This is a genomic window from Staphylococcus arlettae, from assembly GCF_025560845.1.
Taxonomy (GTDB): Bacteria; Bacillota; Bacilli; order Staphylococcales; family Staphylococcaceae; genus Staphylococcus; species Staphylococcus arlettae.
In genome coordinates this window covers 1441784-1499454 of record NZ_CP094803.1, presented here as the reverse complement: position 1 = coordinate 1499454, position 57671 = coordinate 1441784, and the positions used below count along the sequence as shown (strand labels likewise).

Sequence of the window (57671 nt, the reverse complement as noted above, 5' to 3'; positions counted from 1 at the left end):
TATGTCTAAAAATATAGGTGTATCATTGAAAAAAGGTAATCATCGTTTAGATGGTAAAGAATTACTTGGTTATGCAAGATTCAGGCATGACGCAGAAGGTGATTTTGGTCGTGTGCGTCGCCAACAACAAGTAATGCAATCATTGAAAAAAGAACTCGTGAGCCTTGATACTTTACCGAAATTACCAAAAGTAGCAGGTATTTTACGTGGTTATTTAAACACTAATATGCCGGATTCTGCATTGATTCAATCAGGATTAAACTTTGGTATTAGAGGCGATAAAAACGTGGATTCTATAACATTACCAGTAGAGGGATCGTACCAAGATATTCAATCACTAATGGATGGTAGTGCTTTAGAAATTGACAAAGCAACAAATAAAAAAGAAGTGGAAAAATTCCTCAATGAATAAAAAGGCACTTATTTGGTGCCTTCAAACTGTCAACAAAGTCTCTGATTTTGTTGGCAGTTTTTTTGTGCACGCTTTACGTGGACACTACTTTAGGTTATTTGTCTTCGGTTAGTACGAGTCGGTTCAAATCACTTCCAATATTATAATAGATATAAATGAACAAACCTTAGGCGAACAACTGTCACCTAAGGTTTGTCTGTATTTTTATTATGTAAATAGCATTAACTGTGTACATATTTTTATTACTGATCTACTTTTCTGACTCCTGCCACACCGTAATGTTCTGGTTTCATTTCTTCTACGATGACATGTATAGCCTCTCTATTTGCACCAGTTGACTTTTCTACAGCGTTTGTAACCTCAGAAACTAAATCTTTAAGTTGTTCGTCAGAGCGTCCTTCTAATAATTTTACGTTAATAATTGGCATATGACTTCCTCCTCATAGTAAGTTGTAGTTTATTATAGCATGAATATTCAAACTATTTCAGTGGAGACTATAGATATAGCATTTATATACTAATGTTGCAGCTTTAGAACACTTAACCATTACGTGGAAAATTGAAAGGTCAAATAATGAATAATATTTATTACTAAGCTTGTTATATATGCGAAAGATAAAAATTGTTGCTATGTATGTAAGTATAATTTTAAGCGTGAACCGATGGTTGTAAAGTTTTGGTTTTCGTAAAAATGTAAAGTACGAGGCCAACGTGTTATGTTCGGTGTTCCCACTTCTATATGTTGCCAGTTCACTGTTTTACCATATGTCACTGCTTGATGAATTAGTTGTGATCCGACGCCACGATTTCTATAACTAGGCTCTACATAAAGTTCTTGAATAATACCTAAATCACCATTGGCATAAAGTGCTGTTGATTGATAGAGGGATAGAAAGCCTATTGCTACTGATTCATCATAAATTAAAAAACCTGTCCACTGTGGATTGTGTTGAATGAGCTGTTGACTGGTAACTAAGTAATTGCTTGAGGACACTGTAGTGCCACGTAATTCAGATAATAGTTTCGCAGTAAAAACTGCTACTTGCCGATAATCACTTTTTGTAACTTCTATAATATTATACGTCATAAATTTAGTCCTTTCACTGTAGTAATCATTGTTGTAAGTAGTTTTCTTGTAGCGCTTAGTTTTATTAAAACATAAGTATTTTGAAATTATAATGCTTTGTAAAAATAAATTTAGTCTTTGAAATAATTTAGAAAATGGTATACACTATAACCGAACACTTGTTCTGTTTTGTGGGAGGTTATGACTATGGAAATGTATGATTATAATTTATTAGAAGAACGAGATGTATTGTGTATTGACCAAAAGAGTTTTTTTGCGAGTGTTTCTTGTCTCCAGAAAGGATTAAACCCATTAACGACTAAGTTAGCAGTAGTGGCAGATACTAAACGCCAAGGGTCTGTTGTCTTAGCTGCCACACCAGCACTTAAAGCATTAGGTATTAAAACAGGATCAAGGTTATTTGAAATACCGCATAGAACAGACATTTTTATTATTAATCCAAGTATGCGTAAATATTTAGAAGTATCGATAGCTATTTCTAAAATTGCGTTACGTTATGTACCACCGGAGGATTTACATCAATACAGTATTGATGAATTCTTTATAGATGTGACCGATAGTTATCATAGATTTAGTACAACATTGCATTCCTTTTGTGAAAGGTTAAGAAGTGAAATTAAGGACGAGACAGGCATTGACTGTACAATTGGTATTGGCTCTAATATGCTATTAAGTAAGGTAGCGATGGATATTGAAGCAAAGCACAATACTAATAGAATTGCGGAATGGCGTTATCATGATATTCCAGAAAAACTTTGGCCTATTAAACCATTAAGTGAGTTTTGGGGTATTAATCGGAAAACTGAAGCGAAATTGCAAAAGAGAGGAATTTTTTCGGTAGGGGATTTAGCTAAGTACCCTTATCAGTTTTTAAAAAGAGATTTTGGTATTATCGGTATTGATTTACATTTACATGCTAACGGCATTGATCAAAGTAAAGTAAGAGAAAAATATAAGGTAACCAATCCGTCAATTTGTAAAAGTCAGATTTTGATGCGTGATTATCGTTATGAAGAAGCTAAAGTAGTGATGCAAGAGTTAGTAGAAGATGTGGCGAGTAGAGCGCGAGCGAGAAATCAACTTGCACGGACAATACATTTTAGTTTCGGTTATAGTGATGAAGGAGGCGTGAGCAAACAATATACGTTAGATGATCCAACTAATTTAGAAAGTGATATGCTGAAAGTAATAGATAACTTTGCTGATCAGTTATGTGATCGTTCAGCACTATATCGTACATTAAGTGTGTCTTTAACACAATTTATAAATGAAGAAGATAGGCAACTCAACTTATTTATCGATGAATATGAACGAAAAAGAAATGAAAACTTAGCTAAAACAATTGATGCATTACATCAAAAGTATGGTAAAGGTATCGTATCTAAGGCAGCATCCTATACTGAAGCGGGCACAAAACATGGACGTTTAGGGTTAATGGCTGGACATAAAATGTAACTGCGCTAGAAGTGACGTGACTTCATAGTTACAGTTGTAATTACTTGAGAAGGGTGATTAGTACTGGAAAAGCTTGATTTAAAGCGCAATTGCAGTTCAGGCAGCTGCTCTAATAATATAAAATTAGGCTGGGACGAAGCTATTATGTCCCAGCCGTTTTATTATGGTATATAAGTATCGAAGTCGCTTAGCGCCTCTGCACCTCTTTTGCGATCTTCTGGGTTTTTAAAACTAATGCGTAATGCTCCGTAAATATCTTCACGGACTTCTAGAATTCTTATGTTGCTTATAGAAATATTATGTAAACTCAGGGTATTTGTTACTTGGCTAATCATCCCCGGTTTATCTGGAATATCGACATAAAGATCATGCTCTATAGACAATGCGCCTTGTGACTTAACTGGTAGTTGATCACGATAAATTTTAGCATCATTGAAAAAGTCGAATAAGGCATCAGGTTTTTGGTGTTCAATGAGTTCAATGATGTGACCAATTTGTGTATGCCACTCTCGCATGATGCGTAGAATAGTATTTTTGTTTTCTAATGTGATATCTCGCCACATGAAAGGGTTACTGCTAGCAATACGCGTAATGTCTCTAAACCCTCCAGCAGCCAAATCTTTAACAAGGTCAGATTCAGCCACATGATTGGAATTTAAATGTACCAAAGCTGAGGCGATAATATGTGGTACGTGGCTAACTAAACCAGTAACGAAATCATGTTCTTCAGCAGTCGTAGAAATAAATTTAGCGTCGGTTGTTGCCAATAAATTTTGTATCGTGTTATAAGCTTGCTGATTTTGTGCTTCATCATGTACTAAAATGTAAAAAGCATTTTCAAATAAATGTTTTTTCGCATTTAATACACCAGATTTATGGCTACCTGCCATTGGGTGACCACCAATTAAATGGATATGATGTTCTAATAAAAATGGTTCAAATTGCTGAATAGTCGACTTGGTGCTACCAGTATCTGTAACAATGACACCATCTTTAGGTTGGAGTGAAGGTAAATCACGTAAATATTTAATTGTTTGTTGTACCGGTGTAGCATAAATTATAATATCAGCTTGTTTAATGCTTTGTTCGTAATTAGTTGATTGATAATCAATAATACCGATGGATAAAGCTTTGTCTAATTGTGATTGATCTGCATCATATGCAGTAATTTCAATATCATTATGGTAATAACGCAAATTGCTAGCTAAACTCCCACCAATCAGACCTAAACCAACGAATAATATTTGTTTCATAGTAGTGGACACCTCGATCGAAATTTTCAGAATAATAACAGTGTATAGTAGCAGAATAAGATATGCAATATGTAGCAAGTTATATCTAACATCAAACTGGCTTTAAAAGAGGGCACATGAGCATAAATTAGTGGTTTATAAATCGATGGGTTTTGAAAGTCTGGAAAATAATAAATGATACTATTGTCATATACGAATTAAATAAGCAATTAAAGTAATATAACGATTAGCAACGAATACAGGATAAGAGGAGAAAATGACTAAGTAAAATTTTTTCATTAACTATAATTATTCGAATTAAAAGTAAAAAGATGTTTGACAAATAGAAATGAAAGTTGTAACATGCTAAGTAATTACTTGTTGAAAGCAAGTATAAAATTTAAAAGATATAAGTAACACATGAGATTTGTAGTAAGCAGAAAGCTAATGGGTGATGTAAATTAGCACAACTGATGTGGTGAAATGGGCTTTTAAATACAATACTATAGCAGTAAAGTGAACATAAATATGTTAACTAAGGTGGCACCACGGTAACGCGTCCTTACAGATTTGCGTTATTGTGGTGCTTTTTATATGTAAAATAGCAAACAAAATGAAGTAGTACATGGCTAGGTAGTAACAGAAAGTTAGTGGTTGATGGAAACTAACACCACCATGTAACGAAATTGGGTTTTGTTGAAGGTCAATTAAATAAAAATGAAGTGAGCTGTAGTTTGAATACGGCTAAATTAGGTGGTACCGCGCGTCAGCGTCCTTATAGCAATATAAGGATGCTGATTTTTTTGTTAGGAGGGAAAGTAAATGAAAGTTAAATATAAAAAAATAAATGCTGAAGTAACACCAGAAGCATTTGCCAGATTAAGAAATAACAAAATAATTTTAGAAAGTGCAGACCAATCACAACTTAAAGGTCGTTACTCTATCGTTATCTTTGATATGTATGGGGAACTTATACTAGATGATAAACAGTTACAAATTACGACTCCAGAAGGAACAAAGACAGAAACAACTGAACCATATGAGCAGATGAAATCATATATTGATCACTATAAAGCACTTATTGAAGAAGAAGAATTATCAGCATTACCATTTATTTCTGGTTTTGTCGGCTCATGTAGTTTTGACCTAGTACGACACGAATTTCCAGTATTACAAAATATAGCCCTAGATGATCATCAACAACATGATGCTAAATTTTATATGGTCGAAGATGCGTATATTTTTGACCATTACAATGAGTATTTGTATATAGTTGCAACTGATTTATTTTCACAGCGAAGTGAACAAGCATTAGAAGACAACATTAACCGACGTTTAGAAGAGTTAACTAAGGTAGAAATTTTTTCTGAACCATTACCATATGAACAACAAGAAAAAGTAATTACTTCAAATGTAACGAAACAACAATTTATGGATACTGTGTCTTACATGAAGTCATTAATACAGCAAGGTGATATGTTTCAAGTTGTACCATCTATTATTTATAGTTATCCTCATTACTTTAAAGAAAATGTAAAAACATTTGCATATCAATTATATCAAAACTTAAAACGACAAAATCCAAGTCCTTATATGTATTACATCGATATGGATAAACCTATTATTGTAGGGAGTTCGCCAGAAAGTTTTGTTAAAGTGCAAGCACAACAAGTTGTAACTAATCCAATAGCTGGCACAATTAAACGAGGTAAAACTGAAGAAGAAGATTATCATAACGAACAGCAATTAAAAACAGACGAAAAAGAATTAAGTGAGCATCGTATGTTGGTTGATCTAGGACGTAATGATATTCATAGAGTGAGTATAGCGGGTTCTTCCAAAATTAAAAAATTAATGCTAATTGAACGCTATGAACATGTAATGCATATCGTCAGTGAAGTCACTGGAACTTTAAAAGATAATTATTCACCGATGACAGTTGTGGCAAGCTTATTACCTACTGGAACTGTTTCAGGAGCACCTAAACTAAGAGCTATTCAGCGCATATATGAACAACGACCTAAAAAACGAGGCGTCTACAGTGGGGGCATTGGTTATATTAATTGTAATCACGATTTAGATTTTGCTTTAGCTATCCGCACGATGATGGTAGATGACACGCATATTAATGTCGAAGCAGGGTGTGGGGTCGTATATGATTCTATTCCTGAAAAAGAATTTGCTGAAACACAATTGAAAGCGAAAAGTTTATTGGAGGTGTCACCATGATATTAATTGTCGATAATTATGATTCATTTACGTATAATCTCGTTGATATTATTGCAAAAACACAAGATGTAGTAGTAAAGTACCCGGATGATCCCGAAATTTTACAACTAGATGTTGATGGCGTAGTGATTTCGCCAGGACCAGGACATCCTTTAGATACTCAATACTTAATGAATATCATCGATCATTACCAAACTAAACCAATCTTAGGTGTCTGTTTAGGTTCTCAAGCATTAACTTGTTACTACGGTGGCAAAGTAATACAAGGAGAAACTGTTAAACATGGTAAAGTCGATACAATGCGTATCGTTAAAGCAACACAGTTGTACAAAGAAGTATCAGAAAATTCAGAAATAATGAGGTATCATTCATTAGTCAGTGACCCTAATCAGTTTCCATCAGTATTAAATATCACGGGCGAAACAACAGATTGTATTCAGTCATTTGAACATGAAACTAGACCACATTACGGAATTCAATTCCATCCAGAATCATTTGCATCAGAATTTGGAGAACAAATTATTAATAATTTTATCAATATTACTAAGGAGGGCACACAAAATGACATTACTCAAACAATTACAGCAACAACAACCACTCAATCAAAATGAAATGACTGAATTTATCGACTTATTAATCGCTACAGATTATGACTTAGAGGATAAAGTAGCATTATTGCAAAATTTTACTGCTAAACCATTAACACAACAAGAGTTAACATTTATTTCACGTAGCTTAATTCAATCCATGTACACAGAACAACCTGTATACCCTGGAAGTATGTGTGTCTGTGGCACAGGAGGAGATAAGTCAAATAGCTTTAATATTTCAACAACAGTTTCGTTTGTCGTAGCTAGTGCAGGTGTACCTGTCATTAAACATGGTAATAAAAGTGTGACTTCTGCTTCTGGTAGTACAGATTTACTACAAGCTATGCAAGTTGCTACTAGCAGCATAGAGGAAACGCCACAATATTTAAAAGATACAGGGTTAGTGTTTTTAAGTGCTACCGAAACATATCCAATAATGAAACACATTCAACCGGTAAGAAAAATGTTAGATGTACCAACTATTTTCAATATAACAGGTCCACTCATTAACCCCTTTAAACTTGACTACCAAGTGATGGGTGTATATGAACCCGAACAACTAGATAAAATTGCACATACTTTAGCCGACTTAGGACGAAAACGTGCGATTGTACTGCATGGTGCAAATGGTATGGATGAAGCAACATTATCCGGAGATAATTTATTATATGAAATTAGAGATGGAAAAATTTATAATTACACTATCAACGCAGAAGATGTGGGTTTAACACCTGCAAAGAATACAGAGCTTGTAGGTGGAACAGCACAAGACAATTTAGAAATAACACTAAATATATTAACGAATAAAGATCAATCGGCGAAAAAAGATGTCGTGTTATTAAACGCAGGCATTGCACTATATGTAGCAGAAAAGGTTTCTTCAATAAAAGAAGGTGTTGAAACAGCACGCAACTTAATTGCTACAGGTGCGGCGTTAGAACAATATAAACAAACAGGAGGTTACTTATATGACTATTCTAGATGAAATTGTAGAGTATAAAAAAGAATTATTAGCTGAAGGGTATTATCAAAAGAAATTAGAAACACTACCAGTGGTAGATATTTCCCATAAACAGCCATTTAAAGAGAGCTTAACAACAAAAGAGCAACTTGCAGTAATTGCAGAAATTAAATCTAAAAGTCCGTCATTACCAGAATTACCAGGTAAGGATTTAGTACAACAAGTTAAAGATTATGAAGCTTATGGAGCCAATGCGGTATCTATATTAACAGATGAACAGTATTTTGGTGGGAGTTACGAACGTTTACAATCACTAACAGTAGAAACCAACTTACCTGTGTTATGCAAAGACTTCGTAATTGATCCAATTCAAATTGATGTGGCCAAAAAAGCTGGAGCTTCTATCATTTTATTAATTGTTAATGTCTTAACAGATCAACAACTTAAAGAATTATACACGTATGCAACTAAACAAAATTTAGAAGTGCTAGTCGAAGTTCATGACAAAGAAGAACTAGCCAGAGCATATCAGTTAGATCCCGAAATAATAGGTGTTAACAATAGAGATTTAAAACGTTTTGTCACAGATGTTAAACATACAAACGAAATATTAAGTGGACGACAAGCAGGCTATCATTATATTTCAGAAAGTGGTATCCACACTAAAGACGATGTTGAGTCTATTGTGAATTCAGGTATTGATGGCTTACTTATTGGAGAATCATTAATGAAAAGTGATGATTTGAGTGAATTTTTACCGAGCTTAAAACTGGATAAAGTCAAAGTATGAAACTAAAATTTTGTGGTTTTCGTACAGCAACAGATGTAAAGCAAGCACGGCATTTAGACATTGATGCCATCGGTTTTATTCATTACCCCAAAAGTAAAAGATTTGTAGGTACAGCAACTATTAAGTCATTAATCCAACTTGTACCAAACGATAAACAGACTGTAGTTATTGTAGTGAATCCAACAATGGATAAAATAACAGAATTGGTCCAAGTAACAGGCTTGTCTACGATTCAATTACATGGAGATGAATCAGTGGAGTTTGTAGCGCAAGTTAAACAACATTTTCCACAGCTAAATATTATTAAAGCCTTACCTGCAAACGAAAAATTAAATGCTAATTTAGTAGCGTATCAACCTTATGTCAATTTATTTATTATAGATACGCCTTCGAAAGCATATGGAGGTACAGGTCAACATTTCAATTGGCAAATATTGCAACAAATTAGAGATATACCTTATTTAATTGCAGGTGGTATAAACTATGACAGTATTCAACAAATAGAACAGTTAAATTTAGCGCATAGTGGTTATGATATAGCGAGTGGAATAGAAATTAACCAGTATAAAGATAAAGATAAAATGAACGATATTATTAAATTGGTCAAAGGAGTATCGACACATGAATAAAAAAATACAAACAGAAGCGGATGAATTTGGCTTTTTCGGTGACTATGGTGGTCAATATGTCCCTGAAACATTAATGCCAGCTATTATTGAATTAAAACAAGCATATCAAAAGGCAAAAAAGGATCCTTCTTTTTATGAAGAATTACAGTATTATTTAAAAGATTATGTGGGGCGAGAAACTCCTTTAACATTTGCTGAAAGCTATACAAAGCAATTAGGTGGCGCGCAAATATATTTAAAACGCGAAGATTTAAATCATACTGGAGCGCACAAAATCAACAATGCTTTAGGACAAGCCTTATTAGCTAAAAGAATGGGCAAAAACAAACTTGTAGCTGAAACTGGTGCGGGTCAACACGGTGTGGCAAGTGCAACAGTCGCAGCCTTATTTGATATGGAACTTGTTGTTTTTATGGGTGAAGAAGATATTAAACGACAATCTCTAAATGTCTTTCGTATGGAATTATTAGGAGCAAAAGTAGAATCTGTGAGTAATGGCCAAGGAACATTGTCAGATGCAGTTAACAGCGCTTTACAATATTGGGTAAGTCATGTTGATGATACGCATTACTTATTAGGTTCAGCTTTAGGACCAGATCCATTTCCAACGATGGTCAGAGATTTCCAAAGCGTAATTGGGACAGAAATTAAGTCGCAAATTACGGACAAAGTAGGGCGCTTACCGGATGCAGTAGTTGCATGTATCGGTGGGGGATCAAACGCTATAGGTACATTTTATCCATTTATTGAAGATGACGTTAAACTATACGGCGTTGAAGCAGCAGGTAAAGGAAAGAATACGGACCAACATGCCTTAGCAATTAGTCAAGGGAAGCCAGGTGTGCTACATGGTTCGAAAATGTATTTGATTCAAGATGATCATGGCCAAATTCAACTTGCACATTCTATTTCAGCAGGTTTGGATTATCCAGGAGTCGGTCCCGAACATTCTTATTATCAAGATATCGGTAGAGTTAACTATGTAACTGCTAGCGATGATGAAGCGATGAATGCGCTAGTACGATTTACTAAAGCTGAAGGTATCATTCCAGCAATCGAAAGTGCCCACGCGTTAAGTTATGTAGAACAATTGGCACCTGAAATGAGTAAAGATGAAGTATTGGTAGTTACGGTGTCCGGACGTGGCGATAAAGATATGGATACGATTAGAAATTACATGAAAGCAAGAGGTGAAATTTAATGTCGAAATTGTTTATACCGTATATTATGGGCAATAGTTCATTTATTCAAAATTTAAAAATGTTGAGTGAGGCAGGTGCAGACATTGTTGAAATTGGTGTGCCATTTTCAGACCCTGTAGCTGATGGACCTGTTATTATGGATGCAGGTAAAAAGGCAATTGAGGAAGGTATTAGTGTGAACTATATTTTAGAACAACTCACACAACATAAAGCCGACATTAATAGTAATTACGTATTAATGACTTATTATAATATTATTCATCATTATGGTGAAGAAGCATTCTTCGCTGCTTGTGAAGATGCAGGTGTTTATGGTCTGATTATACCTGATTTGCCGTTTGAGCTCATTGAACAAATGAAGAAGAGATATCCAGAACGTAAAGTGAAAATTATTTCATTGGTTGCTATGACAACTGCAAAAGAACGTATCGAACAAATTGCGCAACATGCTGAAGGTTTTATTTATACAGTTACCATGAATGCAACTACTGGTGAAAATGGTAAATTTCATCCAGAGTTAAAACAACGTATTAATTATATCAAGTCAATTTCACAAGTTCCTGTTGTAGCAGGCTTTGGCATACGTACTACAGACCATGTAGCTGACATTATTGAAGCGGCTGATGGTGTAGTGATAGGCAGTGAGATTGTAAGACGTTTAGACGAAGATGATAATGCTACATCACGTCAATATTTTAGTGGAATTCGTCACGTATTAGATGCTTAAGCAAATTAGTTTTTATCCATTTTAAAAAACTGTAAAATACAAATACATAGTTAAACTATGTATTCAAGTCTAATTTAGAGGTGACTGAAATTGAGTAAAAAGGTATTATTTGTTTTAACTAGTAGAAATCAATATGATGATGGTTCACAAACAGGTTTATGGCTAGAAGAAGCAAGTGAGCCATATCGTATTTTAGCAGAAGCTAATATTACAGTAGACCTTGTATCTATTGATGGTGGTGCAGTACCGATTGATGCAAATTCTACACAAAACGGTGAATTAGAGCAATACAGTGATTTTGTGGATAAAATTAATGATGTACCTAGCATTAAAACGGTAAACGTTGATAATTACGATGCGATTTATTTACCAGGTGGACACGGTACAGTATTTGACTTTGGACACAATCAAGAGCTAGCGACAGTACTTGCAGAATTTAAAGAACAAAATAAATTTATTTCATCTGTTTGTCATGGTCCAAGTGCTTTTGTTGGCGCTAAAGATAAAAATGGTAACTTTATCGTTAAAGATGTAACTTTAACAGCATTTACAGATGAAGAAGAGCGTGCTATGGGCTTAGAAAACAAAGTACCATTTTTAACACAAAGCGAATTAGAAAACCAAGGCGCAAAATTTGTCACTAAAGATAATTTTGTATCACATGTTGAGCAAGATGGTTTGTTTATTACAGGACAAAACCCTCAATCTAGCATTGCCATCGGTGAAACGTTAAGAGATGCATTAACACAATAACGATTAACTGATTCATAAAGTACAAGGTATATGATATATAATAAATTTAAAGAGAGCAGTATAGAAATTAAAAAAATTTAATTTCTATACCGTTCTCTTTTTGTTTGTTAACCTATAATAAATGGTATAATAATATGTAGGATAATGATTTTAAACTATCATGAAAATTGATTTATTGACTGAACAATAAGGGTATTAATTTTGTTTTAATGATGAATATTGTATAATAGTTAAGATTGAAGAATAAAAAGATTAATAGATGAACTAGGAGTATATAAAATGAAATTTACGAATTTAACGGCGACAGAGTTTGGCACATTTGCTGATAAGATGGAGAATAGTCACTTTACGCAAATGGTAGGAAACTATGAACTTAAAATTGCAGAAGGTACAGAAACACATTTAGTAGGTGTTAAGAACAATAATAATGAAGTTATTGCAGCATGTTTGCTAACGGCAGTACCAGTAATGAAATTTTTTAAATATTTCTATTCAAACCGTGGTCCAGTAATAGATTTCGACAACAAAGAGTTAGTACACTATTTCTTTAATGAATTAAATAAGTATTTAAAAAAACATAATGCGTTATATTTCCGTGTAGATCCATATTTACCTTATCAGTATCGTAATCACGATGGTGACATTTTAAACAATGCTGGTAATGATTGGTTCTTTGATAAAATGAAAGCATTAGGTTATAAACATCAAGGGTTTGTAACTGGCTTTGATCCAATTATTCAAATTAGATTCCATTCAGTTTTAGATTTACAAGATAAAACAGCTAAAGATGTCTTAAATAATATGGATAGTTTACGTAAACGTAATACGAAAAAAGTTCAAAAAAATGGCGTGAAGGTACGCTTCTTAACAGAAGAAGAATTACCAATTTTCCGCTCATTTATGGAAGATACATCAGAATCTAAAGACTTTCATGATCGAGATGATAGTTTCTATATCAATCGTTTTAAATACTATAAAGACCGTGTACTCGTACCATTAGCTTACATAGATTTCGTGGAATATATAGACGAGTTGAAAGCCGAAGGGGAAGTGCTGACAAAAGATATCAACAAAGCTATTAAAGATATTGAAAAACGTCCAGATAATAAAAAATCCCACAATAAAAAAGAAAATTTAGAAAAACAATTACAAACAAATGAACAGAAAATTGCAGAAGCTGAAGCATTAAAAGCAAAACATGGTAATGAATTACCAATTTCAGCGGCATTCTTCATTATAAACCCATTTGAAGTTGTATATTATGCAGGTGGAACAGCAAATGAATTTAGACATTTTGCAGGTAGTTATGCGATTCAATGGCAAATGATTAACTATGCACTTGACCATAATATTAATCGTTATAATTTCTATGGTATTAGTGGTGACTTTTCTGAAGATGCAGAAGATGCAGGTGTTATTAAGTTTAAAAAAGGCTTTAACGCCGATGTAGTAGAGTATGTTGGAGACTTTATTAAACCAATTAATAAGCCAATGTATAACGTCTATAAAGCCTTGAAAAAGGTCAAAGATAAAGTGAGTAAACATTAATAGAAGGGAACTAAGCTAGAATGAAATTTACAGAGTTAACTGTCAAAGAATATGACAATTTTGTACAAAATCCAGCGTTAGAAAGTCATTATTTTCAAGTTAAAGAAAATATAGCGACTAGGGAAGAGGATGGATTTCAAGTTGTTTTATTAGGATTAAAAGATGACAACAATCAAGTCGTTGCAGCTAGTCTGTTCTCTAAAATACCGACAATGGGGAGTTATGTCTATTATTCAAATCGTGGGCCAGTAATGGACTACAGTGATTTAGGATTAGTAGATTATTATTTGAGAGAATTAGATAAATATTTACATCAACATAACTGTTTATACGTCAAACTAGATCCGTATTGGATTTATCACATATATGATAAGGATGTTAATCCATATAGTAATAGATATCAAAATGATGCACTCGTTAATTTATTCAAAGCTTACGGTTATGAACATCATGGTTTTACGACATCATATGATACATCAAGCCAAGTAAGATGGATGGGTGTATTAAATTTAGCAGGTGAAACACCTGCATCATTAAAAAAACAATTTGATAGTCAACGAAAAAGAAATATTAATAAGGCCATTAATAATAATGTGCGCGTACGTTTCTTGGGTAGAGATGAATTTGATATTTTCTTAAATTTATATAGAGAAACGGAAGAAAGAGCTGGTTTTGTATCTAAAACGGATGACTATTTCTATAATTTTATTGATAATTATGGTGATAAAGCCTTAATTCCACTTGCTTATGTCAATTTAGATGAGCGTATTGAAACGATTCAAAACAATATCAACGATAAAGAAGCGCGTCGTGATCAAATGATGCAAAATGAAAATAAGACAGAGAAACATTTGAAAAAAATTAGCGAATTAGATAAGCAAATTGAACACGACAAATCAGAATTACTACAAGCGAGTGAATTACGTCAAACAGATGGTACTATTTTAAACTTAGCTTCAGGCGTATTTTTCGCCAATGCTTATGAAGTAAACTATTTTTCAGGAGGTTCTTCAGAAAAATATAACCACTTTATGGGACCATATATGATGCACTGGCATATGATAAATTATTGCTTTGAACATGGTTATGAGCGTTACAATTTCTATGGCTTATCAGGAGACTTTACTGAAAATAGTGAAGACTATGGTGTATATCGATTCAAACGTGGCTTTAATGTACAAATCGAAGAGTTAATTGGAGATTTCTACAAACCAATTAAAAAAGCAAAATATAAATTATTTAATTCTTTAAATAATATCCGTAAGAAAATTAAAAAATAACTGTTTTAAACCGCCGTATTAAGAATATGGCGGGATTTTTATGTCAAAAGAAGTAACTATATTTATGTTATGTAAATTTATAAAGTGATATTAGCAAATTATTGTCTTTAACAGGCAACTTCTAACATGACGATAAATTAAGAGATCAGAAACCATTACATTATAGTACTAAATGAATATAATGTATAAAAAGTATAAGTAATATAACAAGTAAGTAAATTTTAATTATGTAAAATTATCTGAGTCGAATATTGATATTGGTAAGTAAGTGTGATGTTCCCAATGGCAAATTAAGCAGTTATTTATAACTGAAAATGCTAAATATGCGAAAAAATATAATAACTTACGCTGCAACATAAATAACCATATTTATGTTATGTAAACTATAATGTATTTTAGCAAATAATTTAAACCCTGTAACTAAGGATTGCTACTTAGATAGATTTTATAGATTAATCAAGTGTTAATGTGTGTATTATGAGTTAATCTTGCTGATTTAAGCACTTAATGAATATCAGCTATAACTATAAGTACATTAATAATTATATTGTAATTTAAAGATGCTGAGATTTTGATTTCTGAGCAATTTTATTTAATTAAGTGAACAAACGTATAAGTAATGACAAATGAGTCAGTGATATTTACTAGACTATAGATAAATTAATCAATCAAGACAAATGAAGTGATATATATAATTTATATGTGAGCATTATTAATGGATGGTAATATATGATCTTAAATATTGATATTATATATGTTAATTGACGACTAACTTTTAGAAAACATTTTAGTTTACATAATATATATTATAGGAAGTTATATATGGAACGCTTTTTCTGCTGAATATCCACTTATTAATAATGATTAGCATAGTTTTTGTAGTTTGTTATTTTTAGTTAAGTAATATTTATAGCTTATTTAGTACTTCGATTCATTATTATTATTTTAATATGAGTTAGCAATATATCATCGTAACTTTATTTGGTTATGTTATATATTTTGCCAATTGCTGTTGCAATTATGATATTTGCTCATTCTTACTCGACTTAGAAAAAGCTATGTGTAATTTGCAAACATATAATTATAATGTACATATTACAGTAATATATTAATCAAAATTAATTGATAACGATTATCAATTACAGTATACTTCTGTTATAGGAGGCATACTACATGAAAAACATAATTATTCTTTTTAGTATCATTGTTGTAATGATAATGGTTACTGCATGTGATACTAATAAACAATCAATATCACACCAAAAGACGAAAACTGTCAGTATCGACAATACATATGAATTTAAAGAGCAAACTAAGAATCATAATCGTGGTACTATGAAATCTAAAACTGTTAAAGTACCAATCCATCCTAAAAGAGTTGCTGTAATGGATTATGGTGCATTAGATACTATGCAATCTTTGTATTTAGAAGATCGCATAGTAGCCGTATCTAAAGGTCAAAATGCCTCTTTTTTACCAGAACGTTTAAAAGCGTTTAAAGACGATAAATATGCTAATTTAGGGAATCCTGGGCGCCCTAATTATGAAACTTTAGCAAAAGCTAAGCCAGAAGTTATTTTTTCCTCTTTTAGACAAGCGCATTCTAAGACATTAGAAGAAATGCAAAAAGCTGCACCACAAGCAAAAATTATTTTTGTAAGCCCCCACTTCGATAATTATATCCAATCCGTAGAAGAGAATGCCATGATTATTGGTAAAATATTTAAACGAGAAAAAACTATACACAATATGAGCGATAAATTAGATCAGAAACTGTTAGAAACTAAAACAGTCATTAACGAAGATAAGGTATTATTTTTAAACGTGGATGACAAAGATGTGAAGGCGTATGGCTCCACAGGAAGATTTGGTGGATTTATTAATGAAACTTTAGGCATTAGACATGCTGATACAAATATGAAGGCTAGTTCAAGTGGCGCGGTCATTTCGTATGAGTATTTAGCACATACAAACCCTGACAAGTTGTTTGTAATAGATAGATCGAAGGATGGTAAGACGAATGGAGTGCCGGAAGCATTAAAAAACCCAGTCATAAATAATGTTAAAGCTGTGAAAAATAATGAGATTACCCTATTTGAGGCTAATGATTGGTTTTTTAACGAAGGTGGTCTGCAAGCAACAATGGATCAATTAAATGATGTTGAGAATGCATTTAAATAAAAATAAAAAGCGCTACAGGCGATTAAATCTTCCTGTAACGCTTTTTTATTATTGTTTGTGGCGTGTATATTCTTCAACTTCTTGTCGAGGAATACCGCCTCGTTTTCTAATTTCTTTATTAAGTTTTTTTTCTTTGCGTTTTCGTCTCCAATTTCGAGTAAAATACCATAATAAAAATGTAATAATAATACAAAAGATTGCTAAAAATGCAGCATAACCCAACAATGGTTCATATGAAATGTTGTAAAAGTTAGGTATTAAAAATGCTGCAATTGCTAAAACAATAAAAGTGGTAATTGCAGGGAAAAACCATTTGTTTAATACTAAATTACAAAATACAGTCAATAATATTGCTGCTACAAAAGTAATCCACAAATAGTTCGGCATATCAAATATACTCATATTAATTGCTCCTCACAAAACTTATAAAATTGACATAAAGTCTTTGTTAACTACATTTTATCTGAAAATACTTTATATGTATAGCGACTATAGTTGTATCTCACGTAATAATTGTCCTTAGTATATCTTTAGTAAGTGATTAATGTATAATGCAAAGTGAATACATAATGAAAAGGAGTGAAATCAATGATGGTTTCCTTACCATTTAGAAATGAAGTCCCTAGTGAAGAACAATGGGATATTACTGATTTATTTATATCTGATGAAGCTTTTTATACACAATTAACCGAGACTACTAAACAAGCTCAACAATTTCGTGCAAATTTTGATACTCAAATAACTGTAGATAAGATTGAATCAATGTTACAGCAATATTCACAAATATTAATAGAAGTCGATCGTATGGCAAACTATGTTGAATTAAGGTTAAGTGTTGATACTACAAACGAAGCAGCACAAAATTTAAGTTCTAAATTTAGTACGACATATGGCAAAATAGCAAGTAATCTCGCCTTCGTTGAATCTACAATATTAGCTTTAAGCGATGAAGAGTTAGCACGTGTTATTGATCATTCTCAATACAAACACTTTTTAACTAAATTAAAAGCGCGCAAACCATATCAACTGGCACCTAATGTAGAGGAAGCTTTAGCGAGTTTCTCCCCTATTTTTGAAAAGCCTTATGAACTATACGGCAATACTAAGATGTTAGATATTGCTTTTGATTCATTTAAGCATAATGACGCTGTTTATCCTATGGATTACGCTACATTTGAAAATGATTATGAAGATAATGCTGATCCAGAATTTAGACAGAAAAGCTTTGCGACTTTTAGTGATGCTTTAAAAAAATATCAACATACTACTGCAACGACATATAATATGCAAGTACAACAAGAAAAGATAGAAGCAGATTTAAGAGGATATGATTCTGTTATAGATTATTTATTACAAGACCAAGAAGTAACACGTGAAATGTTTGATCGACAAATTGATGTAATCATGAGCGAACTTGCCCCTATTATGCAAAAATATGCTAAGTTGTTGAAGCGTGTACATAATTTAGAAGTAATGCGCTTTGAAGATCTGAAGATTTCGATTGACCCTTTGTATGAACCTGAAATTTCAATTGAAGAATCTAAATCATATATCTATGGCGCACTGAATGTCTTGGGTGATGATTATTTGAATATGGTTGAAACTGCATATAGAGATCGTTGGATCGACTTTGCTCAAAATAAAGGCAAAGAAACTGGTGCATATTGTGCAAGTCCGTATGCTTCACATTCTTACGTATTTATTTCATGGACAGGAAAAATGGCTGAAGCATTTGTTTTAGCGCATGAACTTGGACATGCAGGTCATTTCAATTTAGCGCAACACCATCAAAATTATTTAGAATCAGAGGCATCTATGTATTTTGTAGAAGCGCCTTCTACAATGAATGAAATGTTAATGGCAACATACCTATTTCAACGCAGTGAAGATCCACAATTTAAGCGTTGGGTTATTGGATCAATAATTTCAAGAACGTATTATCATAATATGGTAACGCATTTGTTAGAAGCTGCATTTCAACGTGAAGTTTATACAAAAGTAGATGCGGGCGAATCGTTAACTGCGCCCCAATTAAATCAAATAATGAGAGATGTATATAGTCAATTTTTCGGAGATAGTGTTAAGTTAAGTGATGGTGCTGAATTAACATGGATGCGCCAACCTCATTATTATATGGGATTATATTCCTATACTTACTCTGCGGGACTAACTATTGGAACGGTTATGGCAGAACGGATAAAAAATGAAGGCCAAAGTGCAGTAAATGATTGGCTAAATACATTGAAACTTGGAGGAAGCAAATCACCTATAGAATTAGCACAAGTTGCAGGTATTGATATTACAACAGATCAACCATTGCGTGCGACGATTAATTATATTGGTGAGCTCGTGAATGAGTTAGAAGATTTAACAAATATTATTGAAAATAAATAAACAAAGGCTACCAAGCATATGGCTTGGTAGCTTTTAATTATCGTATGATTCGAAACGTTCACCTGTAATAAAGTAATAATAATTCTCTGCAATATTACAAATATGATCGCCTATTCTTTCCAAGTGTCTTGCAGCTAGATGTGCTTGTCCTGAAACGAAAGGATCGTTATCAATCAGATAAGTCGTATTGACAATGTTTCGATATAAATCGTCAATATCACGATCTCTAGCGATAATTTCTTTTATTAATGTCAGGTCATTGTTATTTGCTGCTGTATTTAAATCAACGAGCATTAACAGAGCTAATTTACCCATTGTTTTTAACCGTGTTAATACATAATTATCGCTAAATTGTGCACGTAATCGTATTTTGGCAATACTTGCAGCATTATCACCCATACGTTCAAAATCAGAAGCTATTTTTAATGAAGCCATCATAAGTCGTAAATCAGTTGCTATAGGTTTTTGGCGTGTAATTAGCATAATTACCTTTTCATTAATTTCTGATTCAAGTGCATTAATTTCCTTATCTAGTGCTATTACTTGGCGTGCATAATCACGATCATTAACACTCAGCGATTCTAAAGCATAGTCAATGTTACGATATACTCGAAGGCCAAGCCGGCGTAAATCTTTATTGAGTTCGCCGATTTGGCCTTCGTAATTATGTCTAATAATAGCCATAGTTTATTAACCGAAGCGTCCAGAAATATAATCTTCTGTTTGCTTGTCTGCTGGATTAGAGAAGATTTTTTCAGTATCATCGTATTCATTGACATAACCGTTAAGGAAGAACGCTGTTTTATCAGATACACGTGCTGCTTGTTGCATGTTATGCGTTACAATAATAATCGAATATTTTTCTTTTAATTCTTGAACTAATTCTTCTACTTTTAATGTTGAGATTGGATCTAATGCTGATGTTGGTTCGTCCATCAAGATAACGTCAGGTTCGATAGCTAACGTTCTAGCGATACATACACGTTGTTGTTGACCACCAGATAAGCTATAAGCATTAGTGTCCAATCTATCTTTCAATTCATCCCAAATTGCCGCGCCACGTAAAGATTTTTCTACTATTTCATCTAATACTTTTTTATTTTTTATACCGTGAATTTTCGGTCCATAAGTGATATTATCATAAATTGATTTAGGGAATGGATTTGGTTGCTGGAAGACCATTCCTACATTAGTACGTAATTTTTCAACAGAATATTTATCGTCAAAAATATTTTGATCTCTGTACATGATTTTTCCAGCTGTTTTTACAGAAGGTACTAATTCAACCATACGATTTAATGCTTTAATATAAGTTGATTTACCACAACCTGAAGGACCGATAATTGCTGTTACATTGTTTTCTAAAATATCTAAGTTAATATTTTTTAATGCGTGGTTATCGCCATACCATAAATCAAGATTTTTCGTAGAGTAGACAATACTTTTGTTTTTATCTGAACTTTCTATTTTGTTGTTTGAATTAGTGTCTAATGGCGTAGTCGGTGCTTGATTTTGTGCTGTATGTTTTTCTAGTTCGACTTTTTCATCTTTATTTGCAGTTAAATTGTTTACCATAATTAAAACTCCTTTATAGATGCTCATTAAGGTTAAAATATAGGTTACTTAATGAGGTGTTTGTTTTATGCTAGAATATTGTGCCTAAAACTTTTTGCTGTATTTGTTACGCAAGAATATTGCGATTGCATTCATTAATAATAAGATAACAAGTAATACGATAATACCTGCAGATGCTACGTTTTGGAATTCTGCTTGAGGTAGTTTTGCCCAGTTGTAAATTGCCATTGGTAATGCTTGGAATTGATCAAAAATACTTGATGGTAATGCCATAAGTACTGTTGGAATACCAATTAAGATTAACGGTGCAGTTTCCCCTAATGCACGCGATAATGCAAGAATAAAACCAGTTAAAATTCCAGGAATAGCGGCCGGCAGAACGACTCTTCTAATTGTTTGCCATTTATTGCCTCCAAGTCCGTAAGAAGCTTCTCTCACTGTATTAGGAACAGCACGGATTGCTTCTTGGCTTGCTACAATGATTACTGGCAAAATCAATAAAGACATTGTCAAAGCAGCTGCTAGAATAGAGTTACTTAATGCTAGTGCTTCGATTCCCATACCACGTACGAAAATAGTCAGACCTAACAGACCAAATACGACTGAAGGTACACCAGCTAAATTAGAAATACTTACTTTAATAAATTGAGTAAATGCATTGTCTTTAGCATATTCCTCTAAATATATCGCTGTGCCTACGCCTAATATAATCGTGATTGGGATAATAGTAATCATCAACCAAACTGTACCGATTAATGCGCCTTTAATACCTGCCATCGATGGTGTTGAAGATGAGAAACTTGTAAAGAAAGATGGCGTTAAATGTCCAGCACCTTTAATTATAGTATCAATTAATAATACCGCTAATACAACAAGTCCAACCATTGTGCAGGCGAAGAACGCCCATTTGTTAAATTTATTTGTTTTCAAGCGTCCATTTAATTTATTTTCTACTGATTTTTGATCTACTAACACTTTGTTGTTATTTGATTGTGCTTGAGAGATTGTTTGATTATTTGCTTGTGTCATATTAATACTCCTCTCTAAAGCGTTTCGTAATCCATTGAGAGATTAAGTTCATTGCTAGTGTAAATAGGAATAACGTGAATCCTACTGCATAAATACTATAATAAATGTCTGAACCGAAAGTAGCGTCACCAGTTGCGACTTGAACAATGAAACCAGTCATCGTTTGGATTGAACCAGTTAAGTCTAATGAGGCAGTTGGTGTACTACCTGCAGCGAGTGAGACAATCATTGTTTCACCAATTGCACGTGAAATGGCTAAAACAATTGATGCCATGATACCTGATGTAGCTGCTGGTAATACTACTTTAGTCGCCACTTCGAATTTTGTAGCACCTAAGCCTAAAGCACCTTCGCGCATTTTATTAGGAACTGAGGACATTGCATCTTCACTCATACTTGAAATAAGAGGAATGATCATGATACCTACCACAATCCCAGGACTAATAGAGTTAAAGCTTCCTAATGATGGGAAAATGTCTCTTAATAATGGTGTTACAAATGTTAAAGCAAAGAAACCAAATACAATAGTTGGAATACCTGAAAGGATTTCCAAAATTGGTTTGATAATTGCACGTGCACGTTGTGATGCATACTCACTTAAATAAATAGCTGCACCTAAGCCGATTGGCACTGCTACAATAGTTGCTATAACTGTAATTTTCAAAGTACCTAAAATTAATGCCCAAATACCATATTTAGGTGTGGATGAGAATGGATTCCAATCCATCGTAAATAAAAATTCTGTAATTGGTACGCGTGTAAAGAATGTGATTGTTTCCGTTAATAAAGTTACTAAAATACCTACTGTCGTTAATATGGAAATAACTGCAATAGTTCCTAAGATGACAGGCACAATTTTGTCGCTTGTACCTTTCTTTTTGGCGTTGTTTTGAGCAATCATTTCACTAACAGAGAAATTGTTATCCGCCATAAAAATACCTTCCTTCTATATAATAAGCTCCCAAATTTAAAAAAGATTGGGGACTGTTGTCACCTACTTACAAAAACGGTGTTTCGTAAGTGTTATAAAGGTGAACAGTTATGGAAAATGGTTAACGAAGTGCTGTCTACTTCGTCTGCCATTTTCCTTATCCCAATCTTAAAGAATTGATGTTATAATTATTTTTCTTCTTCCTTACTACTTTCTTCTTTGCTATCTCCACCTGTAATGTCTTTCAGGTTATCTTGTTGTTCTTTGTAAGTTTTTTCAGGAAGTGCAACATATCCAGCATCTTCTGCTGCTTTACCTTTATCGTCTAAGATGAAGCCAATGAATTCTTGGAAAGCTTTATTGTCTTTAAGTTTTTTCTCATTTGCGTAGACATATAAGTCTCTACTTAAAGGGTATGAACCATTTTGAATAGATTTCTTAGTTGGTTCTTTTGCTTCACTATCACCTTTGATTTTAACTGCTTTTAATTTATCTTTATTTTGTTCGTAGAAGTTATAACCGAAATAACCAATACCTTGTTTATTATCTTGTACTGAAGAAACGATTACGTTTGTATCAGCATTTTTCTCTGCTTTGATATCACCGTCATCCATAACTTCTTCTGTGAAGAAATCATAAGTACCGTGTGATTGGTCAGGAGAGAAAGCTTTAATTTCTTTATCTGGCCATTCTGGATTAACATCTTTCCAAGACTTAGCTTCACCAGAATAAATTTGTTTCAATTGATCTTTATCAAGTTCATCAACAAAGTCATTTTCTTTGTTAACTGCAATAGTTACACCGTCTTTTGCAATTTTGAACTCTTCATATTTAATACCTTTATCTTCTAATTTTTTCTTTTCTTCATCTTTGATTGGTCTAGAAGCATTTGCAAAATCAGTGCTTCCAGCAATGAATTTTTCAAATCCTCCACCAGTACCAGAAGTACCAGAAGAAACTGTTATATTTGGAAACTCTTTAACAAATTTTTCATTTAATTTTTCAATGATTGGACCTACTGTTGAAGAACCGTCACCCTTAACTTCGCCTTCAACATCTTTGCCTTCACCAGAGCCTCCGCTACCGCCACAAGCTCCTAGTAAAAACGAAGCACCAACAACTGTAGTACCAATTAACTGCCATCTTTTCATTGAAACATCCTCCTAAATAGAATCAATAACTCGAAAACAAGTTATATGTATTTATTACAACTCTTATGATACAGACGAATTATTAATCTCAAATATGCTAATTGTAAATGTTTCGTTAAGAATTGAATCGTTGCGTTTACAAAATTAAAAATCGAAAGCATAGCTTGTGAAAGTCAATCATATCAAGGGTTTAAAGAGGTATAAATATTACGATAACATTACGTAATACTAAAATTAGCAAAATTATTATTTAGTTTTTGTGTTGAAAAGTTTATTTTGGGTTTGTTTACTTATAATTAAATGTATTTTGAGGAATTTTTAGTTAATTATTAAGAAAGTATTAAGTAGATAAAATGAAACTGGTACATTAATTGTGCTTTAGTGAAACTGTCGATGAAGTTATGACTTTGTGGCATTTTTATGCACGCTTTCCGCGGGCACTGACTCAGCCTGTAGTCTTCGGCGAGAGCTATTCCCGCAGGAGTCGGCATAAATACAGCCGATATTATAATATATATAAATAAACACCCCTTCACATTTATTTGTGAAGGGGTGTTTCAGACTGTCGACAAAGTCTCCGACTTTGTTGGCAGTTTTTTTATGCACGCTTTCCGCGGGCACTGCCTTAGCCTGTAGTCTTCGGCTAGTGATATTCCCGCAGGAGTCGGCATAAATTACTGCCAATATTACACAAAAACATTATAATATATGTAAATTAAACAGTGGTGGTGTTTATTATGTTGAATAAATCAATTGATAAAAGAGATCAATATGAAATGATTTCTATCTCTGAATTAGTCCCTAATAATCATTTATTACGTAAAGTCGATGCGATATTAGATTTAAATTTTGTGTATGAACTTGTCGAAGACAAATATTGCCTTGATAATGGTAGACCATCTATAGATCCTGTTATTTTAGTAAAAATATTACTCATACAAAGGTTGTTTGGCATTAAATCAATGAGACAAACAATTAAAGAAATAGAAACAAATGTAGCTTACCGTTGGTATTTAGGATATAGCTTTTTAGATAAAGTACCTCATTACGGAACTTTTAGTAAGAACTATACACGTCGTTTTCATGATACAGATTTATTTGAACAAATATTTGAGAAAATACTAGAAATAGCTATCAAAAATAACTTAATAGATCACTCATCTTTATTCATTGATTCTACACATATTAAAGCAAATGCAAATAAGAATAAATACATCAAAAAAATTGTAAAAAAAGATACACTTCACTTCCAAGAAGAATTGGATAATGAAATAAATGAACAAAGGCGAGCACAAGGAAAAAAGCCAATAAAAAATAAAAGCAAGGAGGAATATAAAACCAAAAAAGTAAGTACGACTGATCCAGAAGCTGGGTACTACGTTAAAGGTGAACGAGAAAAGCAATTTGCTTATAGTTTACACGCATGTGTAGATAAAAATGGTTATATTATTGATAAGCACGTGACACCTGGTAATATTCACGACAGTACACAACTCAAACCAATGATTGAAAGATTGGAAACCAAGCAGATGTTGCCTATCACATTAGCAATTGATTCAGGTTATAAAACACCTTTTAATGCACACTTTTTGCTTGAAAAAGCAATTGTACCAGCAATGCCATATACGAGACCTAAAGGAAAACCTGGTTTTTTCAGAACAAAAGATTTCATCTACGATGAACATTATGATACTTATATTTGTCCTAATGATGAAACTTTACTATATAAAAGAACAATGCCAACAGGACACAGATTATATGTATCAGATGCTTCAATATGTCGAGACTGTCCACTACTAAATAAATGTACTGAAAGTAAAGATGCCATAAAACAAATTAGAAGACATGTTTGGCAAGATGATTTAGATATAGTTGAAGATTTAAGGTTTGTGGATACAATTAAAAAACAATATAAAATGCGAAGTCAAACAATAGAGAGAAAATTTGGCGATGCAAAAGAACAGCATGGTATGAGATGGACGAGATATAGAGGACATGACAAAGTTTCCATGGATACCACGCTAATTTGTGCTGCCATGAATCTTAAAAAAATCGCAATGTGGCTAATAAAAGGCCCAGTAATGGTCTGAAAGACCACTGCAATTTTGAAAAAAACTATAAAAAAAGAAAATAAATAAACCCTTCGCATTAACTTGCGAAGGGTTTGTCCACGTTCTGAAACACCCCTTCACATTTATTTGTGAAGGGGTGTTTATTTATTATGATCTAGATTTTTTAAAAGCTCAATTCTATTATTGAACATTACCTATAATAATAGAAGAAACTAGTTTTCTAATCTAGCCCATCCTTTTTTAGTAAGTTCAATTTTGCCAGTTTCGATATTAATGATTTTTTGTTTGTAAAGGTGACCAATAGCTCTTTTAAAAGCACCTTTACTCATATTGAATACTTCTTTAATTGCTGCTGGACTTGATTTATCCCAAAAAGGCAATTCACCATCATACTCAACAAGTAAATCAAAAACGATTTGGCCATCTTCATCTAAACGTTCATGGGCTAATGGTAAAAATGATCCATTTAACTCCCCTTTGTCGTTATGACCAATAATTCGTACATTGACTAGTTCACCGAATCTTGGTTCTGCTTTACGTTCTGATTCATGAACAAATATTTTATAACCATCTTTTGACAGTAAAAAACTACCAATTCTAAGTAAACGATATGGCCTTGCTTCAATTACTTCGTTTTGTTTTGAATCGTCATGGACAGGCGTGAACATTGATTCAACTATTGTTTCTGTTGCTAATCTAGCAAACATTTGGTTTTCACTATCTATTCTTAAAGTGACTAATAATTCATCACCATGTTCTGGCCATAAAGTTTTTACTTTAGGTAAATCTTCCCATGGGATAAGGACCTCTCTTGGTAATCCAACATCTACATGGGCACCATCTCGGTCTGTTTTTAATACTTTTACAAAATCGTACTTATCTACAGTGATGTCTGGCATATTTTGGGTTGCAAATAGTTCTCCTGAACGATTAGGATAGATAAAAAAGCTGTACTCTTCCCCTACTGCTAACTCGTCTTCTTCATTAACTTCTGATTGGTTTAATTTAACTGTTTCGTTATTTGGGCCTTGTAACATATAAGTTGATCCTTGCAAACCAACAACTTTTAAGAATTCAATCGTTCCTACAATTCCTTTTTCTTCTCGTGCCATATTTGTCTCCTTCGCACATATTTATTCTGTACCATTATAACACGCCAAGCGTTAACAAGCATTAATCCTTTTTAGAAAGCTCGAAACAAAGATATAAGTATGTTATAATTTGTCCGTTAGAATAACGATAAAGGAGTAAGTGCATGTTACAAGTTACTGATGTGAGTTTACGATTTGGTGATCGTAAATTATTCGAAGACGTAAATATTAAATTTACAGAAGGCAATTGCTATGGGTTAATCGGTGCAAATGGCGCTGGGAAGTCTACATTTTTAAAAATATTATCTGGTGAGTTAGATGCTCAAACGGGCAACGTGTCTATGGGCAAAAATGAACGACTAGCTATTTTAAAACAAGATCACTTTGCTTATGAAGAAGAACGAGTTATTGATGTAGTGATTAAAGGTCATGAACGTTTATACGAAGTGATGAAAGAAAAAGATGCTATCTATATGAAACCTGATTTCAGTGATGAAGATGGTATTAGAGCTGCTGAGCTTGAAGGTGAATTTGCTGAAATGGACGGTTGGAACGCAGAAGCCGACGCTGGTTCATTACTTTCAGGTTTAGGTATTAAAGCAGATTTACAAGATAAATTAATGTCAGAATTAGAAAACAACCAAAAGGTTAAAGTTTTACTAGCGCAAAGTTTATTTGGGCAACCTGATGTGCTATTACTCGATGAGCCGACAAACGGTTTGGATATTCCAGCAATAAGTTGGTTAGAAGATTTCTTAATTAATTTTGAAAATACTGTTATTGTCGTTTCACACGATAGACATTTCTTAAATAATGTATGTACACACATTGCTGACCTAGATTATGGCAAAATCAAATTATATGTTGGGAATTATGATTTTTGGTATCAATCTAGTCAATTAGCAATGAAAATGGCTCAAGATCAAAACAAGAAAAAAGAAGAAAAAATTAAAGAATTACAAGACTTCGTGGCACGATTCTCAGCAAATGCTTCGAAATCTAAACAAGCAACTAGTAGAAAAAAACAACTTGAGAAAATCGAGTTAGATGATATTCAACCATCATCACGTCGTTATCCATATGTTAAGTTCACTCCAGAACGTGAAATTGGTAATGACTTATTATTTGTTGAAAATGTATCTAAAACAATTGATGGTCAAAAAGTATTAGATAACATTTCATTTACGATGGATCCAAATGATAAAGCTGTACTGATTGGCGATAGTGAAATTGCTAAAACGACTTTATTGAAAATTTTAGCAGGTGAAATGAAACCTGACGAAGGTAGCGTGAAATGGGGAGTGACAACTTCTCAAAGTTATTTCCCTAAAGATAACTCAGAATATTTTGATGGTGTTGACACTAATCTTGTTGATTGGTTGCGTCAATATGCTCCGGAAGATGAGCAAACTGAAACATTTTTACGTGGCTTCTTAGGACGTATGCTCTTTAGTGGTGATGAAGTTAAGAAAAAAGCAAGTGTCTTATCAGGTGGAGAAAAAGTACGTTGCATGTTAAGTAAAATGATGCTTTCAAGTGCTAACGTCTTATTACTTGATGAACCAACTAACCACTTAGACTTAGAAAGTATTACTGCTGTCAATGATGGTTTAGAGTCCTTTAAAGGTTCTATAATTTTCACTTCATATGACTTTGAATTTATCAACACAATTGCAAACCGCGTGATCGATTTAAATCAACCAGGCAGTCTATCTAAAGAAATTTCATACGAAGCTTATTTACAAGAAATTGGTGTATTAAATAAATAATGACTTATAACAATTAGCCTTAACGTGATTTCTACTCACACGTTAAGGCTAATTTTATGCAAAATAGTGTTTTTTAATGGTATGGATATATATAATGAAACTAAATTGACTTAAGGAGGATATAACTTATGGAAAAGTTAAACTTAAACGATGGTCACATTATACCCGTTGTTGGCTTTGGTACATATAAATTAAATGGGACACAAGGTGTACATGCAATTGTGAATGCCTTGAACAATGGTTATCGTGTACTGGATACTGCTTATAATTATGAAAATGAAGGTACTGTTGGTAAGGCAATATCACAAAGTCACGTAGCTAGAGATCAAGTTATCGTAACATCTAAATTGCCAGGTCGTTATCATGACTATGATAGCGCAATGATAGCCATACAAGAGTCTATTTATAGACTTAATGTTGACTATATTGACTTATACCTTATACATTGGCCTAATCCAAAACAAGGGAAATTTGTAGAGGCTTGGACGGCGCTTATCGATGCTCAAAAAGCTGGGTTATTAAAATCAATTGGTGTATGTAATTTCCTACCTGAACATATAGATACGCTTGAGCAAGAAACAGGAGTCCTTCCTACCATCAATCAAATAGAATTACACCCCTACTTTAACCAACAAGATGTTATAGACTATCATCGAGAAAAAGGTATTGTAATTCAAGCATGGAGCCCTATCGGTAGAGCTTCTAACGTAATTAATGATGAAACAATTGCTACGATAGCTGAAAAATATAATAAATCAATACCTCAAGTAATTTTAAAATGGCACGTGCAAAATGGTATTGTCCCAATTCCTAAAGCAACGTCTAACCAAAGACAATTGGAAAATATTGATATTTTTGATTTTTCATTAGATGCTGAAGAAATTGCTAAGATAAATAACTTAACGCGTGAAGATGGTCGTCGCAAAGATCAAAATCCAGCGATATATGAAGAGTTTTAATGCATTTTAAAGTGTAAAATAACTTTAATATTAACTTTAAACATATAAAATGAATAAGTTTTCAGTGAATTCAAATAAAATGAATTTAAAGGTTTACAGTCATATGCCCTATATGTATAATATGAATCATAACCAATTTAATAAGAATTAGATGAGGCGCATCAATCATTAGTAAATTTTAGGACAAACTATCTGCTAGTAGCTAAAATTGAAAGGGTGAGATGCCGAAACGACAATAATAGCAGCTTATTGTTTTGTTGGACTTTGTGGTTAAGAGCTTAAGGTCTGTCATTATTTAAAATAATGGAGTGCATCACTTGTATATAGATTTAGAGCAGGTTCGCACTTAGAGCTTGTTCTTTTTTTATATGATTTGTGATTCTCCCCTAATACTTTGAGGAGGATATGTAAGTGAATAGAAGTGTTTTAAAGTTTGGAGGTTCGTCTGTTAGTGATTTTTCGAAAATTAGGAATATTTCGGAAATGCTAAAACGACGAGTTGAACAAGGTGAACAATTAATTGTAGTAGTTAGTGCGATGGGAAAAACTACAGATCAACTTATGGAAAATGTAAATATGTTGACTGAAACACCTAAAGACGATGCACTTGCCCTACTGTTAACAACTGGTGAGCAGCAAACTGTATCATATTTAGCAATGACATTGAATGATATTGGTATAAGTGCAAAAGCAATGACTGGTTACCAAGCTGGTATTAAAACAGTTGGCCATCATTTGAAAAGTAGAATAGCTGAAATCAATCCAGATACATTTCACAAAGCATTTGAACAACATGATGTGCTAGTAATTGCAGGATTTCAAGGTATTAATGATGACTTTGAATTAACCACATTAGGACGTGGAGGCTCTGATACAACGGCAGTCGCTTTAGCTGCTTGCAACAACACCCCATGTGAAATTTATACTGATGTAGATGGTGTTTATGCAACAGACCCTAGGGTATATGCTAAAGCGAATCGTTTGTCAGCTGTCTCTTACGAAGAAATGATGGAAATGAGTGCTTTAGGAGCAGGTGTATTAGAAACTAGAAGTGTTGAATTAGCGAATAATTATAACATCCCACTCTACTTAGGTAGAACTTTATCAAATGTGAAAGGAACATGGATAATGGCACAAACAGATTTATTAGAGAAAAAAGCGGTGACTGGTGTCGCCTTAGATACGCATATGATGCATGTGACAATTAGTTACCCATTACCAGATAATAAATTATTAACAAGATTGTTTACACAACTCGATCGAGGATCAGTCAACGTGGATATGATTTCACAAATTGTAAATATTGAAGGTTTACAGTTATCATTTACAATTAAAGATACTGATGTAGTTCAAATTTCAAAACTATTGGAAGAGTTGTCAGAAGATTACAACGCTTTAGATTTCAAAATAAATGAATCATATGCCAAAATTTCTTTAATTGGTTCAGGAATGAGAGATATCTCTGGCGTGGCTTCAAAAGCATTTATCACTTTAATCAACAACGACATTGCATTTTATCAAACTACGACTTCTGAAATAAGCATTTCATATGTTATTGATGCAGACAATGGTGAACGTGCTGTTGCGGCATTATATGAAGCCTTTGAAATGTAAGCAAATAATTTAAAAAATAGAAAATGGAGTGTATCGATTATGACAAAATTAGCAGTTGCAGGAGCAACAGGTTTAGTAGGAAGAAATATGTTAGATACAATAGATAGAAAAGGTATACAATTTGATGAATTAGTACTGTTTTCATCAGCGAGATCAGCTGGTACAGAAGTATCTTTTCAAGGTAAAACATATACTGTCAGAGAGTTAACAGAAGAAGCTGCAAATGAACAATATGATTTTGTATTAATGAGTGCAGGCGGTAGTACAAGTGAGCACTTCTCCCCTATTTTCGAACAAGCTGGTGCCGTGGTCATCGATAATTCAAGTCAATGGCGTATGGTCGAAGGCATTGACTTAATTGTCCCTGAAGTAAACGAACCAGAATTAACTAGAAAAATTATTGCTAACCCAAATTGTTCAACGATTCAATCAGTTGTCCCGTTAAAAATAATGCAAGAAGCTTATGGTTTAAAACGTGTGGCGTATACTACGTATCAAGCTGTTTCAGGTTCAGGTGTGAAAGGTAAACAAGAATTAGCAGAAGGTGCAAACGGTAAAGCACCTGAAACATATCCACATGCTATTTATAATAATGTGCTCCCACATATAGATGTCTTTTTAGAAGATGGCTATACAAAAGAAGAGCAAAAAATGATTGATGAAACTCGTAAAATATTAAAAGATGATGCTTTAAAAGTAACAGCGACATGTGTACGTGTTCCTGTTCAAGATAGTCATAGTGTTCATATGAGCGTCACTGTTAATAAAGATACTACAGTTGCAGATATTCAGCAGTTATTTGACAATGACTCACGTGTTGTCTTAGAAGATAATCCAGCAAATAATGAATATCCTTTAGCAATTAATTCTACTGGCAAAGATGAAATCTTTGTTGGGCGCATTAGACGTGATGATTCTTTAGACAACACATTCCATGTGTGGTGCACTTCTGATAATTTATTGAAAGGTGCAGCTTTAAACGCTGTTCAAATACTGGAACAAGTTATGAATTTGAAAGGAGTTAAATAATATGACACATATTTTTGAGGGTGTTGGTGTAGCTTTAACTACGCCTTTCACCCATAACGAAGTAAATTATACTGCACTTAGAAAACATGTGAATTATTTAATCGACAAGCGTGCTCAATCTATCATTGTAAATGGTACGACAGCTGAGAATCCTACACTATCTGACGAAGAAAAAGATCAAATTTTAGAAGAAGTGATTAACACTGTAGATGGACGTATACCTGTTATTGCTGGTACAGGTACAAATAGTACTCAAAAATCTATTCAAGCTTCTGTGAGAGCAAGAGAACTGGGTGCAGATGCTATTATGTTGATTACACCGTATTATAATAAAACGAACCAACGCGGATTAATCGAACATTTTACGACTATCGCCGATGCTGCTCAACTACCAGTAGTGTTATATAATGTGCCTTCTCGCACTAATATGACAATCGAGGCAGCTACAGTAGAAACATTAAGTCAAAATGAATATATTGTTGCCTTAAAAGATGCAACTAATGATTTTGACTACTTACATGATTTACAACAGCGTCTAGATACAGATCAATTTGCACTTTATAGTGGTAATGATGATAATATCGTACAATATTTTAAAGATGGCGGACATGGTGTAATATCAGTTGTAGCCAATGTTATTGCTGATGATTTACAACAATTGTTTGAAGCACAACAAAATGGTGAAGATATAACTGCAAGCTTTGCACCGATTGAAACGTTGTTAAATACTTTAGCGGTAGATGTAAACCCTATCCCAATCAAAGTATTGACTACGGTGGAAGGCTTTGGTAATTATGAAGTACGTTTACCACTTGTACCATTAGAAACATCAGACGAAAATGTCTTAAAAGAAGCATATGCATATTATAAAGCGGGTGAACATCGATGAAAATATTACTTATTGGCTACGGTGCAATGAATGAACGTGTTGCACGACTAGCGGAAGAAAAAGGTCATGAAATTGTAGGGGTAATCGTTAGGGACAGCAATAATACATATCCCTACCCTACTGTTGAACATATTGCTGATGCACAAGATGCAGATGTAGCGATTGATTTTTCTAATCCTGAACTCTTATTACCATTATTAGAAGAATCTTTTAAACTACCATTAGTAATTGCAACAACTGGTGAAAAAGAACAGATTATTCAACGCTTAGAAGCATTAAGTACACAAATGCCAGTCTTTTTCAGTGCAAATATGAGTTATGGTGTTCATGCACTTACTAAAATATTAGAAGCAGCTGTACCACTGTTACGTGATTATGATATTGAATTAACGGAAGCACATCATAATAAAAAAGTAGATGCACCTAGTGGTACATTAGTAAAACTGTATGATGTAATAGAATCATTGCGCGATAAAACAACACCAGTTTATGATCGACATGAAGTTAATGAAAAACGTACTGATGACGAAATTGGTATACATGCCAAGCGTGGAGGTACAATCGTTGGTGAACATGAGGTTTTATTCGCAGGTATTGATGAAACAATCGAAATTACACATCGTGCACAATCAAAAGACATATTTGCAAATGGCGCTATAAGTGCAGCCGAAAAACTTGTGAAACAAACTCAAGGATATTATACTTTTGATAATTTATAAATTAAAGGAGCTAATTAAATTATGACACAACATTTATCAGCAGAAGAAATTATTCAATATATTAGTGATGCAAAAAAATCTACACCACTGAAAGTTTATGTTAATGGAGATTTCTCCAACGTGACTTTCCCTGAAACTTTTAAAGTATTTGGATCTGAAGGTTCAAAAGTCATCTTTTGTGAAGCGGCAGAGTGGCAACCATTCTATAGTGCCAATGAAGCAAGTTTTACAGATGTTGAAATCGAACAAGATCGTCGTAATTCAGCAATCCCATTAAAAGACTTGACGAATACTAATGCTCGTATCGAACCAGGTGCATTTATTAGAGAACAAGCCACTATTGAAGATGGTGCAGTAATAATGATGGGTGCAACGATTAACATCGGTGCTGTTGTTGGCGAAGGTACGATGGTTGATATGAATGCGACATTAGGAGGTCGTGCTACAACTGGTAAAAACGTACATGTAGGTGCCGGTTCTGTATTAGCAGGTGTCATTGAACCCCCTAGTGCTTCTCCAGTTGTCATTGAGGATGATGTGTTAATCGGTGCTAATGCCGTAATCTTAGAAGGTGTACGTGTAGGTCAAGGAGCAATTGTGGCAGCAGGAGCAATTGTTACTCAAGATGTTCCAGCAGGCGCAGTTGTAGCCGGTACTCCAGCTAAAGTGATAAAACAAACATCAGATGTTGAAGATTCAAAACGTGAAATTGTATCAGCTTTAAGAAACTTAAATAACTAATAAGTTATACTTAAATCATCAATAAAATTTTTTAGGAGGATTGAGTTATATCATTGTGTGCCATGTTTAGTAGTACTTTAGAGCATAACACTAACAATGATATTTCTCTCCCTCCTATTTTTATAATACATAATGATTGAACAAATATAACTCATGAACTAAAAGGACTGATCTAATATGAATGAACTTGAATTTGTTACGAAACATAGACGGCACTTACATCAATATCCTGAGCTAAGTTTACATGAATATGAAACGACGCAATATATTGCGAGCTTTCTAGATAGTTTAGGTGTTCACTATGAACGACCACTAGACACAGGATTAGTAGCGTATATACCTGGAAATGGTCAAAAAACAATTGCTTATCGTGCTGATATTGATGCATTACCGATATTTGAAGAAAATGATGTTGATTATAAAAGTCTCAATGATAATGTTATGCATGCATGTGGTCATGATGGTCATACTACTGCATTAATGTTATTTTTACAGCGTTGTAAATCACGTGCAGATGCTGGTACGTTACCACAAAATATAGTGTTTATTTTTCAACCCGCTGAAGAATCAGGTGGCGGTGCCAATCGTTTAATAAAAGCTGGTGCTTTTGAAGCGTACCCTATCGAAGCTGTTTTCGGAGTACATGTAATGCCCTTTGTCGAAGAAGGAAAAGTTGCAATTCGCGATGAAGAAATTACAGCAAGTGCCACTGAGTATCGTTTCTTTTTAAAAGGACTATCTAGTCATGTTGCTGATAAGGAACAAGGTCATTCTTGTGGTGAAGCATTACAACATGTATTGGCGCAAGTGGGTTCAATTCAACAATACCATTTAAATGGACTTAAAAGAAATATCGTTCATATGGGCAGATTTGAAGCTGGTGAAGCAATTAATACTGTGCCAAGTCAAGGATATCTTGAAGGGACAATTCGCACATATGATACTCAAGATTTGGCAGTTGTGAAGCAACAAATGTTAAAAATTGCAGAAAGTGTTGATTTATTATTCGGTGTTGAGTGTGAAGTTAAATTTGCAGAAGGTTACCCACCAACGTACAATGACCCTTCACTGAGAAAACATGTAGTAACATGTCTAGAAAATGCTGGATTACAAGTTGTAGATAAAACGACACCTTACCTTTTTGGCGAAGATTTTAGTTTTTATAGCCAATTAGCACCTAGCTATTTTGTGTTTGTTGGTACTAAAGATGAGCAACGTGGATTTGTTACGGGATTACATACTGCACATTTAAATTTCAATGAAGCTATGCTAATTAGAATCGCAGATTATTATGATCAAATTTTAAATCATTACGGAGAGGTGCAAGCACAATGACAGCCACTTGGTCAGTAGATATACAAACTTTTTACAATAATGTAAAGCACGTACAAAACAATAATTCTATTATGGCTGTAGTAAAAAACAATGCTTATCACTACGGTTTAGAATTTGCTGTACAACAGTTTTTAAAAGCTGGTATTACTACTTTTAGCACAACTTCACTAAAAGAAGCGATTAGAGTTCGTAAACTTGCACCCCAAGCGACGGTATTTTTAATGAATGCTGTCTATGACTTTGATACAGTACGTAAATATAATATCGAAATGACGCTCCCTTCATTAGAGTTTTATTATCAATACTATGAAGCGTTAGCCGGTATCAATATACATTTAGAATATGAAAATCTGTTACATCGTTCAGGTTTGAAAACATTAGCTGAATTACGCGAAGTATTACAACATCATCAACAAAACCACCAAGCAGAAAAAATGCACATTCGTGGTTTGTGGACACACTTTGGCTATGCTGATGAATTTGATGTTGAAGAGTATGAGATAGAAAAAGCAAATTGGTTAAATATTGTTAATACATTATTAGATGAAGGTCATCAATTTGATATGATACATGCTCAAAACAGTGCAAGTTATTATCGTGAGTCTGGCATTTTACCCAATCATACACATGCACGTATCGGTATTGCACTTTACGGCTCGAGACCTTATAGCACCCTCTCAACATTGGATATTGTGCAAGCATTAACGGTGAAAGGTAATGTTATTCAAGTGAGAACTGTCAATGCTGGAGATTATTGTGGTTATAGTTTTGCTTTTGAGGCACAACGTAATCAGACGAAACTAGCCGTAGTTGATATTGGTTATGGTGATGGTATTTTAAAAACGAGAGCACAACACGAAGTGATTATTAACGGTCGTCGTTACCCTATTCGTGCATTAATGATGAGTCATATGTTTGTTGAAGTAGACGATGAAGTACATGCACAAGATGAAGTGATACTATATAATAATGATATACGTATAGATGAACATACGTTTAAAGGTGTGGGAGCAAATTCAGAACAATTAAGTGCAATGAATCATGATTCATTGATAAAGGAGTATAGATAATAATGACTGTAGAATATAATAATAATGGCGAGCTTACAATGGGTGGTACAAGCTTAAAAACTATAGCGCAAAGCTTTGGTACCCCTACTATCGTCTATGATGAATCACAAATTAGAACACAAATGCAACGATATCATAATGCCATGAAACAAAGCGGCTTGAAATATAATATTTCTTATGCCTCAAAGGCCTTTACATGTATTCAAATGGTTAAATTAGTTGCGGAAGAAGGTTTACAATTAGATGTGGTGTCTGAGGGTGAACTTTATACTGCATTAGAAGCTGGTTTCGATCCTAGTCAAATTCACTTCCACGGTAATAATAAGACTAAAAGAGAGATACAATATGCTTTAGAAAATAAAGTTGGTTACATCGTTATTGATGATTTAGAAGAGATAGAGTTAATTAATCGTTATGCTTCTGATGTTGTTGATGTAGTACTACGCTTGAATCCTGGAGTTGAAGCACATACACATGAGTTTATTCAAACAGGTCAAGAAGACAGTAAATTTGGCTTATCCATTAAGCATGGTTTAGCAAAACAAGGAATTGAAGCGGTGCAAAATGCCACAAAATTAAACTTAAAAGGTGTTCACTTCCATGTAGGTTCTCAAATAGAAGGTACAGAGGCTATGATTGAAACATCTAAACTAGTTATTCAATGGTTGAAAGCTGAAGGCGTTTTTGTAGATTTGATTAATTTAGGCGGAGGTTTCAGCATTAAATATGTTGACGGTGATGTGAGCTTCCCTATTGAAGAAGGTATTGCAGAAATCACTACAGCGATCAAAGATGTTGCTACAGCAGAAGACTATCCAATACCTGAAATTGGAATTGAACCTGGACGCTCAATTGTAGGTGAAGCAGGTATTACACTTTATGAAGTGGGAACGATTAAAACAATTCCAAATGTAAATAAATATGTTTCTATTGATGGTGGTATGAGTGATCATATTCGTACAGCATTATATGATGCTGAATACGAAGCTAAACTCGTTAATAGAAATGATGTAGCAGATGAAACAGTGACTATAGCTGGGAAACTGTGTGAATCTGGTGATATTATTATCAAGAATGCAAAGTTACCATCTACAGTACGTCGCGGTGATTATCTCGCTATTCAATCGACAGGAGCTTATCATTACTCTATGGCATCTAACTATAATCAAATGCAAAAGCCATCTGTCTTTTTCTTGAAAGACGGTAAAGCCCGTGAAGTGATAAAAAGGCAGTCATTGCGTCAATTAATTATTAATGATACAAAATAAGAAAAAGCCCCTTGTATGTCGAACATACAAGGGGCTTTAAATCATTATGGACATATAAAAAGAACCTTTTTTAAGGTTCTTTTATAAGTCAATTTATAATCTATAAATTATAGTTTAACAACGTTAGCAGCTTGAGGACCGCGATCGCCTTCAACTACTTCGAATTCAACTGATTGACCTTCTTCTAATGATTTGTAACCTTCTTGGTTAATAGCTGAGAAGTGTACGAATACGTCGTTTTCTCCTTCAACTTCGATAAAACCAAATCCTTTTTCAGCATTAAACCATTTAACTGTACCTTGTTTCATATTGTGAAACCTCCAAGACTAAAATTCATTCAATATGCTTTATTCGCATATTACAAAAAATACGATGTTACAGAAATCTGTTATTACAATATTCTTTGCAATATGGAATAAAACAATTGCTTACTTACAAGTATACGGGATTGCATATTAAAATGCAATACATAATTGAAAAATTCAAATTAGTTAAATTTTGGAAGATCATAATAAACTTTATCATTATTTAAAACAATATAACTATAAAATATTTGTAAATCCTCATCACAATCTTCACAGAATCCTAATTCACAATTGTTATAAAACGCGTGGATATTATGTTTCCCTACTAAAAAATTATCAAATTTATCTTTACTATTATTTATTATAGATCGGTATGCTTCTAACATTTCATCGTAAGTTGAAAACGATTGTTGTTCTATAATATGGTCTGTCCAGTCACTAAATAGCCACCAGCCTTCGTAATCAGCTCTAATTTTTGCAACTGTCCACATGGTTAAAGCTCCCCTTTTTCAAAAATTCATTTTCATATGTATTTTCATTTAATTTTGACATTTGTATTGTTGGCAATAGTTTAATGTAATGTAAATGTGTTAATAAATATGAAATTAACTCTATGTGTAATATTTTAACTTTAATATTGACAAAATCAAGTTTTCTGACTCATACTTTTGGCCGATAAAGGACAGGTAGAAAAACTTAAATATTAGTTTTGTAGAAAAAAATTTCGTATAATAGACCTAAGAGGTGATTTGTATGCTACGTAAACACATTAAAGTATTTGGGATGGTACAAGGTGTTGGTTTTCGTTTTTATACAGAAAGACTGGCGCTTAAATATAATATTGCAGGTACTGTACAAAATGTAGAAGACTATGTAGAAGTTTTTGCGCAAGGTGAACCAGAAGCGCTTAATCATTTTGTTGAAGCAGTTATAGCCGGTGCATCACCTGCGTCACATGTTGAGAACTTTACTGTCGAAGAATTAGACATAGACAAGACACTGACAAAATTTAAAACTATTTAAAATAAAGGAAGATGTAATTTGAGATACAATATTTCTCGTATTTTGGGGATGATAGTCGCGATACCGTTTGCGATTGTAGTATGGTTTATTTCAGTGTTTGCATTTGATATTCAGGCAATTTTTGATGTATTAATTTCAGTTGCTGCGTTTTTGGGTTCTTACTTCCCTACGCAACGCTTATCATCGAGAAAGTATCTTAAAGAAATTGGGTTATCACGGAGAGAGCATCGCTATGTACAACATCAATTAAGCCATGCACAAGACAAGATTAGACGCATATTAAAAGTATTTATTAATGTGAGATCAATTAAAGATTTCAGACAAGTGAATGAAATATATCGTATTGCACGTGCTATTTACTACGCTGTAAAACAGCAACCAGCTAAGTTTTTCTTAGTAGAAAGTTTCTTTTATTCACATATTGATAATGCTTTGAATTTAATTGAAGCATATACTCGACTCTCAAAATCACCCAAAAAATCTAAAGAAGATAAGCAACGTCTAGAACAAACACGTATTACTTTAGATGAAGTTAACCGTACTTTAGTAGCAGACTTAAAACGAATTAACGAAGAAGATTATGAAAAACTAGATATCGAAATAGAGCTAAATAAAATTGAACAAAAACGTCAGAAATGAAGTGAAATATCGACGAAAGAATGGAGCGAGATAGGTTATGACAAGAGAGCAAGATTCAATTAATGCACACCCTCTTGATTCTTTTATTGACGAGCAAGCTGCGAATGAAGGACAAATCATCCAACAAACGAAGCAATTTTCACCAGAAGAGCAAAAAAAGATTGAGGAATTAAGTTCGTCTATTACACCGATGGATCATGATGGGTTATTAAATTTCGGTACCGAAGCACAATCTAATATGTCTCAATTTTCACACCGTATATTAAACGATGTGAAAACATCGGATATCGGCCCGGTTGGAGATTCACTTAATGGTTTAATGGCTAAATTAAAATCAGTTAATCCAGATGAATTAAACCCTGAGAATCAATCAAAATTAAAACGATTCTTCAAACGTACTAAAGCATCTGTGAATGAAATTTTTTCTAAAATGCAATCAATAGGTTCTCAGATTGATCGTATTTCTATTGAATTAGACAAACATAAAACGAATTTGAAAAAAGATGTTGAGTTATTGGATCAGTTATATGACCAAAATAAGGACTATTTTGACGATTTAACATTATATATTGAGGCAGCAAAACGTAAAAAACAATTGATTGAAAGTACAGAATTACCAAAATTACAAAAAGAAGCACAAAATTCTAATAATCAAATGGTAGTGCAAGATGCCGCTGATTTGAGTCAATTTGTAGAACGTTTAGATAAACGAATATATGATTTACAACTGTCAAGACAAATTGCCATCCAAACAGCACCGCAAATTCGAATGATACAAAATGTTAACCAAGCGTTAGCGGAAAAAATTCAAAGCTCTATTTTAACTAGTATACCTTTATGGAAAAATCAAATGACAATTGCCTTAACTTTAATGAGACAACGTCATGCAGTATCCGCACAAAAAGCAGTTACTGATACAACGAATGATTTACTGTTGAAAAATTCTGCACTATTAAAACAAAATGCTATAGAAACTGCCACAGAAAACGAGCGTGGTGTAGTAGACATAGAAACATTGAAAACGACTCAAAGTGATATTATAGAGACGATAGAACAAACACTTCAAATTCAAAAACAAGGTAGAGATAAACGTAAACAGGCTGAAGGTGAACTCAGCGAGCTAGAGGGAGAACTAAAACAACATTTATTGGATATGAAAAATAAACCACAATAATTATGGTTAACATCGTGTAACTTCCCTATTACATTGATTAATAAAACAAGCACTTCCCTTTTTGGGAAGTGCTTGTTTATTAGTGTTAATTATTCTTTTTCATAGACAATCGGTTGTTCATTTTTGACTAAAGTAGCCACAATATAACCTATAATTGTAAATAATACGGCAATTGGGAACCACTCTAATGAATATTCTTTTAACGGTAAAACATCAATGAAGCTTAATTTAATCCAACCTTGAGTGTGGACAATACTTAAAATTGCAATGATAGTTACCGCTGTAACTGGAATTCTTTGTGCGATTGGTTTTGTTGGTACAATACGTGCAATTAAAATGAGTAATACTGATGTGATAGCGATTGGGTATACAATACTTAAAACCGGTACTGACATTTTAATTACTGAGTTCAATCCTTGGTTTGCTAGGATAAAACTGATAATTGTAAAAATAACTGCAAATACTTTGTACGATACTTTAGGTACAATTTTATGGAAGTATTCGGATACAGATACAATTAAACCACACGCAGTTGTTAAACAAGCAAGCGCTACAATAATACCTAACACATACTTACCAAGTGAACCAAAACCAGTTGTAGCAATGGTCGTCAATAGATATGTACCAATATTTTGATCTTTAGCAGTTAGACTGGCAATTTTATCTGGCGATATATTCATATGATTTCCAATAATGCCTAAAGAAATATAAATAAACAATAATGCTACTGCTGCAATAACACCTGCTAATAATGTTTGTTTAAATATTTGATTTGCATGAGTGAGTCCTGTAGATTTCACAGCATTAACTACAATCATTGAAAATGCAATTGCTGCAATCGCATCCATAGTCAAATAACCGTTTGTAAATCCTTGTGAAAAACCTGCTAAATTAGATGTAAATAGCTCTGATTCCTTACTTGCTGAATTACTTCCAAAATCAATAAAACCTTTAATAATCATAGCTAAAATAGTAATTAACAATAATGGTGTTAATAAAGATCCGATACGATCTACCATTTTAGTTGGATTAATACATAAATATAAAACAATTAAGAAATAGATAACTGTAAAAATAAATAAAGCAAGACTACTATTTGTATGTGCAATTGGCGTTACAGTCATTTCGAATGATGTTGCAGCTGTACGCGGAATCGCAAACAATGGTCCAATCGTTAAGTAAATAACAATTAGAAAAACAATAGAAAACTTAGGTGATATTTTATTTAATGAACCGATATATCCCTCTTTATCTAATGCGCCTACCACTACTCCCAATAATGGTAAACCGATCCCTGTAAGTGAAAATGCTAAAATAGACGGCCAAAAGTACTGTCCACTATCTAGGCCTAAACTCGGTGGGAAAATTAGGTTACCTGCTCCAAAAAAGATAGCGAAAAGCATGAAACCTATAATCCATGTATTTTTATTCATATTTTATACTCCTTCAATCTTTCCAAAAATATAATATTCATTATTCTACCACGATTAACGACAATAAGTCTATATAACTTTTCAGAATATTTTAAACTATTGCTAAAATCGGTTAAAAAGATTTTAACAATAGTTTTTTGAGTAATGGTGAAAGCTGACTTGGTAAGTTTTCAACACCTTCTACGAACAACGCAAATTGTCCGTAAATATTGTGTATCGTTTGTTCGATATCTTCGGTAATAGGTTCTTGACTTAAAAATACATTAAAAACTTCAATCTCCATTTTACGTGCAGTTTCTACGGATTCATAAGTATCTAAAATACCATCCTGACTGTAGTTATATGCAGAAGGCTCGCCATCTGAAAAGACAATTAAAAATCGTTGATTATGAGAACGTCTGAGTAGTCTTTCACTTGCAATACGTATAGCAACGCCATCTCTGTTATCATCTTGGGGTTCTAACGCGATAATACGTGGTCCTTCATTTGAATAGATAGATTTATCATAATGAATGATTTCATCTATAATGTTTGGTTGCGTATTTTCGTCAGCTTCAAAGGCATCTTCATTAAAAGCTAAAATTTCATGTTTTACATTTAATGATTTTAACGTTTCATGGAATAAGACTACACCTTTTATGGTTTCGTCCATTTTATCTTGCATACTGGCTGAGGCATCTATTAATAAAGTGAAAGTTGCATCAAATGACTGACTTAAATCTTGTTTTTTATAAAATAATTTATATTGGTCATCAATAAACCAATTTAATAAGTTTTTTTGTAGTCGTCCTTTGGTTAAATTATGGCGTTCATCATCATGTTCACGATCAATTGTTTTTTTAATGATTTTGATTAAATCTTTAGTTTCAAAAGCTACATCTTGTTCTACTTCTCTATAAGCTTGCTGAAAATCAGGTTTTATTTCTGGAACGCGCCAATCAATATCAACATTTTCATTAATACCAGTCAGAGCAAATAGATTATTACTTCCTAGTGAGCCGCCCTCTTCGTTGTCTATAGTTTGGTTAGAACCTTTTCCTTTTTTAAGTTGCATATCGGTCATATCATCACTAGGATCGCCTTCACGAGCAGTATCATTGTCACTTGCAACGTCACTATTAGTGCCTTCATGAAGTTCCATTTCTAAATATGCACCACCTGAAGATTGACTGTCAGCACTTTTAGTTTCCGCTTTTTCGCTCTCGATATCTTCAGAATTCTCTTGTTCATTAGTACCATCAGTGTTACTAGCATCTGTACGACGCAAGTCTTCAAAAGACTGCGTTTCCATAGCACTATAAACTTGTTTAGGTAGATGATAATACTCATTAAGCATATCTTCTTTTAATATATCGTCTATTTGATACATGATTCGATCAGCTAAAAATTTGTTGTCTTCAGAGTTTTCATTGTAGAAAAAATTAGGTAAATACTGGTACATATTAACTAAAATATCATCAATTCGTGGATGAATATGAGGAATGTCATAAAAGTTTTCAGTTAAAAATGAGTGCGCCAAGTGCAATAATAATAAATCAGTAAATGTTGTTTTGGTTTTATAGACATTTATCTGTGTCTCTATAAATTGCTGTCTTACTTTATTTCTTAGAATAATTGCTTTTTGCGTACTAGGTCGTTCTTGTATAATGATATTTAAAATTCTTTTATCTTCGAGCAATTTAAATAACTGTTGATAAAACTTCGTGTGAGTAAATGATTCTACATTATTAATCACATCATTAACGACTGTTGAATCCATTAACTGGTATCCGTATGCTGCAAGCATGACATCTGTTTTTAAACCTGCAGTTTCAATATGTGTTGGTCGATGTGACCAAAAAGAGCTTGTTATCAACACATTATTGATTGGATCGAAATAAGGGAATTTTTGAATTTTGACATGTGTTTCTTTGTTTTTTAGTAATAATCTTGACAAGTCTTGTAACATCATTACTTGTTTGGCATCTAGTTGTTCGTCGTTAAATTTTATAAAACGATCACTCATAACTTATCCCTCACTAAAAGTTTAATTCAACCGCATTGATGATAGCTTGTTGTTCTCTCTCGTCTTCTAATTTATCTATAATTGTCCGCTGTATTGCCCTTTCAATTGGCATAATTGTTGCTAAATCACTTAAGTCAATTAATGCACGAATACTAGCAGCCTCTTCAGAAATTTGTCCTTGTTTTGTCATTGTACGTAAATCTTCATTGAATTTAATAATACGTGAAATTAAATTGTCGTCATCTAGTTGGCTTTGCTCTTTAATAACATTACCTAACGTATCACCATCTATATAATCCACTTGTATAACGACAAAACGGTTTTTCAAAGCTTCGTTCATTGGCAAGGTACCAATATAACCTTCGTTGATTGCTGCTATTACATTGAACCCAGGTTCAGCTTTAACAACTTCACCAGTAAATGGATTTGTTAGTTTTCTACGATAATCAAGTACACCATTTAAAATTGGCAATGTTTCCGGTTTAGCCATGTTGATCTCATCAATATATAAAATATGTCCTTCTTTCATTGCTTTAATAACAGGGCCGTCGATAAAAACAATTTCTTGTTGGCCTTCACTATTGGTTTGAATTGTTTTAAAGCCTAACAAACTTTCAGCGTCTAAATCAACAGAACAATTGACTTGATACATCGGTGTCTCTATTGTTTCGCTTAATGTTTCAGCTAACTTAGTTTTACCTGAACCGGTTGGTCCTTTGAGTAATATATTTTTATTTAAACGTAATAATGCCGATGCATCATTGAATATAGTTTCATCAGAATTGATATATTGTGTTTTTACCATGAAAAATAACTCCTTATAATCAGTAAATGTGTTGTCATTAAAAAAGAGACTGGAGTAAAAAATCACCCTAGTCTACTATTCTAATCATGTATTACTCATGTTTAATATTAATGTCTTGTAGTTAGATGTTAAACTTCTTTAAAATAAGTTTTATAATAACCACCAACTAAACCAGCATTATCAATAATTTGATAATATTCTTCGGTTTCATTGATGACATCATATTGTTTGCCTACTGTCAACATATCAGATACTTTAAACTTTTGTGCATTTGTATGCACAACTTCTACTTTCTTAAGTGGTTCATGTGTTTTCCATGTTTCGTGTAGCATTTTTATAAAATCCTTTCATTACTTTGTTTTTTCTAATGTTAAAATAAATGTAATTCCGCTATTTTCTGAAATTCTTAATGATTGGGCGTCACCTTGATCAAGTGTTTGGTATGGAATGCCAATAACTTCTAATTGTTGTAAAGCATGTTGATATTCCTCTGTTGATTCAGTTGCGAATTCTATTTGTTCTACAATCCCATGTGCAGGCATGTTAATTTCTTCGGCAGCAGGATATAAATGCAATTCGCCCCCTAATCCACCATCACCAATTTTGAAAACTTGAACTTTGAAATCATCGTTGTCCGATGCAACATATTCTGCGTAATGAGTAAGATTAAACACTTTAGACAAAATAGATTGTGTTAGTAATGGTTCATTCACTTTTATAATAACCGGTGCAAGTCCTTGAATTTGATGCAATGGATTCACTGAACTATCAAAAGATGGCATACCTAAAGGTGTCCCACTATTATGCTCATTGGAGTAAATGGCAAATTGTTGCCCATCATGATCTTTAAAGTGAAAGTATTGATGATCGTTTAAAGTTGTAATAGCGCTATAGTCTATACCAACCTCTTTCAAAATAGCTTGATACTCTAATAAAGCTTCATCTGTGGGTACACGTAAACCAATGCTGTTAATTTGGTTGTTCGCAATATTATAGTTAGGAATTTCTACTACATGTACACGAGTACCAGACGCTAAGTCTGCATCGCCAAAACGTAAAGCATGCTTTTTTTGTCCAACAGTCATACCTAGCACATCAGTTAATAGTGCTTGAGATTTGTTTAAATCGCTCGTTCCAATCGTAACACTTCTAAGACCATTCATTCATAGACACCTCAATACATTCTTTTGGTTTATTATAACGTATTTTCTAATTAATTTATAGAATGAACTTTGAATATGTTGAATTAACAAGAAACAAAGTTGATAAAATGATATTTTGTATTAAAATAAAGATATAAACAACTAATATTATCTTATTAACAATAATATTAAATAAGGAGGTTTTTGAATGATTAACTTCTTCTTATTATTTGGCATCACAGTATTAATTGCAGTGTATTCAGGCATTACATTCTTTACGAATTTGAAAAATAAAAACAACCAAAAGTCGTCCAAAGATAAAGCGCCAAATAATAAAATTTTCGGTATAGTATTTGTAGTATTTTTAATTATTGCCATTATCGAAGTCATTGTCTACTCAATTTAAGCAACTTTAATTGCATACAAACTAGTAAACAACAAGTGTTAATCGAATACTAAGTCAGATGCAGTGTTAAGTTTAACTGTTTTCTGACTTATTTTTTGTACTTTGACGATAAATTAATTGTACTACTCCACTTTTGTAAGTATTTACTGTAGAGAGTTCTAACTGTTTTTGGTTGTTAATAGCTTCAAAAAGTGGAGTACCAGCAGCTAAAATAATAGGATGCACAGCTAACTGCAATTCATCGACTAAATTTTGATTTAAAAATGTTGTGATAATACTAGAGCCACCGTAAAGCCAAATATCTTTGCCGGGTTGAGCTTTTAAGTGATTTACAGTGTTGGCAATATGATTATTAATATAAGTAGTTGTAGGATTAGAGTATTGTAGTGTACGACTAAAAACATATTTGTGGGTGTTTTGCATTAATTCCCACATATGATATTCACTTTGCGGAGTATTGCTATTAGGTTGATATTCGGTCCATAAATCATAACTTTTGCGTCCAAACAGAATCGTATCAATTTGTTCTAAAAATTTATCGAATTGCATATCATCTTCCATAATGCACCAATCAATTTCACCGTTTGGCCCTTCTATAAAACCATCTAAAGTTACTGCAAGATTTAAGATTACTTTTCTAGTCATAAAACCCCTCCTTAAATTTTTAATTATGAAAATATGCTTTATCAAAAAGTTAGTTATACAGTAGCTTATTTTAAACTATGAAACAGACATATTACAGTAGAAAGCTAATGTTTGATCATTAATTTGTTGTATATAACAATTGAAATTTATTATTAAAAAGTTCAAACATACTTTTGTTTTAGCTCATTTCACTAGTACAATGTGATATGTAGCATTTAAATCACTAACAATTTGGAGATGGTAATTTTGAAAATAGCCCGATTTATTTCTGTACTCTGTACAGTGTTATTAATCATTGTATTAATTTATGGACTAATAATGATGATTGGTGACTTTATGGGAGTGACGACATTTAATAATCAATTCCTCATTATTGGTATTGCTATAGTTTTATTAAGTAATTTATTTCAACAATCAAAACCCCGAGTGTCTATAGCATTATTAATTATCGGTATCATTCTTATTTTTATCGGTTAATATTATAGTGAATGAAGTTTACAATTTGGGTTTTATAATAAAATCTTTAAAGCAATGTCTATCAACAGACGTTGCTTTTTTAATTTATAGTTGTGCTGACAGTGTATTTACTAGTTAACACAAAAGTTCTTGTTGCGGTTCAAATAGGCATTGAGACGGTAAATAAAGACCTCCCCCACCTCTATAATTTATATAAAGCACAAATAGTTAACTTTAACGATTGTTCTTTGTTTTGTTCTTTTTGTACGTTATAATGACCTTTGAGGTGTATAAATTATGAAAGAAATTAATGAAATTATATCTGACAATATAAAGTTATTTAGAAAACAACATGGTTATTCACTAGACCATTTATCAGAACTTACAGGAGTTAGTAAAACAATGTTAGGTCAAATAGAACGTAAAACATCAACACCATCTATTACTACGTTATGGAAAATTGCTAGTGGATTAAAAGTATCTTTCACAGAATTAACGCAAGAAAGTGATGCTATCATTAACAAAATAACGTTAGATCAGACACAAGCACTATCTTCAGAGCACAACAAATATCAAATATTTTCTATATTTAAATTTGATATTGAAAGAAAAATTGAAAGTTTTATGGCTGTCATTGAACCAAGTGGAAAAATTAGTGTATCTCCTCATGGTGCTGGCTCTATGAAGTATATAACGGTATATGATGGGACAGTAACAATTACATTAGATGGAGAAAAGTTCATTTTACAGCAGCATGAATCTATTAAATTTAATGGCAATATGTTTCATCAATATAACAATGAACATAATGAAACTGCACGGTTACATATCGTTATACATTATTAATTTACGTAATGACGGTAATGAAATAAAAATACAACGACGCTGTGCGCCGTTGTATTAAGATTAATTAACTATTTCATATTAAAGCTTTAATATTAGCTATTGTTCTTTATTTTTCTGAAGAATTTTTTGTATTTTCTCAAGGTTTGCCTTAAAATCTTTTTTAGATTGCTCACTATCATAATATTCAGGGTCGCTCTTTCTAATTAATTCTCCGTCTATTCTCCACTTCTCATGCAATGTAAGTGGTTTGCGCTTTCTATTTCTACTTGTATTGTGTTCATTTTCAGTCATGTTCAACACCTCACAAATTTATCGTTTGCAAGTATAATAACACCTTACGCATATATTCGTACAATGTCTCTAATTTGAATTTTAAGCCCGTTTTTAGCGCATAGCGCAGTTAGATAATTCACGTGTTTAAGGATGAGATTCATAGCATACGTAACGTATATACGAAGCTATACGCCAAATTTATATCATGTATCCATATAAAAGATAAAGGCTACTCAATTAAGAGCAGCCCAATAACGTGAAAAGTTGATGTTTAGATTAACAGTCGCCATGTTAATCTTACAAATACTTAAGCTAATAAAGGAGAAGTTTTATGGGAATTTCCCACAAATGAATAAATACATAAAAATACAACGACGCTGTGCGCCGTTGTATTGACGTTAATAAACTATTTTATGTTGTGTATTAAGATTCTAATAGTAAATCTTCTGGGTTTTCAATTAAATCTTTTATTGTTTTCAAGAAGCCTACTGCCTCTTTACCATCAATGATACGGTGGTCATAGCTTAATGCAATGTACATCATTGGACGGTTTTCAATAGTTTCTGCATCAATAGCAATTGGACGTGTGATGATAGAGTGCATGCCTAGGATTGCTGCTTGACTACCATTAATGATTGGCGTTGACATCATTGAACCAAAAATACCACCATTTGTAATAGTAAACGATCCGTTGACCATATCATCTAAACCTAATTTTTTATCACGTGCTTTAACTGCTAAATTGGCAATTTCAGCTTCAATTTCCGCAAAGTTCTTCTTATCACAATCTCTAACGAATGGTACAAGTAAACCATCATCTGTAGAAACAGCAACACCAATGTCGTAGTATTCTTTAGTAATCATGTCATCGCCATCAATTTCAGCGTTAACTTCAGGATACTTTTTCAATGCTGCAACAGCTGCTTTTGTGAAGAATGACATGAAACCAAGTTTAGTGCCATCATGATCTTTAATGAATTGTTCTTTTTTACGTTTACGTAAGTTCATAACGTTTGTCATATCAATTTCATTGAAAGTTGTAAGCATTGCTGTATTGTTTGATACTTCTAGTAATTTTTTAGAAGCAGTTTTCTTACGTCTCGACATTTTTTCACGTTTAACTGGTTTTGAAGGTTTTTGAGCTGCTGGAGCTGGTGTTTCTTGTTTTTTACTACTTTCAGCCGGTTTATTGTTTGAAGCAGCTGCTCCATTTTGTTGTTGATCAACATCTTCTTTACGTACAACATCGTTTGATTTTGCTGCCACGTCGTTTAAATTAACGCCTTTTTCACGAGCATATTTACGTGCTGATGGTGTTGCATTAACGCGTTGTGTTGAATCTGTAGAGTCATTTTGTTCTGCTTTTGGTGCTTCATCTGAAGTGGACGCTGCCTCTCCAGTTGAAGATGCTTCAGTTGATTGTTGTGATGAAGTATCTTCATTGCTGTTACTTGCATTGCCTGAACCTTCTCCTACAACTGCAACAGCTTGACCAACTTCAACAGTATCACCTTCGTTGGCTAAAGTTTCTTGTAATACACCTGCTTCTTCTGAAACTACTTCAACATTGACTTTATCTGTTTCTAATTCGAGAATAGCTTCACCTTTATCGACGCTATCTCCTACTTGTTTTAACCATTCTGCAATGGTACCTTCTGTGATTGATTCTGCTAATTCTGGAACTTTTACTTCTGGCATGCCTAACTTCCCCCTAGTTATTATTTGTGCTTTGTTCAATTATCATATTTTGTACGAGTTTGTGAATTTCGCCATCACCTTCAGCTGGTGCTGCACGTTGGATACGTCCGTGATAGCTTAAATCATATTTGTCTACAGTTAACTCTTTTAAGTATGGATAAACAAATGACCATGCGCCTTGGTTTTTAGGTTCTTCTTGTACCCAAGCGACAGTTTCTAAGTTTGGTAAATCATTTAAAATAGCTTCTATTTCTGATGCTGGGAATGGATATAATCTTTCAACAGCAATTAATAAAATAGAATTGTTTGGATTTTTAGCCAAATGCTCTTTTAAATCGATAAACATTTTACCTGACGCTAAAACCACTTTTTTAACAGCTTCTTTATCGTGTTCTTCAGTTAAAATTGGTTCAAATTTGCCTGAAGTAAATTTAGAAATTGGATCTGAAACTGTTTTATTACGCAATAAACTTTTTGGAGACATAATTACTAATGGTCTCATTGATTGAGTACCTAAATTAGCAGCTTGCGCTCTAAGTAAATGGAAATAGTTACTTGAGCTTGAAAGATTTGCAACAGTCATATTATTTTCGCCCGCAAGTTGTAAAAATCTTTCAAGTCTTGCAGAAGAATGTTCTGGTCCTTGACCTTCAAATGAATGAGGTAATAATAATGTTAAACCTGAACGTTCTCCCCATTTAGCTCGTGCACTAAATAAGAAATTATCAAAAATCATTTGCGACATATTTGAAAAGTCTCCGTATTGTGCTTCCCAAATAGTCATACAATCTTTATTTTGTACATTATAGCCGTATTCAAAACCAACTACAGCTGCTTCTGATAATGGTGAATTATAAACTGTGAAAGTAGCTTTTTGATTTGGAACATGATTTAACGGTATAAATGTATTGCCATTTTCTGAATCATGTAATACTGCATGACGATGACTAAATGTACCGCGTTCGCTATCTTGCCCAGTCAAACGAACTGGTTTGCCATCTTGTGTAATAGTCGCAAAGGCCAATTGTTCAGCTTGTGCCCAGTCTACTAATCCATCTTCAGAGTTAAATGGTTCTTTACGTTTTTCTAATACTTTGTTTAGTTTTTTCAACACAGTAAAATCAGACGGATAAGATAGCATAGCGTCATTTATTTCTTGTAATTGTTCAAAAGTAAATTGACGATCATCACCTTGTAAAGGTTGTTGTAAACTCTCAGGTTTTTGCATATCTGGATTATCCATTTTGTCATTTTTATCGATTTTATCATGTGCAGCACGTAATGTTTTTTGAACTTCATCAAAAATATTATTCATTTGATCCTTCGAAATAATACCTTCTTCAACTAATTGATTACCATATAAAATATCGACTGGATCATGATCACGTATTTGTTGATATGGAACTGGATTAGTGATTGATGGTTCATCCATTTCATTGTGTCCATAACGGCGATAACCAACTAAGTCAATAACCACGTCTTTATCGAATTCTTTTCTGAATGCCATTGCAATTTCAATAGCTTCGATAGTGGCTTCTACATTATCTGCATTAACATGCATAATTGGCACATCATAGCCTTTTGCAACATCAGATGAATACGTTGTAGAACGTCCGTCTTCAGGTTCTGTTGTGAAACCAATTCTATTATTTGTAATAATATGTAGCGTACCACCTGTAGAATACCCATCTAAATTGCCAAGGTTCATTGTTTCAAAATTGATACCTTGTCCAGGATAAGCTGCGTCACCATGAATTAAAATTGGCATAGATTTATTAAATTCAGTTGTTGTCGAGCCTGCTTTTTTAGTGTCATCTTGTGTTGCTCTTGTTTTACCAATAACAACTGGTGCAACAATTTCTAAGTGACTTGGGTTATTAGCAAGTGAAATACGTTGTTCAATACCATAAGAAGATGTTGTTTTCACGCCACCTAAATGGTATTTTACATCGCCTGTCCAGCCTGAAGTCAGGTATAAACTACCATCTTCTGGTGAGAATTTCATTGGATCAGTGTGCATAAATTCAGATAACATCATTTCATATGGTTTTTCTAGCACGTGTGTTAAGACGTTAAGACGTCCTCTATGTGCCATACCAATTTGAATGTTTTGTATACCTTCATTACCTGCTAATTTCAATGTTTGTTGTAACATTGGTACTAGTGTATCGACGCCTTCAATTGAGAATCGCTTTGCGCCTACAAAGTTTTTATGCAAATACTTCTCAAAACCTTCGACATGTGCAAGGTTTTTAAATAATTCAATTTTTTGATTGTCATTTAGTGTGGCTTTATAAGGTGTCTCTATACGACGTTTTAACCATACACGCTCTCTATTATTATTAATGTGTGTATATTCAAAGGCAATAGGACCTTTGTAACGTTTTTCCATACGAACAATAGCCTCGTATGCGTTGTCGTAAATATCTTTAAAATGTTCAGATACAATACCAGCCGAAATACTTTCCAAAGTCTCTTTATCAAGATTAAAATCTTCAATATTTAACTTTGGTACATGTTTTCTTTCAGGACGATTAACTGGATAAATATCTGCCAATAAATGCCCGTATTGACGTATATTATCGATTAATCTCATAACACGTTTGATCGTGCTATCTGCTTTGGTATTAGCGCTTTGAACGCCTGATTTGGTTTCGATGTTAGCTTCACCGTTTTTAATTGTACTAAAAAGGACTTGCAAATCTTCAGGGACTGCAGTCGGATCTTCTAAATAGTTGTCATACAAATCAAGAATATATCCTAGATTTGTCCCGAAATTTACAGGTGCCTCAGTTACCTGTCTTTCGTTGCTCATTTTACACCCTCCACAAAATAGTTGAAACGCTTACAAATCAATAATAGCATTAAATCAATTGAAATTAAAGTAGCAAAAGCTTGTATAACGCAAAAATCAATCAACAAAATAAAATTGCTATTGTATCTATATTTTGATACTTTCTTTATTGATTAAAAAGTTGCTGTAATTAAAAAAATAACTACAATCAGTTGTACTTTGCCCTTCTTTTCGACAAACTAATCATAGTTATTTTTGTATTATTATATTTAATTGTTAAAATGTAATTTTAAATGTAGTATAACTTCCTAATTCACTATCAACTTGAATTGTTCCACCATAGTATTCGATTATTTTTTTCGCAATAGACAGTCCTAAGCCGTTGCCACCTAAGTTACGTGCACGAGATTTATCTACTCTATAGAAACGGTCAAAGATAAATTCAATATCTTCTTGCGGAATACCTAAGCCATGGTCAGTAATTTCTATTGAAATTTGTTTGTTTTTAAGACCGGTTTGAATTGTTATTTGTTTGTTTTTCTGGTCATATTTCATGGAGTTATCAATAAATATAATCAACACCTGCTCGAATTGATAGCGATTGATTTTAATATTTAAAGGTTTAGGATATGGTATAAATTCAAAGGTATAATCTTGGTGCAAATGTTCAACAGATTTAATGCGTGACTTAATTTCTTTATTAATATCTACTATTTCTATTTCACGCTCGTTTACATTGTTATTGTCTTTAGTTAATAGTAAAAGTTCTTCGATTAATTTAGTAATTCTAGTCATTTCTTCTAGTGAAATATTTAATGATTCTTCTAAGATTGCAGGATCTTTTTTACCCCACCGTTGTATAAGATTTAAATGACCTTGAATAATTTGTAATGGTGTACGCAATTCATGCGATGCATCTTCTACAAATTGTCGTTGCTGATTAAATGATTCTTCTAATTGAGCCATCATTTCGTTGAATGTATCAATTAAATTATCTGTTTCTTCATAATTTGTAGGCAATTGTAATTGTTCTTGGAAACCATCCCTTCTAATTTGTTGCATTTTATTAGACATTGTAATGAGTGGTTTAGTAATTTGTGATGACACAAAATAACTGATAATAGCTGTTAAAATAGTAGCAATTATTCCAAAAGCAAAAGCGAAAAAGTAAAGCGAGTTTACTAATGTATTATAATTATCTAATGAATGAACAATCATACTGTAACCATCAAAATTATCATTGTGCACGCTATTTGTAACGATTAGGTAATCTTTGTTGCCAGTACTTTCGATTTCAATCTGATGAAATTTAGATGGCTTTAAAGTTGGAGAATACTTAATGGAATTGTCATTTGATGTTTCGATAATTTGTTGGCCGTGATCATCAAACAAAATAACTTTTTGAAAATTACCTAATGATGCATTTAAATCTAGTGGTGTAATATCTTTAATATGTTGCGATTGAAATAAGTTGTTAATATCGTTTGAACTACGTTCTGCCTCGCTAACTTCATTGTGCCTCAAAGCACTACTTAAATAGAATATAATAATCAAACTAAAAATTAATATAGTAGAAAATGTGATTGTAGTAGTGATAAGCATCCATTGAGTTTTTAATTTACGTTGTTTCATCTTCGTATCACGTATCCTACGCCTCTAACAGTTTCTATGTAGCTATCTTTATCAAAAGGTTTCAACTTATTACGTAAGTAACGAATATAAACATCAACTACATTAGTTTCTACTTCTGAATCATAGCCCCATACATATTCTATTATTTGTTCTCGCTGCATAACATGATTAATATTTTCAGCAAGTAATAATAATAAGTCATACTCAGTTTTAGTGAGTCCAACATGTTCACCATTAACAGATACTTTAAATGCACCTTTATCAATTACTAAACCATTAATGTTAATCTCATTTTTTTGTGGTTGTCGTCTTAACATAGCACGAATTCGTGCCAGTAATTCTTCTATATCAAATGGTTTTACAATGTAATCATCTGCACCATAATCTAAACCAACAACTTTATCATAGGTGTCACTTTTCGCAGTTATCATGATAATAGGTGTATTTTGAACTTGACGTATTTGACGACATATCTCCAAACCGTTGATATTTGGTAACATCAAATCAAGTAAAATCAAATCAAACTCATATTCCAATGCTCTGTCTAAGCCGGTTTGTCCATCATTTTCAATTTCAACTTCATACGCTTCGTGTTTTAGTTCTAATTCGATAAAGCGAGCAAGGTTTTGCTCATCTTCAACAATTAATATTTTTGTCATACATCGCACCTCATACACATCTTAGTAATTAAATAATCTTATTATAACCATATTATTTTAGCAAGCTATTCGAATGAACAATAGAATAGCTCATTACATTAAATAATGTGTTAACTTAACTCATAAAACGAAAAATTTTAAAAAATTCTAAGGATTTAATTGACAATGATTCTCAATGTTGTATAATGTAATTGAAAATGATTATCAATACTAAATAAGACATTCCCCCCACACATTACGTTCTTATTAGCATTGATCATTTTCAGAAATATCCCCTTTTATATGCCCGTAAAAGACTAACGTTGCGAGTCAACGTATTATAAAAGCTGACTTTACTTTAGTAAAGTCAGCTTTATATTTTATCTAAATAACCTAATAATTTAGATATTCAATTTTTTACGTAACATTAGCGTCGCTAAAACAATGCAAAATACGCCACCTATAATTCCCGCGATAATATCTGTAGGATAATGTACACCTAAGTAAACGCGAGAAGAAGAAATCATTATGATAAATAATGCACATAAGCCAATCATAAATCCTTTTGATTTCCCTTTCATTACTCGATTCGAGATATAAATCGCACTGCCGAAAAAGGCTGTCGAACCCATAGCGTGTCCACTAGGGAAACTGAAACCTGAAATATCGATTAATCTGAGTAAAGTAGGTCGTTCTCTGTCAAAAATATTTTTTAATAGAGGGTTTAATGTACTAGATAAACTCATAACTATAGCAAAAAATAATGCTTCAATGTTTAAGCGTTTTAGCATTAAGAATGCCACTAATAACAATGATAAGCATACCATTGCCCAAACTTCGCCCACTTTTGTTACACCTAAAAAGATTGAAGTTGTAATAAAGCTTTCTGATGAGTATATAAATTCATATACTTCATTATCAATCCATTTTCCTAATCTTGATTCATGGAAAAATGCAATGACACCAAATATTAAGGTGAAGATGATTAATAATGAAATTCTTTTCCAGTGTGACATTGCACCACGCCCCCCCTTATTAAGCTTCT

56 protein-coding genes and 1 riboswitch (2 of these 57 running past the window's edge) are annotated in these 57671 nt (G+C 33.0%); of the genes, 31 read left to right on the top strand and 25 right to left on the bottom strand.

Annotation, left to right across the window (positions count from 1 at the left end; all coding sequences use genetic code 11):
• On the top strand, nucleotides 1-412 hold the 3' portion of the coding sequence (locus tag MUA37_RS07305; protein WP_262624407.1) for an LCP family protein. 572 nt of this gene lie to the left of the window's left edge; 412 of the gene's 984 nt are visible here — the last part of the coding sequence; its start codon lies off the left edge, out of view; its stop codon occupies nucleotides 410-412.
• Between the two features lie 242 nt (nucleotides 413-654).
• Here the strand turns inward: MUA37_RS07305 and MUA37_RS07300 are convergent, their stop codons facing one another.
• Both MUA37_RS07300 and MUA37_RS07295 read right to left on the bottom strand, forming a co-directional pair.
• The gene (locus MUA37_RS07300; protein WP_002511093.1) at nucleotides 655-840 is read right to left on the bottom strand and encodes a 2-hydroxymuconate tautomerase; all 186 of its coding nucleotides are present in this window, start codon (nucleotides 838-840) and stop codon (nucleotides 655-657) included.
• Between the two features lie 200 nt (nucleotides 841-1040).
• On the bottom strand, nucleotides 1041-1499 hold the full coding sequence (locus tag MUA37_RS07295; protein ID WP_262614838.1) for a GNAT family N-acetyltransferase: 459 nt from the start codon (nucleotides 1497-1499) through the stop codon (nucleotides 1041-1043).
• A gap of 192 nt (nucleotides 1500-1691) precedes the next feature.
• On the opposite strand from MUA37_RS07295, the gene MUA37_RS07290 reads away from it, so the two are divergent.
• A complete protein-coding gene (locus MUA37_RS07290; RefSeq protein WP_002511095.1) occupies nucleotides 1692-2954 on the top strand; it encodes a Y-family DNA polymerase in 1263 nt (420 codons plus the stop codon).
• Nucleotides 2955-3115: 161 nt separating this feature from the next.
• Here MUA37_RS07290 and MUA37_RS07285 read toward each other — a convergent pair whose 3' ends face one another.
• Complete coding sequence (locus MUA37_RS07285; protein ID WP_262614837.1) at nucleotides 3116-4207, bottom strand: prephenate dehydrogenase; 1092 nt, start codon at nucleotides 4205-4207, stop codon at nucleotides 3116-3118.
• 801 nt (nucleotides 4208-5008) lie between these two features.
• On the opposite strand from MUA37_RS07285, the gene MUA37_RS07280 reads away from it, so the two are divergent.
• The 11 genes from MUA37_RS07280 to MUA37_RS07230 all read left to right on the top strand — a co-directional run bounded on the left by MUA37_RS07280 (nucleotide 5009) and on the right by MUA37_RS07230 (nucleotide 17076).
• Entirely contained in the window at nucleotides 5009-6415 is a 1407-nt protein-coding gene (locus MUA37_RS07280; protein ID WP_262624406.1) for an anthranilate synthase component I, read from the top strand.
• Nucleotides 6412-7026 (top strand): anthranilate synthase component II, encoded by a 615-nt coding sequence (locus tag MUA37_RS07275; RefSeq protein ID WP_021458817.1) that lies wholly within the window; start codon nucleotides 6412-6414, stop codon nucleotides 7024-7026. Before MUA37_RS07280 ends, MUA37_RS07275 begins: the two co-directional genes overlap by 4 nt.
• Complete coding sequence (gene trpD, locus MUA37_RS07270; protein WP_002511099.1) at nucleotides 6977-7990, top strand: anthranilate phosphoribosyltransferase; 1014 nt, start codon at nucleotides 6977-6979, stop codon at nucleotides 7988-7990. Before MUA37_RS07275 ends, trpD begins: the two co-directional genes overlap by 50 nt.
• Nucleotides 7974-8756, top strand: coding sequence for an indole-3-glycerol phosphate synthase TrpC (trpC, locus tag MUA37_RS07265; protein ID WP_002511100.1), 783 nt, complete (start codon nucleotides 7974-7976; stop codon nucleotides 8754-8756). Before trpD ends, trpC begins: the two co-directional genes overlap by 17 nt.
• A complete protein-coding gene (locus tag MUA37_RS07260) occupies nucleotides 8753-9385 on the top strand; it encodes a phosphoribosylanthranilate isomerase (protein WP_262624405.1) in 633 nt (210 codons plus the stop codon). Before trpC ends, MUA37_RS07260 begins: the two co-directional genes overlap by 4 nt.
• The gene (trpB, locus tag MUA37_RS07255; RefSeq protein WP_021458816.1) at nucleotides 9378-10586 is read left to right on the top strand and encodes a tryptophan synthase subunit beta; all 1209 of its coding nucleotides are present in this window, start codon (nucleotides 9378-9380) and stop codon (nucleotides 10584-10586) included. The genes MUA37_RS07260 and trpB overlap by 8 nt, the downstream gene beginning before the upstream one ends.
• Entirely contained in the window at nucleotides 10586-11314 is a 729-nt protein-coding gene (gene trpA, locus MUA37_RS07250) for a tryptophan synthase subunit alpha (RefSeq protein ID WP_204171470.1), read from the top strand. The genes trpB and trpA overlap by 1 nt, the downstream gene beginning before the upstream one ends.
• Before the next feature lie 90 nt (nucleotides 11315-11404).
• The gene (locus MUA37_RS07245) at nucleotides 11405-12067 is read left to right on the top strand and encodes a type 1 glutamine amidotransferase domain-containing protein (RefSeq protein WP_021458815.1); all 663 of its coding nucleotides are present in this window, start codon (nucleotides 11405-11407) and stop codon (nucleotides 12065-12067) included.
• Between the two features lie 279 nt (nucleotides 12068-12346).
• Nucleotides 12347-13615 carry an aminoacyltransferase gene (locus MUA37_RS07240; RefSeq protein ID WP_002511105.1) on the top strand — a complete coding sequence of 423 codons (1269 nt, stop codon included), beginning with the start codon at nucleotides 12347-12349 and terminating at the stop codon, nucleotides 13613-13615.
• Nucleotides 13616-13635: 20 nt separating this feature from the next.
• Nucleotides 13636-14895 carry an aminoacyltransferase gene (locus tag MUA37_RS07235; RefSeq protein ID WP_002511106.1) on the top strand — a complete coding sequence of 420 codons (1260 nt, stop codon included), beginning with the start codon at nucleotides 13636-13638 and terminating at the stop codon, nucleotides 14893-14895.
• Between the two features lie 1173 nt (nucleotides 14896-16068).
• Nucleotides 16069-17076 (top strand): siderophore ABC transporter substrate-binding protein, encoded by a 1008-nt coding sequence (locus tag MUA37_RS07230; protein WP_002511107.1) that lies wholly within the window; start codon nucleotides 16069-16071, stop codon nucleotides 17074-17076.
• A 48-nt stretch (nucleotides 17077-17124) separates the two neighbouring features.
• On the opposite strand, the gene MUA37_RS07225 is transcribed toward MUA37_RS07230, so the two are convergent.
• On the bottom strand, nucleotides 17125-17478 hold the full coding sequence (locus tag MUA37_RS07225; RefSeq protein ID WP_002511108.1) for a hypothetical protein: 354 nt from the start codon (nucleotides 17476-17478) through the stop codon (nucleotides 17125-17127).
• 186 nt (nucleotides 17479-17664) lie between these two features.
• On the opposite strand from MUA37_RS07225, the gene pepF reads away from it, so the two are divergent.
• Nucleotides 17665-19470 (top strand): oligoendopeptidase F, encoded by a 1806-nt coding sequence (gene pepF, locus MUA37_RS07220; RefSeq protein WP_021458813.1) that lies wholly within the window; start codon nucleotides 17665-17667, stop codon nucleotides 19468-19470.
• A gap of 33 nt (nucleotides 19471-19503) precedes the next feature.
• Here the strand turns inward: pepF and phoU are convergent, their stop codons facing one another.
• The 5 genes from phoU to MUA37_RS07195 all read right to left on the bottom strand — a co-directional run bounded on the left by phoU (nucleotide 19504) and on the right by MUA37_RS07195 (nucleotide 24156).
• On the bottom strand, nucleotides 19504-20154 hold the full coding sequence (phoU, locus tag MUA37_RS07215) for a phosphate signaling complex protein PhoU (RefSeq protein ID WP_262624404.1): 651 nt from the start codon (nucleotides 20152-20154) through the stop codon (nucleotides 19504-19506).
• Between the two features lie 6 nt (nucleotides 20155-20160).
• Entirely contained in the window at nucleotides 20161-21045 is an 885-nt protein-coding gene (gene pstB, locus MUA37_RS07210) for a phosphate ABC transporter ATP-binding protein PstB (RefSeq protein WP_103387911.1), read from the bottom strand.
• Between the two features lie 84 nt (nucleotides 21046-21129).
• Nucleotides 21130-22074 (bottom strand): phosphate ABC transporter permease PstA, encoded by a 945-nt coding sequence (gene pstA, locus MUA37_RS07205; protein WP_262624403.1) that lies wholly within the window; start codon nucleotides 22072-22074, stop codon nucleotides 21130-21132.
• A gap of 1 nt (nucleotide 22075) precedes the next feature.
• Complete coding sequence (gene pstC / locus MUA37_RS07200; protein WP_002511111.1) at nucleotides 22076-23005, bottom strand: phosphate ABC transporter permease subunit PstC; 930 nt, start codon at nucleotides 23003-23005, stop codon at nucleotides 22076-22078.
• A gap of 188 nt (nucleotides 23006-23193) precedes the next feature.
• Complete coding sequence (locus MUA37_RS07195; protein WP_002511112.1) at nucleotides 23194-24156, bottom strand: PstS family phosphate ABC transporter substrate-binding protein; 963 nt, start codon at nucleotides 24154-24156, stop codon at nucleotides 23194-23196.
• A 737-nt stretch (nucleotides 24157-24893) separates the two neighbouring features.
• On the opposite strand from MUA37_RS07195, the gene MUA37_RS07190 reads away from it, so the two are divergent.
• On the top strand, nucleotides 24894-26246 hold the full coding sequence (locus MUA37_RS07190) for an IS1182 family transposase (protein WP_021459431.1): 1353 nt from the start codon (nucleotides 24894-24896) through the stop codon (nucleotides 26244-26246).
• Between the two features lie 194 nt (nucleotides 26247-26440).
• Here the strand turns inward: MUA37_RS07190 and cvfB are convergent, their stop codons facing one another.
• On the bottom strand, nucleotides 26441-27340 hold the full coding sequence (gene cvfB, locus MUA37_RS07185; protein WP_002511113.1) for an RNA-binding virulence regulatory protein CvfB: 900 nt from the start codon (nucleotides 27338-27340) through the stop codon (nucleotides 26441-26443).
• Nucleotides 27341-27483: 143 nt separating this feature from the next.
• On the opposite strand from cvfB, the gene MUA37_RS07180 reads away from it, so the two are divergent.
• From MUA37_RS07180 to lysA, 10 genes are all read left to right on the top strand, one after another.
• The gene (locus tag MUA37_RS07180; protein WP_002511114.1) at nucleotides 27484-29088 is read left to right on the top strand and encodes an ABC-F family ATP-binding cassette domain-containing protein; all 1605 of its coding nucleotides are present in this window, start codon (nucleotides 27484-27486) and stop codon (nucleotides 29086-29088) included.
• Between the two features lie 128 nt (nucleotides 29089-29216).
• Nucleotides 29217-30047 carry an aldo/keto reductase gene (locus tag MUA37_RS07175; protein WP_002511115.1) on the top strand — a complete coding sequence of 277 codons (831 nt, stop codon included), beginning with the start codon at nucleotides 29217-29219 and terminating at the stop codon, nucleotides 30045-30047.
• 143 nt (nucleotides 30048-30190) lie between these two features.
• A riboswitch (Lysine riboswitch) is annotated at nucleotides 30191-30369 on the top strand.
• Between the two features lie 89 nt (nucleotides 30370-30458).
• Nucleotides 30459-31661, top strand: a complete 1203-nt coding sequence (locus MUA37_RS07170; protein WP_002511116.1) for an aspartate kinase — start codon at nucleotides 30459-30461, stop codon at nucleotides 31659-31661.
• A gap of 39 nt (nucleotides 31662-31700) precedes the next feature.
• Nucleotides 31701-32690 (top strand): aspartate-semialdehyde dehydrogenase, encoded by a 990-nt coding sequence (locus tag MUA37_RS07165; RefSeq protein WP_103387906.1) that lies wholly within the window; start codon nucleotides 31701-31703, stop codon nucleotides 32688-32690.
• A 1-nt stretch (nucleotide 32691) separates the two neighbouring features.
• The gene (dapA, locus tag MUA37_RS07160) at nucleotides 32692-33579 is read left to right on the top strand and encodes a 4-hydroxy-tetrahydrodipicolinate synthase (RefSeq protein WP_107373469.1); all 888 of its coding nucleotides are present in this window, start codon (nucleotides 32692-32694) and stop codon (nucleotides 33577-33579) included.
• On the top strand, nucleotides 33576-34298 hold the full coding sequence (gene dapB, locus MUA37_RS07155; protein ID WP_103387904.1) for a 4-hydroxy-tetrahydrodipicolinate reductase: 723 nt from the start codon (nucleotides 33576-33578) through the stop codon (nucleotides 34296-34298). The genes dapA and dapB overlap by 4 nt, the downstream gene beginning before the upstream one ends.
• A gap of 21 nt (nucleotides 34299-34319) precedes the next feature.
• A complete protein-coding gene (gene dapD, locus MUA37_RS07150; RefSeq protein ID WP_103387903.1) occupies nucleotides 34320-35039 on the top strand; it encodes a 2,3,4,5-tetrahydropyridine-2,6-dicarboxylate N-acetyltransferase in 720 nt (239 codons plus the stop codon).
• Between the two features lie 177 nt (nucleotides 35040-35216).
• Nucleotides 35217-36374 carry a M20 metallopeptidase family protein gene (locus tag MUA37_RS07145; RefSeq protein ID WP_262624402.1) on the top strand — a complete coding sequence of 386 codons (1158 nt, stop codon included), beginning with the start codon at nucleotides 35217-35219 and terminating at the stop codon, nucleotides 36372-36374.
• Entirely contained in the window at nucleotides 36371-37444 is a 1074-nt protein-coding gene (locus tag MUA37_RS07140) for an alanine racemase (RefSeq protein ID WP_002511120.1), read from the top strand. Before MUA37_RS07145 ends, MUA37_RS07140 begins: the two co-directional genes overlap by 4 nt.
• Before the next feature lie 2 nt (nucleotides 37445-37446).
• Nucleotides 37447-38712 (top strand): diaminopimelate decarboxylase, encoded by a 1266-nt coding sequence (lysA, locus tag MUA37_RS07135; protein ID WP_002511119.1) that lies wholly within the window; start codon nucleotides 37447-37449, stop codon nucleotides 38710-38712.
• A 107-nt stretch (nucleotides 38713-38819) separates the two neighbouring features.
• Here the strand turns inward: lysA and cspA are convergent, their stop codons facing one another.
• Together cspA and msaA are read right to left on the bottom strand one after the other, a co-directional pair.
• Nucleotides 38820-39020, bottom strand: a complete 201-nt coding sequence (gene cspA, locus MUA37_RS07130; RefSeq protein WP_001831260.1) for a cold shock protein CspA — start codon at nucleotides 39018-39020, stop codon at nucleotides 38820-38822.
• 179 nt (nucleotides 39021-39199) lie between these two features.
• A complete protein-coding gene (gene msaA / locus MUA37_RS07125; protein WP_002511118.1) occupies nucleotides 39200-39508 on the bottom strand; it encodes a regulatory protein MsaA in 309 nt (102 codons plus the stop codon).
• Between the two features lie 262 nt (nucleotides 39509-39770).
• Between msaA and MUA37_RS07120 the strand changes: the two genes are divergently transcribed.
• From MUA37_RS07120 to MUA37_RS07110, 3 genes are read left to right on the top strand one after another with little or no spacing between them, the layout of a single operon-like run.
• Nucleotides 39771-40040, top strand: a complete 270-nt coding sequence (locus tag MUA37_RS07120) for an acylphosphatase (RefSeq protein ID WP_002511123.1) — start codon at nucleotides 39771-39773, stop codon at nucleotides 40038-40040.
• An 18-nt stretch (nucleotides 40041-40058) separates the two neighbouring features.
• Entirely contained in the window at nucleotides 40059-40679 is a 621-nt protein-coding gene (locus MUA37_RS07115; RefSeq protein WP_002511124.1) for a 5-bromo-4-chloroindolyl phosphate hydrolysis family protein, read from the top strand.
• A gap of 37 nt (nucleotides 40680-40716) precedes the next feature.
• Complete coding sequence (locus MUA37_RS07110) at nucleotides 40717-41853, top strand: toxic anion resistance protein (RefSeq protein WP_002511125.1); 1137 nt, start codon at nucleotides 40717-40719, stop codon at nucleotides 41851-41853.
• Nucleotides 41854-41942: 89 nt separating this feature from the next.
• On the opposite strand, the gene brnQ3 is transcribed toward MUA37_RS07110, so the two are convergent.
• The 5 genes from brnQ3 to MUA37_RS07085 form a co-directional block, all read right to left on the bottom strand.
• On the bottom strand, nucleotides 41943-43286 hold the full coding sequence (gene brnQ3 / locus MUA37_RS07105) for a branched-chain amino acid-like transporter carrier protein BrnQ3 (RefSeq protein WP_262614829.1): 1344 nt from the start codon (nucleotides 43284-43286) through the stop codon (nucleotides 41943-41945).
• A 112-nt stretch (nucleotides 43287-43398) separates the two neighbouring features.
• Nucleotides 43399-45291 carry a vWA domain-containing protein gene (locus MUA37_RS07100; protein WP_262624401.1) on the bottom strand — a complete coding sequence of 631 codons (1893 nt, stop codon included), beginning with the start codon at nucleotides 45289-45291 and terminating at the stop codon, nucleotides 43399-43401.
• A gap of 13 nt (nucleotides 45292-45304) precedes the next feature.
• A complete protein-coding gene (locus MUA37_RS07095) occupies nucleotides 45305-46096 on the bottom strand; it encodes an ATP-binding protein (protein WP_002511128.1) in 792 nt (263 codons plus the stop codon).
• A 128-nt stretch (nucleotides 46097-46224) separates the two neighbouring features.
• Entirely contained in the window at nucleotides 46225-46428 is a 204-nt protein-coding gene (locus tag MUA37_RS07090) for a DUF6501 family protein (RefSeq protein ID WP_002511129.1), read from the bottom strand.
• An 18-nt stretch (nucleotides 46429-46446) separates the two neighbouring features.
• Nucleotides 46447-47259, bottom strand: a complete 813-nt coding sequence (locus MUA37_RS07085; protein WP_107373473.1) for a VOC family protein — start codon at nucleotides 47257-47259, stop codon at nucleotides 46447-46449.
• 187 nt (nucleotides 47260-47446) lie between these two features.
• Here MUA37_RS07085 and MUA37_RS07080 point away from each other — a divergent pair, with 187 nt between their 5' ends.
• Nucleotides 47447-47644 carry a Mid2-like cell wall stress sensor domain protein gene (locus MUA37_RS07080; RefSeq protein WP_142019662.1) on the top strand — a complete coding sequence of 66 codons (198 nt, stop codon included), beginning with the start codon at nucleotides 47447-47449 and terminating at the stop codon, nucleotides 47642-47644.
• 72 nt (nucleotides 47645-47716) lie between these two features.
• On the opposite strand, the gene MUA37_RS07075 is transcribed toward MUA37_RS07080, so the two are convergent.
• Nucleotides 47717-48289, bottom strand: coding sequence for a dihydrofolate reductase family protein (locus tag MUA37_RS07075; protein WP_107373475.1), 573 nt, complete (start codon nucleotides 48287-48289; stop codon nucleotides 47717-47719).
• Between the two features lie 246 nt (nucleotides 48290-48535).
• On the opposite strand from MUA37_RS07075, the gene MUA37_RS07070 reads away from it, so the two are divergent.
• Both MUA37_RS07070 and MUA37_RS07065 read left to right on the top strand, forming a co-directional pair.
• A complete protein-coding gene (locus MUA37_RS07070; protein ID WP_002511133.1) occupies nucleotides 48536-48766 on the top strand; it encodes a hypothetical protein in 231 nt (76 codons plus the stop codon).
• A gap of 276 nt (nucleotides 48767-49042) precedes the next feature.
• Nucleotides 49043-49591: a helix-turn-helix domain-containing protein gene (locus MUA37_RS07065; protein WP_002511134.1), complete on the top strand. Its 549-nt coding sequence runs from the start codon at nucleotides 49043-49045 to the stop codon at nucleotides 49589-49591.
• Between the two features lie 96 nt (nucleotides 49592-49687).
• On the opposite strand, the gene MUA37_RS07060 is transcribed toward MUA37_RS07065, so the two are convergent.
• The 7 genes from MUA37_RS07060 to MUA37_RS07030 form a co-directional block, all read right to left on the bottom strand.
• Complete coding sequence (locus MUA37_RS07060) at nucleotides 49688-49882, bottom strand: hypothetical protein (RefSeq protein WP_002511135.1); 195 nt, start codon at nucleotides 49880-49882, stop codon at nucleotides 49688-49690.
• Nucleotides 49883-50287: 405 nt separating this feature from the next.
• Nucleotides 50288-51562: a 2-oxoglutarate dehydrogenase complex dihydrolipoyllysine-residue succinyltransferase gene (odhB, locus tag MUA37_RS07055; RefSeq protein ID WP_002511136.1), complete on the bottom strand. Its 1275-nt coding sequence runs from the start codon at nucleotides 51560-51562 to the stop codon at nucleotides 50288-50290.
• Between the two features lie 13 nt (nucleotides 51563-51575).
• Nucleotides 51576-54377, bottom strand: a complete 2802-nt coding sequence (locus MUA37_RS07050) for a 2-oxoglutarate dehydrogenase E1 component (protein WP_021458796.1) — start codon at nucleotides 54375-54377, stop codon at nucleotides 51576-51578.
• Between the two features lie 255 nt (nucleotides 54378-54632).
• On the bottom strand, nucleotides 54633-55988 hold the full coding sequence (locus tag MUA37_RS07045) for a HAMP domain-containing sensor histidine kinase (protein WP_002511138.1): 1356 nt from the start codon (nucleotides 55986-55988) through the stop codon (nucleotides 54633-54635).
• Nucleotides 55985-56647, bottom strand: coding sequence for a response regulator transcription factor (locus MUA37_RS07040; RefSeq protein ID WP_002511139.1), 663 nt, complete (start codon nucleotides 56645-56647; stop codon nucleotides 55985-55987). The genes MUA37_RS07045 and MUA37_RS07040 overlap by 4 nt, the downstream gene beginning before the upstream one ends.
• Nucleotides 56648-57027: 380 nt before the next feature.
• Nucleotides 57028-57642: a phosphatase PAP2 family protein gene (locus tag MUA37_RS07035; RefSeq protein WP_002511140.1), complete on the bottom strand. Its 615-nt coding sequence runs from the start codon at nucleotides 57640-57642 to the stop codon at nucleotides 57028-57030.
• A gap of 19 nt (nucleotides 57643-57661) precedes the next feature.
• On the bottom strand, nucleotides 57662-57671 hold the end of the coding sequence (locus MUA37_RS07030) for an undecaprenyldiphospho-muramoylpentapeptide beta-N-acetylglucosaminyltransferase (RefSeq protein WP_002511141.1). The gene runs 1064 nt beyond the window's last position; only the last 10 of its 1074 coding nucleotides appear in the window; the start codon falls outside the window, past its right edge — the gene reads right to left on this strand; the stop codon is at nucleotides 57662-57664.

Bases quoted from the DNA above. Each gene is read 5' to 3' on its own strand.
- MUA37_RS07300 (WP_002511093.1), bottom strand. From the start codon at position 840: ATGCCAATTATTAACGTAAAATTATTAGAAGGACGCTCTGACGAACAA.
- MUA37_RS07295 (WP_262614838.1), bottom strand. From the start codon at position 1,499: ATGACGTATAATATTATAGAAGTTACAAAAAGTGATTATCGGCAAGTA.
- MUA37_RS07290 (WP_002511095.1), top strand. From the start codon at position 1,692: ATGTATGATTATAATTTATTAGAAGAACGAGATGTATTGTGTATTGAC.
- MUA37_RS07285 (WP_262614837.1), bottom strand. From the start codon at position 4,207: ATGAAACAAATATTATTCGTTGGTTTAGGTCTGATTGGTGGGAGTTTA.
- MUA37_RS07280 (WP_262624406.1), top strand. From the start codon at position 5,009: ATGAAAGTTAAATATAAAAAAATAAATGCTGAAGTAACACCAGAAGCA.
- MUA37_RS07275 (WP_021458817.1), top strand. From the start codon at position 6,412: ATGATATTAATTGTCGATAATTATGATTCATTTACGTATAATCTCGTT.
- trpD (WP_002511099.1), top strand. From the start codon at position 6,977: ATGACATTACTCAAACAATTACAGCAACAACAACCACTCAATCAAAAT.
- trpC (WP_002511100.1), top strand. From the start codon at position 7,974: ATGACTATTCTAGATGAAATTGTAGAGTATAAAAAAGAATTATTAGCT.
- MUA37_RS07260 (WP_262624405.1), top strand. From the start codon at position 8,753: ATGAAACTAAAATTTTGTGGTTTTCGTACAGCAACAGATGTAAAGCAA.
- trpB (WP_021458816.1), top strand. From the start codon at position 9,378: ATGAATAAAAAAATACAAACAGAAGCGGATGAATTTGGCTTTTTCGGT.
- trpA (WP_204171470.1), top strand. From the start codon at position 10,586: ATGTCGAAATTGTTTATACCGTATATTATGGGCAATAGTTCATTTATT.
- MUA37_RS07240 (WP_002511105.1), top strand. From the start codon at position 12,347: ATGAAATTTACGAATTTAACGGCGACAGAGTTTGGCACATTTGCTGAT.
- MUA37_RS07235 (WP_002511106.1), top strand. From the start codon at position 13,636: ATGAAATTTACAGAGTTAACTGTCAAAGAATATGACAATTTTGTACAA.
- MUA37_RS07230 (WP_002511107.1), top strand. From the start codon at position 16,069: ATGAAAAACATAATTATTCTTTTTAGTATCATTGTTGTAATGATAATG.
- MUA37_RS07225 (WP_002511108.1), bottom strand. From the start codon at position 17,478: ATGAGTATATTTGATATGCCGAACTATTTGTGGATTACTTTTGTAGCA.
- pepF (WP_021458813.1), top strand. From the start codon at position 17,665: ATGATGGTTTCCTTACCATTTAGAAATGAAGTCCCTAGTGAAGAACAA.
- phoU (WP_262624404.1), bottom strand. From the start codon at position 20,154: ATGGCTATTATTAGACATAATTACGAAGGCCAAATCGGCGAACTCAAT.
- pstB (WP_103387911.1), bottom strand. From the start codon at position 21,045: ATGGTAAACAATTTAACTGCAAATAAAGATGAAAAAGTCGAACTAGAA.
- pstA (WP_262624403.1), bottom strand. From the start codon at position 22,074: ATGACACAAGCAAATAATCAAACAATCTCTCAAGCACAATCAAATAAC.
- pstC (WP_002511111.1), bottom strand. From the start codon at position 23,005: ATGGCGGATAACAATTTCTCTGTTAGTGAAATGATTGCTCAAAACAAC.
- MUA37_RS07195 (WP_002511112.1), bottom strand. From the start codon at position 24,156: ATGAAAAGATGGCAGTTAATTGGTACTACAGTTGTTGGTGCTTCGTTT.
- MUA37_RS07190 (WP_021459431.1), top strand. From the start codon at position 24,894: ATGTTGAATAAATCAATTGATAAAAGAGATCAATATGAAATGATTTCT.
- cvfB (WP_002511113.1), bottom strand. From the start codon at position 27,340: ATGGCACGAGAAGAAAAAGGAATTGTAGGAACGATTGAATTCTTAAAA.
- MUA37_RS07180 (WP_002511114.1), top strand. From the start codon at position 27,484: ATGTTACAAGTTACTGATGTGAGTTTACGATTTGGTGATCGTAAATTA.
- MUA37_RS07175 (WP_002511115.1), top strand. From the start codon at position 29,217: ATGGAAAAGTTAAACTTAAACGATGGTCACATTATACCCGTTGTTGGC.
- MUA37_RS07165 (WP_103387906.1), top strand. From the start codon at position 31,701: ATGACAAAATTAGCAGTTGCAGGAGCAACAGGTTTAGTAGGAAGAAAT.
- dapA (WP_107373469.1), top strand. From the start codon at position 32,692: ATGACACATATTTTTGAGGGTGTTGGTGTAGCTTTAACTACGCCTTTC.
- dapB (WP_103387904.1), top strand. From the start codon at position 33,576: ATGAAAATATTACTTATTGGCTACGGTGCAATGAATGAACGTGTTGCA.
- dapD (WP_103387903.1), top strand. From the start codon at position 34,320: ATGACACAACATTTATCAGCAGAAGAAATTATTCAATATATTAGTGAT.
- MUA37_RS07145 (WP_262624402.1), top strand. From the start codon at position 35,217: ATGAATGAACTTGAATTTGTTACGAAACATAGACGGCACTTACATCAA.
- MUA37_RS07140 (WP_002511120.1), top strand. From the start codon at position 36,371: ATGACAGCCACTTGGTCAGTAGATATACAAACTTTTTACAATAATGTA.
- lysA (WP_002511119.1), top strand. From the start codon at position 37,447: ATGACTGTAGAATATAATAATAATGGCGAGCTTACAATGGGTGGTACA.
- cspA (WP_001831260.1), bottom strand. From the start codon at position 39,020: ATGAAACAAGGTACAGTTAAATGGTTTAATGCTGAAAAAGGATTTGGT.
- msaA (WP_002511118.1), bottom strand. From the start codon at position 39,508: ATGTGGACAGTTGCAAAAATTAGAGCTGATTACGAAGGCTGGTGGCTA.
- MUA37_RS07120 (WP_002511123.1), top strand. From the start codon at position 39,771: ATGCTACGTAAACACATTAAAGTATTTGGGATGGTACAAGGTGTTGGT.
- MUA37_RS07110 (WP_002511125.1), top strand. From the start codon at position 40,717: ATGACAAGAGAGCAAGATTCAATTAATGCACACCCTCTTGATTCTTTT.
- brnQ3 (WP_262614829.1), bottom strand. From the start codon at position 43,286: ATGAATAAAAATACATGGATTATAGGTTTCATGCTTTTCGCTATCTTT.
- MUA37_RS07100 (WP_262624401.1), bottom strand. From the start codon at position 45,291: ATGAGTGATCGTTTTATAAAATTTAACGACGAACAACTAGATGCCAAA.
- MUA37_RS07095 (WP_002511128.1), bottom strand. From the start codon at position 46,096: ATGGTAAAAACACAATATATCAATTCTGATGAAACTATATTCAATGAT.
- MUA37_RS07090 (WP_002511129.1), bottom strand. From the start codon at position 46,428: ATGCTACACGAAACATGGAAAACACATGAACCACTTAAGAAAGTAGAA.
- MUA37_RS07085 (WP_107373473.1), bottom strand. From the start codon at position 47,259: ATGAATGGTCTTAGAAGTGTTACGATTGGAACGAGCGATTTAAACAAA.
- MUA37_RS07080 (WP_142019662.1), top strand. From the start codon at position 47,447: ATGATTAACTTCTTCTTATTATTTGGCATCACAGTATTAATTGCAGTG.
- MUA37_RS07075 (WP_107373475.1), bottom strand. From the start codon at position 48,289: ATGACTAGAAAAGTAATCTTAAATCTTGCAGTAACTTTAGATGGTTTT.
- MUA37_RS07065 (WP_002511134.1), top strand. From the start codon at position 49,043: ATGAAAGAAATTAATGAAATTATATCTGACAATATAAAGTTATTTAGA.
- MUA37_RS07060 (WP_002511135.1), bottom strand. From the start codon at position 49,882: ATGACTGAAAATGAACACAATACAAGTAGAAATAGAAAGCGCAAACCA.
- odhB (WP_002511136.1), bottom strand. From the start codon at position 51,562: ATGCCAGAAGTAAAAGTTCCAGAATTAGCAGAATCAATCACAGAAGGT.
- MUA37_RS07050 (WP_021458796.1), bottom strand. From the start codon at position 54,377: ATGAGCAACGAAAGACAGGTAACTGAGGCACCTGTAAATTTCGGGACA.
- MUA37_RS07045 (WP_002511138.1), bottom strand. From the start codon at position 55,988: ATGAAACAACGTAAATTAAAAACTCAATGGATGCTTATCACTACTACA.
- MUA37_RS07040 (WP_002511139.1), bottom strand. From the start codon at position 56,647: ATGACAAAAATATTAATTGTTGAAGATGAGCAAAACCTTGCTCGCTTT.
- MUA37_RS07035 (WP_002511140.1), bottom strand. From the start codon at position 57,642: ATGTCACACTGGAAAAGAATTTCATTATTAATCATCTTCACCTTAATA.